Source organism: Amycolatopsis rubida (assembly GCF_900115345.1).
Lineage (GTDB): Bacteria > Actinomycetota > Actinomycetes > Mycobacteriales > Pseudonocardiaceae > Amycolatopsis > Amycolatopsis rubida.
Genome location: NZ_FOWC01000029.1, coordinates 1 through 41,762, shown reverse-complemented (window position 1 = coordinate 41,762; position 41,762 = coordinate 1). Strand labels below are relative to the sequence as shown.

Below are 41,762 nucleotides of genomic sequence, written 5' to 3'. Positions count from 1 at the left end.
GAGGACGAGTTGGTCGCACTTCTCATCCTGCCGCTGAAAGACCCGTCCCTCGTCTCAGACCCTGGCCAGCGTCACCAACGTCATGACCCGCAACATCTAGGCCGTCCAGTTCTTTGGTGATGGCATCGCGGCGCGGACCATGCTCGTCCGCCGCGATCGACTGCAAGAACTCGGGCTTGTCCAATTCTGCCCACAAGCTGTCGAGCACAAATTTTTCGGTTTCATCCAGCAAGATGCCAACACATCCCTTGCCCCCGACGTTGGGATGGCAAGTCAGATACGGAACCCGCCGTTTCTTAATTTGCTTGGGCGACCCGGTCAGGCGCGCCCCGCACACCCCGCACACCACCAGACCGCCCGTCAACAGGTACTTGCGGCCAGTCGCATTACCCTTGTGCCTCTCAGTGACCGGATATGTTCCCTTGCCATCCGCACGCTTGACCCGGCGGGGCTGAGACAGCTTAAGCTTGCACGCTTGCCAGGTAGCCTCATCCAAAATCGGCTCCCAATTTCCTCGACCCACAATCGAATTCCGGTAAACCCGGTGGCCCGCCACCGTGGGAAGAGTGACCCAGTTCCGCACTGCGCCAGGGCGAATCGTCCCGCCGTAAGCACCGCGCAAACCCTGCTTGCTCAACTCTGCGGCAATGTTCGCCAACGACCAGCCGGAGAGCACCCACTCAGCGGCCTGGCGAATCGCCGCCGCCTGCTCCGGAACCTGCACATACGTCTTAGAGCCGTCCTTTCTCTTCGCATGTTTGTAGCCGAACGGGCGGACGCCCGGCGGTTCGCCAAGCGCTGCCTTTTCCGCCAGCATGTCATTGACCCGGCTTTTGATCCGCCGCACCTCGGCGGCGCCAAGCACGGCTTTGATGCCAGCGACTTCATCGCGGATGCGAACGATGCCGTCCCGGTCTGTGTGCAGTTCCGTGATTCCTGCCGCGTCCAGCAAGGCCGCCAACTCAAACCATTGAATCTCGCGGCGCTCGATGCGGTACTGCTCCACCGCCCACAGGTGCGCAACCTCTCCCCGTTCGATCGCTTCGCGCAACCGCTCGTACTGGGGACGGACAACATCGTCGGCGGCCGCAGACAGGTCATTATCCGCGAACACCACGACCGGCACGCCCGGCCAGCGTTTTGCGGCGTACGCGCGGCCCCAGCGTTCCTGCGCCTGCACACCCTCCCTGCGACCCGCCCGGTCCACAGAAATCCGGCAGTACAGTGCAACGTACGTGGTCGAAGGTGCATCCTTGCTGGTCATAGCCCCATCGTCACCCGGTTACTTCTTGATGACAACTTATCGAGGGGAAGACCGGCAAGAACCGGCTGCACCTGGACATCGCGCCGGACACCGTGCACCAGCGCGACGAGGCGGCCCGTCTCGTCACCCTCGGCGCGAGAGTCGTGGAAGATCCGGAAAACGACCACTGGATCGTGCTGAAAGACCCCGAAGACAACGAATTCTGCGTGCTTCCCCGGCGGTCCTGACCCCGCGCTACGATCTCCGCCGTGCCCGACCCCCGGATGCCCGCGCACCCCGACCTCGGCATGCTCGCCGGGCGGTTGCTGTTCGCGGTGCAGCGGGAGCTGTTCACCGCGCTGGCCGCCGAGGGTTTCGGCGATCTGAGCCCCCGGCACGGCGCGGTGCTCGCCTACCTCGGCCCGGACGGCGCCCGCGCGACCGAGCTGTCCCGGCTGTCCGGACGGCGCAAGCAGGTCATCGGCACGATGGTCGACGAACTCGCGGCGCTCGGCTACGTCGAACGCCGCCCCGACCCGGCCGACCGGCGCGCGAAACTCGTCTGCCCGACCGAACGCGGGCAGGCGATGATCGCGGCCTCGACCCGCGTTCTCGCCGGGATCGAGGACCGGCACGCCCAGCGGCTCGGCCGGGGCGAGTACGCGGAGTTCAAGCGGCTGCTCGCGGAGGTCACCGACGAGCAGCGGCACTTCGCGGGGCAGTGATCACCGGCCCGGCCAGCCCTGCCGCGGCGGGCCGGAGGCGGGCCATCGCCCCGGCATCGGCTGCTGCGGACAAGGCTGTTGCGGCGGGTACGGCTGCGGCATTCCCGCAGCGCCGTACTGCTGCGGATACTGCTGCCCCGGGTACTGCGGCATCCCCGGAACCGGTGTCCCGTAAGGCATCCCGTATCCCATGGGCGGAGGCGTCTTCGCCGACACCGCGGGCAGCCACAGCACCACCGCCAGTACCGTCATCACCGCGAACGCGACGCTCTCCCACCAGGTATGGGAAAGGATCACCCCGACGAGCGCGCACAGGAGCTGCACCGGAGCGCCCCACAGCAGAATCCGGCCGGCCGATTGCCGCCGCGCGAAAATCATCGCGACGCCGACGAGCACCACGATCGCCAGCACCAGGGAGGCCGCAGACAGGCAATCGGAGACGCTGACGTTGCTCCTGCCGCCCACGATGTAGCCGGCCAACCGGACGCCTCTGTATGCCGCGTAGATCTCCAGCAGCGCGAGCAACACCGCCACCGCGATGCCGATCCCCGGCACCTTCGGCTGAGTCATTCCCGTCCCCCTTCGTCACCCTCCGGAGGGAAGACTCTACCAAGCGCATCCACAGTCCACAGTGGAACAACCGCCGGAACAACGCCCCCGCCCCCGGCGACCGGCCCGGACGCCCTCTACGATCGGCCGGTGACCGCCTACGACGACGTCTTCGACCATCTCGACGCTTCGGCCCTGCCCGAGCGGCAGCAGCACATCCTCGCCACCATCCGGGACTGGGTGGGCAGCCACGGGTACTCGCCGAGCACGCGCGAGATCGGCGAAGCGGTCGGGCTGCGGTCGACGTCCTCGGTGTCGAAGCATCTCGCCGCGCTGGAGGACAAGGGTTTCCTGCGCCGCAGCTCCACCATGTCCCGGCCGATCGACGTGCGCGCCTTCCTCGGCGACCTCCCCTCGCGCGAAAGCGGCGACTCCGTGCCGGTGCCGGTGGTCGGCGACATCGCGGCGGGCACGCCGATCTCCGCGCAGGAGCACGTGGACGACGTCCTGCAGCTGCCGCGCGGGCTCACCGGCCGCGGCACCGTTTTCGGGCTGCGCGTGCGCGGCGATTCGATGGTCGACGCGGCGATCTGCGACGGCGACATCGTCGTGGTCAAGCAGCAGCCCGAGGCGCATTCGGGCCAGATCGTCGCCGCGATGATCGACGAGGAGGCGACGGTGAAGGTCTACCGCCGCCGCAACGGGCACGTCTACCTTGAGCCCCGCAACCCGGCCTACGACGTGCTCGACGGCGACCGGGCCACCGTGCTCGGCGTGGTCGTCTCGGTGCTCCGCAGCATGTGAGCCGTCGTGAGTGGCGGTCCCGGTTCTCACCGGGACCGCCACTCACGACTCGCCCTACTCGACCGCCACCGGCACCCGGGTGTCTGCCAGCACCTCCGGCTCGGCCTCCCGGCCCTGCCACGGCCGTGCGACCAGCCACAGCACCAGCCCGGACACCACCAGTCCGCCGAACATCACCGTGGCCATCGCGACCGCGTTGTTGCCCAGCAGGCCGACCACCGGCGAGACCGCCGCGCCGACGCCGAACTGCACCGCGCCCAGCAGCGACGCCGCCGTTCCCGCGTTGTCCCCGTGCGCGTCGAGCGCGACCGCGGGCGCGTTCGGCAGGATCAGCCCGGCGAAGAACAGCACCACCCACACCGGTACCGCGACGCCGAACATGCCGCCGAAGCCGGTCAGCGCGGTCACCAGCAGCACCGCCGCCGAGGCCCCCGCCGCGACGCTCGCGAAAAGCAGCACCTGGTGCGGTTCGAACCGGTTCATCAGCCGGGCGTTGACCTGCGTCGCGGCGATCAGCCACACCGCGCTCGCCCCGAACATCAGGCCGAACTGCTGCTGGTCGAGCCCGTACTGCTGCTGGAACACGAACGACCCGCCGCTGACGAACGCGAACAGCCCGGCCATCGCGAACCCGGCCACCAGCACCAGCCCGACGAACGAGCGGTCGGCGAACAGGGTCCGGTAGGACCGCACGGTCGCCCGGACCTTGAACGGCTGCCGCCGCGCGGGCGGCAGGGTCTCCGGCAGCGCCAGTGCCGCCGCGACGCCGCTCGCCAGCCCGATCGCGGCGAGCGCCACGAACACCCCGCGCCAGTGCGTCCACGCCAGCAGCGCGCTGCCGAGCGTCGGAGCCAGCACCGGGGACACGCCCATCACCAGGATGAGCTTGGACAGCAGTTTCGCCGCTGCGCGGTCGGTGTAGAGGTCGCGCACGACGGCGAGCGCCAGCACCGCGCCCGCCGCGGCGCCCAGCCCCTGCAGCACGCGCGCCGCGCTCAGCAGCTCGACTGTCGGAGCCACCAGGCACAGCAGCGACGCGAGCACGTGGATCGCGCTTCCCACTACGAGCGGGATGCGCCGCCCCATCGCGTCCGAGAGCGGGCCGGCGATCAGCTGGCCCAGTCCGAGCCCCAGCACCGTTCCGGTGAGGGTCAGCTGGATCGTCGACTCCGTCGTCGACAGTTCGCGGGTGATGTCCGGCAGAGCCGGCAGGTACATGTCGATGGACAGCGGCCCCAGTGCCACCAGAACGCCCAGCACGAGCACCAGCTTCAGCTGGCTCCCGGCATTCGGCGCTTCGCGTGTTTCGTTCACGCCACTCCCCTTCGTCGTGAGCACGCCAGTCACTTACGACGAAGAGGGCCGGGAAATTCCGGAACCCGCGAACAGATCACACCCTGGGAATCCCGCTTGACAAGCTCACCCGAGACCGAGGGCGAATACGTGGAGGTCCGGATCGACCGGGAGCGTCACTGTCGCGATCTTCTTTCCGGCCGGGATTTCCAGCGGCGAGGTCGCGTAAACCGAGGCGCCGCTTCCCTGGCCGCCGGGCTGATTCCGGTACGCGGCGCGGGCCACGAGCGTATTGCCGAACACTGGTTCGGTTTTTCCTCCCGGCAACACCCAGTCACCGAACGAAAGATCGGCGGTCGCCGTCGTGCCGTCGGTGAACGCCACGGCCGCGGTTGCGCGATGGTCCCCGTTCGTCGCCGAACCGACGAAAAGCAGGCGGCCCGCCGGAGTTCCACCGAGATCGAGCTTCTGCCCGGACGGCACCGCGTTGTCCGGGCGGCCGGACGGCGCGGCGGGCCAGACGAACGTCGTGCCCGCTGCGTGTCCGGTCGAACCCGGAGCGAGACCGGCGTCCGCCAGCGCTTTCCGCGAATAGCTGTTCCCGGCGCCGTCGAAATTCGCCGAACCGCCGTCGCCGTCGTCGGAAATTCCGGCATTGCCGAACGCGCCGGCCAGGCTTCCCTTCGGCGCGACGACCACAATTGCCGAGGAAGAAACCGAATGTCCGGCTCCGCGCAAGGTCACCGGCACTTCGTAGTAACCCGCGGGAGTGCCCGCCGCCGCGGTCACGGTCAGTTCCGTTTTCCCGCCGCCGGTTCGGCTGTCGAGCCGCACCGAACGCGGTCCGGACACGGTGATCCCGGCCGGTGCCGAGGTCGAGACGGTCAGCGAACGCGGGTGCCCGCCGAGCCGCTGGCCGTTCACCGCGACGGTGCCGGAGCCGCCCGGTTCGACGGTCACCTGGTTGGCCGCCGAGCCGACGAACGGTTCCTCGCCGTCCCGGTAGGAGGGTGGCTGTGTGGTCGCCGCCCAGTTCCGGTCCGGCTGCGCGGACAGCGCGAAGTCGAGCCGCCCGCCGTCCCGCGCCAGGCTCTGCGGCAACGACGTCCGATCCCACCGGTGCCCGTTCAGGGCCAGGCCGTGGACGTACTGCGTGGTCGTCGAAGCTCCCGGCGCGCGGATGTCCAGCGTGCGACCGCCGGGCAGGGTCAGCACTGCGCGCTCGAACAGCGGGCTGTGCACGGTGAGATCAGGCGTGCCGGGAGTCGGCGGATAGAGCCCCAGCGCGGCCCAGACGTACCAGGACGATTGCGCGCCGAGGTCGTCGTTGCCGGGCTCGCCGTCCGGCGTCGCGCTGAACAGCGTGGTCGCGATCCGGCGCACCACCTCCTGGGTCTTCCACGGCTGGCCGACGTGGTTGTACAGCCAGGGGACGCCGAAGTCGGGCTCGTTGCCCGCCCACATGTACGGCTCGTTCGGGCCGACGTTGAGCTTCTGGAAGAAGGTGTCGAGCCGCGCGGACACCGCGGCCGGACCGCCCATCGCGGTCACCAGCCCGGCCGTGTCCTGCGGCACGAGCCAGGTGTACTGCGCGGCGTTGCCCTCGTCGAAACCGTCCTGGCCGAAGGTGCCGGGCGCGGGCGGCTGGTAGGCCGGGCCGTCCGGGAACCGGCCGTCCTGGCCGCGCGGCTGGAGGTAGCCGGTCGCCGGGTTGAACAGGTGCTGCCAGTTCTGGCCGCGTTTCGCGAAGTCGCGGGCGACGCCGCGCTCGCCGATCGCGCCGGCGAACTGCGCGATGGCGAAGTCGTCGATCGCCCATTCCAGCGTGATCGAGGCGCCGACGCGCGCGTGGTCGCCGCGGGAGGCGTCGTTGTTGGGCAGGTAGCCGCGGGCGAGGTAGTCCGCGATCCCCCGGCGTTCCTGGTACGCGCCCGGCGTTTCGTCCACCGACGTCGCGCCCTTGACCAGGTACTTCAGCGCGGTCTTGACGTCGAAGTCGCGAGCGCCGAAGGCGTAGAGGCTCGACAGCAGCGCGACCGAGCTGTCGCCGGTCATCTGCCCGGTGTAGCCGTTGGCCATCGGCCAGCGCGGCCACCAGCCGCCCTGGACCGCGTCGTTGGTCAGCGACTGCGCCATGTCGCTGGCTTCCTTCGGGAACAGCATGCCGTGCAGGGGCGCGAGCGAGCGGTAGGTGTCCCAGTCGGAGAAGTTGGCGTATTGCGAGCGCCCGGGCGGGAGCGTGCGGATCCGGTTGTCGAAGCCGAGGTAGCGGCCGTCGGCGTCGTTGAACGTGTTGGGGTGCATCAGGCCGTGGTAGAGCGCGGTGTAGAACGTTTTGAGCTGCGCGGAGTCCTTGCCCGCCACGCGGATCCGGCCGAGTGCGTCGCGCCAGGCGTCCTTCGTGTGCTCGCGCATCGCGGCGAAGTCCCAGCCGGGCGCCATGTTCTTCTTCGCGCCCTGAACGTCCACATAGGACATCGAGACCTTGGCGTGGACCACGCCGGCGTCGCCGAACGTCAGGTACGCCCCGGCTTTCGGCGCGTCGGCCTGGTCGCTGCCCGGCTGGACGGTCTTGCCGTCCCAGGTGCCGTGCGCGGTGAACGGGCGATCGAAGGCGATGTCGTAGTAGACGGTGTACTTGTTCGGCTTTCCGCAGAAATGGCCGGTCGTCGCCTGGCCGCTGACCTCGCGGTCGCCGGTGATCCGCAGCCCCGCCGCCGAGTTGCCCGCCAGGCTCGCGCCGCCCTTCACCAGCACCTGCGCGTTCTGCCCCGCCGGGAAGGCGAAGGCCGCCATCCCCGTGCGGGTAGTCGCCGTCAGCTCGGTACGCACGCCGGAATCGGGAAACGTGACGGCGTAATAGCCCGGTTCGGCCTGCTCGCCGTCGTGGGTGAAGCGCTCGACGCGGTCCCACGGGTTCGCTCCGACGTCGCCGGTGACCGGCAGGATCGGGACGTCGCCGAACGCGTTGCAGCCGACCGACGCGTGGTCGAGGCTGAAGCCGCGGATCTTGTCGCTGTGGTACTGGTAGCCGGCGTAGGACCCGTCGGTGTCCGGCGAGAACTGCATCATCCCGAACGGTGCGGCGGGGCCGGGAAAGTTGTTGATCTCGCCGACCGAACTGCCGCCGCGTCCCGTGCCGACGAGCGGATCGACGTACGCCGCCGGGTCGCTTACGAGCGGCGTCTGCGGCGCGGCCGCCGCAACGGTTCCCGCTCCGACGACCGCTGCCGTCGCCAACGCTGCCACGACTGAGTACCGCACGGCACCTCCCAGACCTCGTGTTGTCCGACCTTTCCGGCTCGCGGGCGGCGAGGTCAACCGGATGACAGAGATCTGGCCGGTTTCGACCGGACAGACATCCGACCGGAGGCACGCCTCATACCCGCCGCGCTTCCCGTGCTCGCCGCGCGCGTCCGGCGGCTAGCCTCGACGGGCATGACAGAACCCGCCACCCGGAACGTCGAGGGCTACGAGGTCGGCTCCGGCGTCTCCGTCATCCGCGAATACGCCACCGAACCCGGCACCGGACCGCGGCTGCACCGGCACCCCTACCGCGAAACCTTCGTCATCCAGCGCGGGCGCGCGTTGTTCACCATCGACGACGAGCAGCGCGAAGGCGTGGCCGGGGAGGTGCTCGTCGCTCCGGCGGACACGCCGCACAAATTCGTTTCCCTCGGTCCCGGACCGTACGAGGCGGTGCACATCCACGAGAACGACCGGTTCGTCACCGAGTGGCTGGAGTGAGGCCAAGCCGCATTTGTACGTCCCGTGTATCCCGCTCGGCGATGCTCGGCCCGGACCGACCAGGACCGGGAGGACACGGATGCTCAGGAAACTCGCAGTGCTCACCGCCGGAGCCGCGGCGGCGGCCACGGTCGCCGTCGCCGTTCCGGGCGTAGCCGCGGCGCTGCCGGCGGCGAACATGGAGGCCGTGCTGCTCGCGGCCCAGATCGACCCGCAGCGCGCCGACAGCACGCAGACGCCGGGTGCGCACGACAGCGTCCTGCTGGTCGAGAAGGCGCTGCAGGCCAAGGGGCTGCTGGAGGCCAAATACGTCGACGGCTACTTCGGCACGACCACGATCGACGCCTACTCGAAGTACCAGAAGTCCCTTGGCTACACCGGAATCGACGCGTCCGGCCTGCCCGGCAAGACGTCGCTGGAGAAGCTCGGCTCCGGCACGTACACGGTGTCGAACGTCGTGTCCGCGGGCAGCCACGTGACCTATCACGGCGTCACGCTGAACACGCGCACCAAGGCCATGCTCCAGGCGGCGGAGAAGCTGTTCGGCAAGGACGTCGGCCTCACCCAGGGTTCGTACAACCCGGGCGGCGTCGGCGCGTCGGCCGGAACGCACGACGGCGGCGGGGCTTTCGACGTTTCGGTGGCGAACATGTCCTCGGGGACCCGCGTCGAATTCGCCAAGGACCTCCGGAAGGTCGGGTTCGCGGCCTGGGTGCGCACGCCCTCCCAGGGCGACTGGGGCTACCACATCCACGCGATCGCGGTGAACGATCCGGATCTGTCCTCGGGCGCGCAGCACCAGGTCGGCGGGTACTACCTCGGGCAGAACGGCCTCGCCGACCACGGCAAGGACGACGGCCCCGCGGTCAACCCGAAGCTGACCTGGGAGCAGTACCAGCGCGGCTGACCCGCCCGGCTGCCGCAGTTGCTGGCGCGAGTGCGGCAGCCGTGGTTTTCTGGTGCCATGGCGGGAAACACATTTCGGTTCGGGGTCGTCGCGGCGGCGCAGGAGGGCGGCGCGAAATGGCGCGAAACGGCCCGCCGCGCGGAGGAGCTCGGATATTCGACCCTGCTGTCGCCGGACAATCTCCATCTCCCGACCCCGACCGCCTCGCTGGCGGTCGCGGCGGCGGTGACCACCGAACTGCGGGTCGGGACGTTCGTCTTCGCCAGCCCGCTGCGCACGCCGCGCGCGGCCGCGTGGGAGGCGCACAGCCTCAGCGTGCTCACCGACCGCCGGTTCGAGATGGGGATCGGCACCGGGATCCCGCCGATGCGCGAAGCCGCCGCCGAACTGGGCCTGCCCTATGGCACCGGCCCGGAGCGGCTGGCCCAGGTGTCGGACACGATCTCGCACCTGCGCCGTCTCGACGGCGACGCGCACACGCCGGTGATGGTCGCCGCGGGCGGGCCGAAAGCCCGGCGGCTGGCCGGTGAACGGGCGGACATCGTCACCCTCGCCGGCAGCGTCCTCGCGACGCGTGCCGAGGCCGCGGAGCACGCCGCCGAGATCCGCTCGGCGGCGGGCGGCAGGCAGGTCGAGCTGGCGATGAACATTTTCGTCGTCGGGGAAGAGATCCCGCCGTGGATCCGCGGTTTCATCGGGCACGACATCGAAACCCTCGTCGAGCACGACTCGCTCACCCTGCTGCGCGGCGGACCGGCCGCGATGGCCGAGGAGCTGCAGCGGCGGCGCGAGGAACTCGGGGTCTCGTACTACAGCGTGAACGGGGCTTTCCTCGAAGACTTCGCCCCCGTGATCGCACGGCTCGCCGGATGTTGACCCGGCCGCCACGACCCGCCTGCCACAACACCATCGCAAAGAACCCAGAGCGCCGTGCTGCCAGCGTGAACGGCACCTTCCTCGAACACTTCACCCCGGTCATCGCACGACTCGCCGGACGCTGACCCGCCCGGCGGGAATAGCCGCGCCCGCCGGTGAATTGCATCGAGGGTGAAAGCTGTGACCTACCGCCAGTTCGGCGGCCCGGAAGTGCTGACCTTGTCCGAACTCGCCGTGCCGGAGCCAGGGCCGGGCGAGGTGCGCGTGCGGATCGTCGTGTCCGCGGTCAACCCGACCGACTGGAAAGCGCGCTCCGGCTCCCGTTTCGGCGCCGAGGCCGAATTGTCCGTGCCCAACCAGGACGGGGCCGGCGTCGTGGACGCGGTCGGCGCCGGGGTGGACGGATTCTCCGCGGGCGACCGGGTGTGGCTGCTGCTGGCCGCCGCGCACACGCCGACGTCCGGGACCGCGCAGGAGTACACCGTGCTTCCGGCGGACCGGCTCGTCCCGCTCCCCGACGAGTCCGGTTTCGACGAGGGCGCCGCTTTCGCGATCCCGGCGCTCACCGCGCACCGCGCGCTCACCGTCGCCGAGGACGGGCCGCGACGGCTCGCCCCGAAGGCGTTGGCCGGCAAGACGATTCTGGTCAGCGGCGGCGCGGGCGCGGTCGGCAACGCCGCGATCCAGCTGGCGCGCTGGGCCGGAGCGACCGTGATCGCCACGGTCAGCACCGAGGACAAAGCCGCACTCGCGCGCGCCGCCGGTGCGCAGCATGTCGTGCGGTACACCGAAGGAGACGTCGCCGCGGCGATCCGGGAAATCGCGCCGGAGGGGGTCGACGTGATCGTGGAGGTCGCCGCCGGCGTGAACGCTCCCCTGCACGCCGCGGTTCTCCGTCCGCGCGGGGTGGTCGCGGCCTACGGCGACGACCGCGGCACCGGAACCGTGACTGTCGACTTCGGACAGAACGTCTTCCTCAACAGCCGCTACCAGTTCCTGGTGCTCTACAGCGTCGGATGGGACCGCCTGCACGCCGGTGCGGAAGACCTGAACGCCGCCCTGCGCGACGGCGGACTGCGACTCGGCCCCGAGCACGGACTGCCTGTGCACCGGTTCCCGCTGGCGGAAACGGCTCGCGCGCACGAGGCGTCCGAGAAGGGCGTCACCGGAAAGATCCTGATCGACGTCAGCTGAACACCGGCTCGACCCCGGTCAGCTCCACGCTCGCCGCCCACACCCGGGCGGCGGCTTCGGCGTCCGCGTACGGCCCGCGCACCGGCTCCGGCCGGGGCTTTCCCTTGAGGCCGAACACGCGCGGACCCCAGATCTGACCACTGTGGACATCCGGACCGACCGCCGCCCGCACCGCTGGCCGCGCGCCGCCGTCCTTGCCCTGCAAGGCAATGCGCGCGAGGTTCAGCTTCGTGCCCCGCACGTGCAACGGCGGCCGGTCCGGAGTCAGGCGGTCCAGCGCCCCGCCAGGATGCGCGACGACACTGAGCCTGCTGCTCCCGGCGGCCCGCAGCCGCCGATCCAGCTCCAGCGCGAAGAGCGTCTGCGCGAGCTTCGATCGTTCGTAGGCGGTTTTCGGCTGATAATCCCGCTTGCTCTCCAGATCGGCGAAATCGAGCTTCGCCGATTTCGCCGCGAAGCTGCCCATGGTCACGATCCTCGCCCCTGGCCGCAACCGGTCCTGAAGCGCCGCGGTCAGCGCGAAATGCCCGAGATGGTTGACCCCGAACGACATCTCGTGCCCGTCCCGGGTCTCCCGCCGCTGCGGCCCTTCGAGACGCACTCCCGCGTTCAGCACGACCGCGTCGAGTCCCCCGACCTCGATCCCGTTGACCGACGCCAGGTCGGCAAGGTCCAGCCGCGCCCACGACGCGCGCGCCCCCGGCACCCGCTCGCGGAGGACCCGCAGCGCGACCTCCGCCTTCGCCGCGTCCCGGCTGCCGAGCACCACCTCCACCCCCGCCTCGGCCAGCTGTTCCGCGACGAAGTAGCCGATCCCGGCATTGCCCCCGGTCACCAGCACTGTCATGGCATCCTCCTAAAACTGAAGTGATTCCAACTTTAAACCTGCTTCAGCTTTGGGGTAGCCTCGGGTCGTGGTCAACACCGGACGACGCGAACGCCGCAAACGCGAAACCCGCCGCAGGCTGGACGAGGTCGCACTGCGGCTGTTCCTGAAGCACGGCTACGACCGGGTGACCGTCGCGCAGATCGCCGAAGAGGCCGACATCTCCGTCGCGACCCTCTTCGCCCACGTCCCGGACGGCAAGGACGCGCTGATCTTCGACGACGGGTCGGAACGCCGGGCCGGAATCGTCGCCGCGGTCCGAGATCGCGCCCCAGACGAACCGGTTCTCGCGGCCTTGCACAAATTCTTCGCTGCCCGCGGCCCGTACTCGACGGACATCCCGCCGGAACACGCCCCGAAACGGGACCTGATCGTGCAGACGCCCGCCTTGCGCGAGTACGCGCGCCGCCTGTGGCATTCCTGCGAACCCGGCCTGACGACCGCGCTGGCCGAGGAAAGCGGCTCACCCCGCGACGACCCGGCCGTGCGGGCTTTGGCGCGGTTCGTGCTGGAGATCCCGGATCTCACCGGCACCGCACCGGATCCCGCCGCCGCTTTGGCGTCGGTATTCGCGCTGCTCGAATCCGGATGGCCGCCGCGGTCGTGACCCGCGGCATCCGCCGCCGCAAGCATCCTCAGCAGGCAGCACTGACCTCGCGCACTTCGGCGAGCACTTGCCGCACCAGCGAAGCGAAATCCTCGCCGTTCGTCGCGATCCACTCGTCGTGCGCGATCTCCCAGGCGAGCGCACCCAGTTTCGCGGCCACCCGCGCGGTCCGGCCGGGGACGCCGCGGTGTTCGAGCGCCTCGGTCATCGCATCGACGAGACCGATCCGTTTGCGCGCTTCGCGTTCCCGCAATTCCGGATTGGCGTCCAGCACGGCCTGCCGCCGGGCGCTGAACTCGCGCCGGTCATCGGCGAAAACCTCGCGGCCGAGCACGTCCAGGGCGTGCGCCACCGCCTCAAGCGGCCCGGCCGCGGCCGGTGCCGCCGCGATCGCCCCGGCGAGCAGGCCGGTCATCGCGCTTTCGCCGAAGAGCACCTCGCGCTTGTCCGGGAAGTGCCGGAAGAACGTGCTCTTGGTAAGGCCCGCGCGCTCGGCGATCCCGATCACGGTCGTGTTCTCGTAGCCGCGTTCCTCGAACAGGTCGAGGGCCGCGGCGGCGAGCCGCCCTGGTGCGTCCGGTTGCCAGCGAGCCATGGGACAAGTCTACGGGACTTGGTCTCGTCGCTCGGGTACGGTTGATGAGACCAAGTCCCATCACTGACCCGAGGAGAAGCGACCGATGAGCAAAGCTGTCCGTTACCGGCGATTCGGCGGCCCGGAAGCACTCGGCCTGGAGGAGGTGCCCGAGCCGCACGCCGGACCGGACGAGGTCCGCGTCCGGGTCACCGCCGCCGGGCTGAATCCGATGGACTGGCAGATCGCCGCCCGGCCGGAAACGGCGGCGCGGTTCGGCATCACGCTGCCCGCCGGATTCGGCAGCGATTTCGCCGGAGCGGTGGACGAAACAGGAGCCGAAGCCTCCGGATTCACTGTGGGCGACCGGGTGTACGGGGGCGCGATCGGCCGGTCCGTCGCCGATTTCGTACTGGTCAAAACTCCCGCCTCGACGCTGTGGCGCACACCGGAGGGCATCAGCGACGAGGTGGCGAGCACGCTCCCGGTGGCCGGTCTGACGGCCTCCGCCGCGCTCGCCGCGATCGGGCTCCGCTCCGGGGACACTGTCCTGATCGGCGGAGCAGCGGGCGGCGTGGGCATCTTCGCCGTGCAACTGGCGAAGCTGGCCGGCGCCCGAGTGCTCGGCACCTCCTCCGAGCGCACATTCGGCTTCCTGCGCGAACTCGGCGCCGAACCCGTGGCGTACGGCCCCGGCCTCGCGGATCGGGTGCGCGCCTTGGCGCCAGAAGGGATCACCGCGGCGACCGACCTGTTCGGCAGGGAGACAGCCGAGACCGCGCTCGGACTCGGCGTGGCTCCCGAGCGGATCTCCACCGTCGCCGACGGCCCCGCCTTGCCGGGCGTGCGTGCGACAGGTGCGTTCGACGCGGATTCCGGTGCCCTCGAACGGATCACCGGCGCGATCCGCATCGGGGAGCTCACTGTGCCGATCGCCGCGGCCTTTCCGGTCGAGCAGATCCGCGAAGCGGTGACGATGCAGGCCGGACGCCACGTGCACGGCAAGATCGTGGTCGCGCTGTGAACCGTTGACACAGCGCCGGAAACCAAGTCCGGACTTGGTTTCCGGAACGCCGTGCGCCGCGGAACTCGCCGCAGCCGCGGCCGGGCCGCCCGGCGCCGTTCTCGACGGCAGACGCCGGAAACCCCGTTCCCCCCAACGGCCCTGCCGCTTCCCCGAACCGGACGCCGCTGCGTTCACCGGCCGTTACCACACGCCGCGGACCGGGCGGAACCTGACTTTCGCAGGTATCGCGGAGACTCCGGTCACCGGTATACCTTGACACCGGTCCAGGAAAGGTCTGGACCACTCTGCGGACCGGTACTGGTGTCCGAACGGACGTCTCCGCCGTCCGCCCGAGTCGTCCTATGTGGAGGCATCATGCACCGGCTGGACGCGGCACAGGATTACGCGCTCGGTTTGTTCCGCATCGTCGTCGGGTTCCTTTTCGCCTGCCACGGCGTGAAATCGCTGTTCGGAGTGCTCGGCGCGCACGGCACGGCGCAGGCGGGCGCCTGGCCGGGCTGGTGGGCCGCGCTGATCCAGCTCGTCGCGGGCGGGCTCGTCCTGCTCGGCGCCGCGACCCGCGTCGCGGCGCTGATCGGATCGGGGTCGATGGCGTACGCCTACTTCTCCGTCCATCTGCCGCAAGGACTCTTCCCCATCGAGAACGGCGGCGAAGCGGCCGCGATGTTCTGCTGGGCGCTGCTGCTGCTCGCGTTCACCGGCCCCGGCCGGCTCGCGCTCAGCGGGGCGCTTTCGGCTCTGCGGCCGCGTGACTCGCGCGTCGGCGCGGTCCCGCACGCCTAGCTAACCCACTGCCTGTCCCCGGGTCGACCCGCGCACTATCAGTTCGTACTCCGCCGGCCCGGGAACAGGCGGCTCGATCCCTTCGACCCGGTCGACGAGCACCGCCACGGCCGTGCGGGCCAGGCGCACCGGCCGCAGATCGACCGCGGTGATCGGCGGAACGCCCGACCGGGTGTGCTCGGAATCGGAATCCGCGCCGCAGGCGATGCGCACGTCGCCGGGCACCGCCAAGCCCCGCGCCCGCGCGGCGGCCAGCACCCCGGCCGCGTGCCGCCCGGTCTGGCAGTACACCGCGTCCGGCGGCGAATCCAGCGCGAACAGCTCCTCTCCCGCCGCGCGGCCGCCCGCCTCCCCCGCGACCTCCGCGCGGCGCACCGCCAGCGGCTGCTGCCCGCGAACGCCAACCCAGTCCAGGTAAGCCCTTTCGGCGTCCAGGTTCCATTCGTTGCGATCGGTGCCCAGCACCGCCGCGACCCGCGTGCCGCCCGCCGCGGCCAGGTGGTCGAGCACCTCGGCGACGATCCGCCCGGTGCCGAGGTCGAGGTAGTCCGGCGACGCGGGCCGCGCCGGATCCCGCCCGACGCCGAGGAACGGCACGCATTCGCGGTCCAGCATGGTGATCAGCGGATCGTTCTCGACCGGTTCGGTGATCAGGAATCCGTCGCAGGCGAGCCCGACCGCGGGCGCGTCGGCCCGGGTCGGATCCGGCACCAGCATCAGGCCGTACCCGCGTTCCACCGCGGCCAGCGCGGCCGATCCGGCGAACCGCAGGAAGTAGTCGACGCCCTCCAGGAACGCGGTGTCCGACGGGTCGAGCGGCCGCACCACGAGCCCGAGCACCCCGAGCCTGCTCGACCGCAACCCGCGCGCGACCGTGTCCGGCCGGTAGCCCAGTTCGCGCGCCGCCTCCCGCACCCGCTCCGCGGTCTCGGCCGCGACCGTCCCGTTCCCGCTGAAGGCGTGCGACACCGTCGTCGGCGAAACCCCGGCGCGGCGGGCGACGTCCTTGATGGTCGCTCGCGTTCTTTTCCCGGCCATGGCGCAGCAGCCTAACCTCGGCCAAATCGTTTTGGAACCCGCCGTGGGACGAGCATTGCCCAAATCGATTTGGGTCCTTACCGTGGCCCGAGTCGATTCCCCGGCCCGGAGGTTCGCCATGACCGCTCCCGCCACGCCGCCCGTGTCGCCCGGCGCATCCGCCCCGCCCCCGCCCAGGTCCGGGCGCGGCCCCCGGGTGGAAGCCCACGGCATCGACGTCATCGGCGACGACGAACGGCACGGCCGGGCCCGGGACCTGTTCGGGGTGTGGGCCGCGCCCAACGTCAGCTACCTCAGCCTGGTCGTCGGCGGCGCGCTGGTGCTCAGCGGATTGAGCCTGCCGCAGGCGCTCGCGGTGATCGTCGCCGGCAACCTGTGCTGGGTGCTGGTCGGCCTCGTCTCGGTCAGCGGCCCGGCGGCGGGCGCGCCGAGCGAGGTCATCATGCGGGCGATGTTCGGCGTCCGCGGCAACCGCTTCGTGATCGGCCTGAACGGCTGGCTCGTTTCGGTCTGCTACGTGGCCTTGAGCTGGTCCGCGGCCTCAGTGACGGCCTTCAGCCTGTGCGCGCGGCTCGGCATCGAGCTGAACACCCTGGGCAAGGTCGTCGTGATCGTCGCGGTCGCCGCCGCGACGCTGGTGATCAGCGTCTACGGCCACTCCGTGATCGTCCGCCTCTACCTGCCGCTGGCCATCGTGACGACCGCGGTTTTCCTGGTGCTGGGCGGATTCCTGATCCGGCACACCGCATGGAGCTACCAGCCCCCGGCTCCGCTGCACGGAGTCGCGCTGTGGGCGGCGCTGGCCGGCGGCGTAGCGCTGGTCGCGTCGGCTTCCTTGTCCTACAACAACAGCGCGGACTTCGCGCGGTATCTGCCGCGCGACACCAAACCGTTCGCCGTCGCCGCATGGACCGCCGCCGGAGCCTTCCTGCCGAGCATCGTGTTCACCGCGCTCGGCGCGTTCGCGGCGACCACTTTGGACATGAGCGACCCGCAAGCCGCGCTGGAATCCGTGCTGCCGCCGTGGTTCACCCCGATCTTCCTGATCGCGGTGATCCTCGGCGCGATCGCCAACAACGCGATGACCGTGTACAGCTCCGGCCTCGCGCTGCAGGCGATCGGCGTCCGCCTGCGCCGCTCTCGCAGCGTTCTGCTGGACGGCACGGCCGGCGTGCTGCTCACCCTGTACGCCTTGCTCGTGTCCGATTTTCTCAAAGCAGTCAACGACATGATGCAGCTGATGGTCGTCGTGCTCGGCCCGATGATGGCGATCTACGTGACCGACCTCCTGCTGCGGCGCAACCGCTACGACGGGCACGCACTCGCCGACGAACGCCGCGGCGGCCCGTTCTGGTACGTCGGCGGCGTGCACTGGCCCGGAATCGCCGCCCTCGTCCTCGGCGCGGCAGCTTCGGCCTCCTTCCTCGCGCTTCCCGGGATGTACACCGGGTTCCTCGCGAGCGCGGCAGGCGGAATTGACTTCTCGCTGCCAGCGGGAATGCTGATCTCCGCCGGCGTGTACCTGCTCGCCGGCCGCCCCCGCGCCACCGCCTGACCCCGACCGCGAGGAACGCGATGCACCTGCTCGTCAACGACCCGGAACCGTACACCCGCGGAGTTTCTCGCGGCGCCCAGCTGCGCGAGGGGCCTGACCGATGCGCTGGAGCTGTACCTGCGCTGGTTCGACACTCTCGGCCGCACCGAACAGCAGATCCGAGCCGACGCACTCCGGCTGCTGGACAACGTCGCCGCGTGGCGGAACCGCTACGCCGACGAGATCGCGGGCATCGCCGCAGGCGCCGGGATCGACAGTGGCAGGCGGCCGCGCTCAACGGACGCACCGAGATCATCGCGGCCGCACCGAGCACTCAACCGGAATGCTCCACTCTCGTGCACGTTCCCGAGTCCGGCGCCCCTTACGGCGTTCAAACCTGGGACTGGCACATCGAGCTCGCGGAGTGCTGGCACACGCAGGAAGTCCGCGGCACGCGGTACGCCTTCGCCGGAATCACCGAACACGGCATCCTCGGCAAGATCGGCGTCAACAGCGCCGGTCTCGGCCTGTTCTTCACCATCCTGGGCCACCAGGACGACTCCGCCGCGGGCATCCCGGTCCACGTGCTGGCCGCGGCCGTCCTCGGCGAAGCAGGCAGCATCGCCGAGGCGCTCGACCTGCTGCGAACAGCCCCGATCCGCACGTCCGGCGCCTTCACGCTGCTCGACCCCGGCACGGCAGTCTGCGCCGAGCTGAGCCCGGCCGGAGTAACCGCCCTCGACCCCGAAGCAGGTTTCCTGGTGCACACCAATCACTTTCTCGACCCCGTCGCCGCCGCCCGCGAGAAGCGCGGGCTCTTCGAACCGGATTCCCAGCTGAGGCACGCACTGCTGACCACCCGGCTCCAGGATTGCCCGGCGCCCGCGCACGCCGTCGGCCTCGTCCCCTTCCTCCGCTCCGAACCCGGCGAACCGAAGCTGTGCTGCGTTCCGGACGCGGACGCTTCGTTCGGCGACAGATGGGCCACGCTGGCCACCGTGGTGCTCGAACCAGCTGCCCGAACCGTGCGGATCCACGCAGGCAGCCCGAACACGGCGGCCGATTGGCGCACGTTCGCCGCGGCGGAGACGGTGGTGGCCCGATGACGCCAGTGCACTACCGCGGCGGCCGGATCTTCACCGCGAGCCCGTCCGGTTGGGCGGAATCCATGGTCGTCCGCGGCGAGACCATCGAATACGCAGGCAGCACCGCGGCGGCCGACCGGATCGAAGCACGGGTGGTCGACCTCGACGGGGCCTTCGTGCTCCCCGGTTTCGTCGACGCGCACACCCATCTGGTCATGATGGGCGAAGCGCTGGAGCAAGTGGACCTCTTCTCCGCCACCTCTCCCGAAGACATCCAGCACCGGCTCGCCCGCGCCGCAGCGGACGACCCGGCCGCGCCCCGGATCCTCGGCCGCGGCTGGCTTTTCGACGCGCTCGGCGAGCAAGCGCCGCACCGGAAGCTGATCGACGCGGCGGTCCCGGACCGTCCGGTCTACCTCGCCGCCAACGACGTCCACTCCGCGTGGGTCAACAGCGCCGCGCTGCGCGAACTGGGCATCGACCGCGACACCCCCGACCCGCTCGACGGCCGCATCGGGCGCGACGCGTCCGGCGAACCGGACGGGATGCTCTACGAAACCGCCGCGCTGCAACTGATGCGGCATTTCCTCGACGACCAGACCAGCGACGCCGACCGCGACCGCGCACTGACCTCGGCGTTCACGCACTACCTCGCGGACGGCGTCACGACCGCTGTCGACATGGCGCTCACCGAAGCCGACCTCGCCGCACTGGAACGGGCGCTCGAAGGCGGACGGCTTCCGCTGCGGGTCGCCGGGCACTGGTTGATCGAGCGCACCGGGAACACCGAGGACGACCTCCGTCAGGTCGAGCGGGCGGCGGAACTGAGCGCGCGTCTCTCCGGGCCCTGGCTGCGGGTGGCCGGGATCAAGGTGATGGTCGACGGAGTCATCGACACGTGTACTGCGGCGATGAAGAAGCCCTTCGCGGACGGGAGCCACCCCGGGCCGTTGTGGCCTTGGGAAGCCCTCGCCCCGGTGGTCGCGGCGGCAGACGCGGCAGGCTTGCAGGTCGCGATGCACGCCATCGGCGACGAGGCGTCGGACATCGCGCTGTCGGCGTTGGAGCACGCGATCGAGGCCAACGGCCCGCGCGACCGGCGGCATCGCCTCGAACACCTGGAGACCGTGGCCCCGGAAAACGTCAAGCGACTGGCGGAACTCGGTGCTGTCGCGTCGATGCAGCCGGTGCACGCGGACCCGGCGATCCAGGACAACTGGCGCGCGATGCTAGGCGACGACCGCGTGCGGCGCGGCTACCCGTGGCCGGAACTGACTGCTGCTGGCGCCGTCCTCGCGTTCGGCTCCGACGCCCCGACCGCGCCTCATCCGCCACTGCCGAACATGTACATCGCGACGACCCGCCGTTCCGCGCTGAACCCCGGCCTGGAACCCAACCTGCCGGAATACGCCCTGCCCCTGGCCGAAGCCCTCGCGCACGGCACCCGCGACGCCGCGTACGCGTGCCGATGGGACGGCCTGACCGGACAGCTCGCGCCGGGCCTGGCTGCGGATTTCGTTGTGCTGGACGTAGATCCGTTCACCGAAGCGCCGGACGCGCTGCTGCGGGCCCGGGTGCGGCAGACCTTCGTGGCGGGCAAATCCGATTGACGGCTTCGCCGGGGGTGGGGCAGGGTGGTGATCATGCGGTTTTCGATCTGCATCCCGAACTTCGGCGATTTCGCCGACCCGCGCGCGGTGGCCGAGGTCGCCTCGGCGGCGGAAGAGGCGGGCTGGGACGGCCTGTTCGTCTGGGACCACGTGGTACTGGACAAACGCCCCGGCCGCCCCTTCGGCGATCCGTGGATCCTGCTCGCCGCAGCTGCCCTGGCCACCAGCCGGATCCGGCTGGGCCCCATGGTCACGCCCGTCGCACGGCGCCGCCCGCAGCAGCTCGCCCGTCAAGTGTCCACTTTGGACCTGCTGTCCGGCGGCCGGGTGGTGTTCGGCGTCGGGCTGGGCGCTCCGCTGGAGGCGGAGTACGCCGACTTCGGCGAATCCGCCGACCCGAAGGTGATCGCCGAGAAGCTGGACGAGGGCCTCGACCTGATCACCCGCTTCTGGACCGGCGAACCGGTGACGTTCTCCGGCAAGCACTTCACCGCCCGCGACAGCACGCTGCTGCCGAGGCCGGTGCAGCGCCCGCGCCCGCCGGTCTGGGTGGCGGGCCGGTGGCCCCACCGGCGCCCGATGCGCCGCGCGGCCCGCTGGGACGGGGTGGTGCCGATCTTCGAATCCGCCGGTCCCACGGGGTTGCCGGACATCGCCGAGGTCCGGGACCTGATCGCCTATATCCGGAGCGAGCGGGAGACCGACGCGCCGTTCGACGTGGTGTTCGGCGGGACGAGCCCGGAGGACCCGGCCAAGGCGCGCGGCCTCGTCGAACCGTTCGCCGAGGCAGGGGTCACGTGGTGGGAGGAAAGCCTGCCGTTCGGGAGCGCGGAGGAGGACAAGCTGGAGCCCGTGCTGCGCCGGGCGGCGGCCGGACCGCCCGCGCTGTAGGCCGGTGAACCGGCTCGGCAGCGCGCACGGCGAGCGCGGCCGGACGCCGCCCGGGATCCGGCGCCGCGGTGCCGGACCATCGCTCAACGGCGGAACCCGGGCCTGGCGGAACCCCGCCGATCCAGCGCGATCGACCGCCACCGACTCGCCCGACGCCCGCCCCAGCGGAAACCCGCCGATCCACAACAATCAACCGCCACCGACACCCCCGACACCCGCCCCAGCGGAAACCCGCCGGTTCAGTGCGACTGTCCCGACTCCGCCAACGCGTCGATCGCCCCCACCAGCTCGTTCAACGCGGGCACGGCGGCCGCGATCAGATGGCGCCACGCCGGATGCACCCCGTCCAGCGCCGCGGCCAGGATCGCGGCGTTGTGCCCCTGCCACCGCTCCACCGCGGCGCGCCCGGTGTCAGTGAGTTCCAGCGCCACCGTGCGCCGGTCGTCCCCGCCGCTGGTGCGGGTGACGAGGTCCCGCGAACGCAGCCCCGTCACCATCGTCGTCACCGAATTCGGCGCGAGCTTCAGCAATTGCGCGATCCGGCTCGGCCGCGCACCGGGGTTCTCGAACAGGCAAGACAGCAATTCCAGCTGCGCGACCGACAGCGTGTTTTCCGGATCGGCAGTGCGCGCGGCCCGCCGCATGGCTCGCCGGAGCCGGGCGACGACGTCGGCGAGGGCGGGTTCGGGCGCGGTCACCGGGCCCGCTCCGGGCGTGCCGCCAGCCCGGTCGCCGCGGCCAGGACGCCCGCCCCGGCCAGCACCGCGAGCGCGGCCGTTTCCCCGCCGGTGTGCAGGCACAGTGTCACCAGCGCCACGCCGAGCGCCGTACCCAGTCCGCGCGCCATGTTCACCAGTCCTCCTCCGGTGGCCGACATCCGCGCCGGGATCGCGCTCATGACAGCCGAGTTGTTGGCCGGAATGAACACTCCCAGACCCAGCCCGGCCGCGACCAGCGACACGCCCACCTCCCAAGGAGCGGACGCCGGCCCCAGCGCCGCGCACCCGGCCGCCGCGACGAGCGCGCCCAGCACGGTGCGTCCGCGGGAACCGAGCCGCGCCGGCAGCACCCGGTCGGCCAGCACCGCCGCCACCGCGAACCCGGCGGGAAGACACGTCAGCACCGCACCGGTTCCGCCCGCCGTCCCGAGCACCTGCGGCAGCAACGTCAACGGCCCGAACAGCACCAGGTATCCGCAGAGCGCCCCGGCCAGCCCCAGCGAAACCACCGGCGGCCGCAGCACCGACAGCTGCAGGATCGGGCTGCTCGCCGCCTTTTCGCGCAGCACGAACCCGATCGCCGCGCAGACCGTCGCCCCGGCCAGCGCGATGAGCAGCCACCCCGGCAGCTCCAGGCCGGACACCCCGGAAATCACCAGCAGCAACGCCGTCGACGCGGTCGCCAGCAGCCCGACCCCGGCCCCGTCGAACCGGCCCAGCGGAGTGCGCTCGCGAGTACGCGGCAGCAGGTAGCGCCCGGCGATCAGCCCGGCCAGCCCGACCGGCGCGTTGACGAGGAAAACCCACCGCCAGCCGACCGTGTCGACCAGCAGCCCGCCCACCGCGGGCCCGAGCGCGAGCCCCAGCGCCTGCGCCGCCGCCTGCACCCCGAGCGCGGCGCGCGCCCGGTCCTCGCGCACGCTGCGCACCACCAGCGCGACGCTGTTGGCCTGCAGCATCGCCGCCCCGATCGCCTGCACGACCCGGAACGCGACCAGCCAGCCAAGCGTCGGCGCGAGCCCGCACGCGACCGACGCGAGAGTGAAGACGCCGAACCCCTGCACGTAAGTGAGCTTCCGCCCGACCGCGTCGGCCACCCGCCCGACCGCGGCCAGCAAGCCCACCAGCGCGAGCAGATACGCCAGCGACACCCACTGGACGGCGGCCAGCGGAGCCCCGTATTCGTGCTGCAGCGCGGGGAAGGCGAGCGTGACGATGCTGGCGTCGAGCTGCCCCATGAACGCCCCGAAACACACCGCGCCGACCGCGAACCACCCGGCGTTCGGATGGTCCCGCACCACCGCCGGCCGAGGCCGCTCCAGGCCGATCGTCACTGCCGCCTCCCGCTTGATTAGTTCTGCTACAGAACTACACTACGGGATGTACGTACATATGACAGCCCCGGGATGGTGACATTTACCTGATCGGTGGGGTGAGGTAGATCGAGCGACGAGGTAACTGAAGGTGACGACACCTCACATGATCAGGTGTTCCTGGTAGTCCTCGTCGCTGAAGGCTTCCGCGATGCGCAGCAGCCGGTCCAGGAAGTCCGGGATGTCCTTCGCGATCCCGCCGGGGCCGATGGCGTCGATCGAACCCTCGTAGACCTGGTCCACCACGCCGCCGACGGGAAGCCGGAAGACGGTCCCGCTGCGGTACCCGACCGCGAACGTGCGTCCGCCGCCGTCCGAGGCGAAGACGGCAAGCCGCTCGGTGGTGACCTCGGGTGCCCAGGCGGGAATGTCGGAACGATGCAGGCTGTCCAGCACCCAGTCGAGGGAGTGGATGAAGTAAGCGTTGTGCAGGTGCTCGAAGCTGGCTTCCCTGATGGACGCGTACAGCTCAAGCAGCGACGGCGGCAGCGGCGGATCGGCCTCCCGGGCTTTCCGCAGCGCGACCGGATCGGCCTCGTCCGTCACCGTGTCCGGCTCAAGCTGGCCAAAACGGGCGAAGATGGCCTGAATACGGGGCAGATAGCCGTCGATCGCCCGGCGCATGTCGTCGCGCCACCGCAGGTAGTCCACTCCGGACACGCTACGGCGCACCCAGGCGTCCCCTGCCTGGGTGCACCGCGCTCGCTCAACCGCGCCTCACTGCCGATACGGAGCCGCCGCCGACTGCGCCGCCGTGATCAACGCGCCCTTGTTCTTCGGCCAGAACGTGCTGTCCACGCACGAATACCGCGGCAGGAACCCGCCGCAGCTGCCGCTCTGCCCGCCGACCTCGAACGTGTAGCTGGCGACTCCCAGCGCACCGTAGGTGAAATCGTCCGTCGTGCCGCTGGTCGAGTAGCCCACGGTTTCCGCGTTGGTCCCGACCAAATACCCGTTCGAGTCGCTGAACTTCGCACCGAGCTTGCGCAAGGCGGCGTCGTTCGGCGCGGGGTCCGAGGTGAAGCCCCACGGGACGATGATGTCGTTCCCGTAGCTGTGCAACGTGATCATCGTGCCGCGCGCGGTGTCGGGAGCCGGGTCGTTGTCGCCGCTGCCGCGCTGCTGCGGGTAGATCGCGCGGAAGAGCTTCTCCAGCGCCTGCACCTCGGGTTCCGATCCGGCACTCACGCCTTGGTAGGTCTCCGCGCACGGCGAGTTCGAGTCCGCGCCCCAGCGGAAGGTCGAGTTGCGGTTCAGGTCGATGCCGATGTTCGTCCCCCCGCAATTGCCCCGGCTGGTGTTCGCGTTCTTGCGCTGCAGTTTCGGCGAATTCCCGCCGGAAGCGACGATGTCGACGCCGTCCGGGTTCGAGATCGGCACCACCCACACCTCGGTGGTGTCCAAAATGGACGTCGCGGTGGCGTCGCCGCCGTACCCGTCGGCGAGGTAGTCGATCCAGCGCCAGGCGAGTTCGCCGGTGGAAATCTCCCTGGCGTGGATCTGCGCCATCAGCGCGAATTTCGGCTTCGGGGACTTCGTGGACAGCGTGCAGTCGCCGTCCTGTTTCCTGGTCAGGCAGATCGCCTTGATGTCGTGGCCGCCCTTGCCCTGGGTCTTCCGCCACGACTGGCCGATCGTGTACTCGGTCGCCAGATCCGGATGCGCCGCCGCGACTTTCGCCAGGTGCGCTTCCTGTGCCGCGACAGTGCGGTAGCCGCCGTAGAAGGTGTCGCCCGCGGCGCGTTGCGGCACTCCTTTGTAGACGGTGTCGAAGAATTCCGGTGCGTAGCCGCGGTTCCGCAATTGCCCGGCGACCGACTGGTCCCCGATGACATAGGCCACGCCCTGGCTGGTCCCCGCGACGTCGAACCCGGCGCGAGCCAAGGAAGCCGCCTCGGCGGGCGTAGCGGGCACGCGCCACGAAACCGGATCGTCCGGCACCGCGGCGGCCGCGGCGGTCGTGGTGCCGCCGAGTGCGACCAGCACTCCGACGGCGCTGAGGGTGAGCCGGATCGAGAACCTGCCCGCCATCGGAGCTCCTCACGCAGCGAAGGAAGGCCACCACGTGCGGACGGTGACCACTCGGCAGCGCACAGTGTGCTCTTCGGGACGAATCCGGCCCACCTTCGAAAGTCGGGTGTCAGCAGGTGAGCGAAACCTTCGCGCCGCGCTCGAACGAAACATGGACGTGGTCGTAGTGGTTCGCGGTCTCGCCGCCGCGGTCCTCCATCGCCGACCAGCCGCTGCCGTCGTTGTAGCGCTGCTGCCAGATCACGTACTTCGCGCCGAGCTCGTCCTGATGCGCGAGAACATAAGCGGCCAAAGCGTTTCCGGTCTTCGGATCGACCATGAAGTCCAGCGCGAGACCGGCCGGATGGTCGCTCGCGCCCGACCGTCCGGCCCGGCCGCCGACCGTGTCCACCGAAAACTTCTCCTTGAGGAAATTGCCCGCCCGGGCCACCGCGGGCCGCGTTCCGGCCAAAGTGGACGAACACGCTTTCGCCGCCGGAGTTTCCGAAGCACGAGGGGTCGTTTCGCTGGTCGGCGAAGAAGACGAGGACGTCGCCGGGGCAGCGCTGGAGGACCTCGCCGGCGGCGTCGAGGCAGTGGAGGGAACGCTGCTCGACGGCCGCGGCGCGCTGAACGCGTGCATCTCCGCGGCCGCGGCCGGGAACTGCTCCGGTTCGGCCGAACTGGCGGCCAGCCACACCGGCACCGCCAGGGCGCCCGCGGCCAGCGCGCCCGCCGCGGCCGGCAGCCGCCACGACTTCGATCCGTCCCGATGTCTACCGGACACCTCGCACCACCGTCTCCTCGTTCGGGTCGCAAAGCCGCCACGACATTACGAACTGGACACGGCAATGTCACCGGCAAGTGACAGCGGGCACAGCGCGAACGGGATCACCGCAGGTCAGCGCACGATTACCCGCCGAACGCGCGGCCTGCTCAGGACAGCGGAATCTCCGCCGAATCAGTGAGCCGCAGCTTGCGCCGGGCACGCTGGTAGAACGTCGTCATGCCGAGCCGGACCACCCGGGCCGCGTTCGGCCGGGCGTGCAGGTCGATCGTTTCGCCGGGCCCGACGTATCCCGCCACCTGTCCGTCGACCTCCACCGCGAGCCGCCCGCTCGACGGCAGCACCTCCAGTGTCACGGTGTCGTGCACCGACAGCACGACGCCGCGGCTGTACGCCGAATGCGGCGCGGCGGGCGTGACCAGCAGCGCTTCCACCGCCGGGCTCGTGATCGGCCCTCCGGCGGAGAAGCTGTACGCGGTGGAGCCGGTCGGCGTCGCGACCACTACCGCGTCGGCGGCGTAGCTCACGAACTGCTCGCCGTTCACCAGCACCGCGACCACCGCGCTCCCGTCGCCCGGCACGCGCACCACCGCGACGTCGTTGAACGCGGTCTCGACCCGGCCGCCGAACCGCGCGTCCACCGCCAGCCGCGGCTCGACGGTGAACTCCTCGCGGTCGATCGCGGACAGCGCGAGTGGCAGGTCCGGCACGTCGACCTCGGCGAGGAAGCCGAGCTTCCCCAGGTTGACGCCGAGCACCGGCGCGTGCTGCCCGTCGGCGAGCCGCATCGCGCGCAGCATGGTGCCGTCGCCGCCGAGGCTGACCACCAGATCCGACCGTTTGCCCAGTTCGGCGGGCTGGACGGCGGTCGCCGAACAGTCGACCCTGGCGACCTCGTCCGCGATGCCGAGGATCTCGATCCCGCGCTCGGCGGCCCAGTCCAGCACCGCGTCGACCGCGGCTTTCGCATCGCGGCGCGGGTGCAGGACGAGTCCAGCGGAATGCATGGGGTTCTCCTCGGTCGGCCTGTCCCCAGTCTGCCGCGCCGGAGCCGGTTAGGCTCGGCGCTCGTGATCGAAAACTGGGCTGGCAATCTCACCTACCGCGCACGCGAGGTCGTCGCCCCGCGCACGCTGGCCGAAGCGCGAGAGCTCGTCGCCGGCTCAGCCCGGATCAAGGCGCTCGGCAGCCGGCACAGCTTCACCACGGTCGCCGACAGCCCGGACGGCCTCCAACTCGATCTCTCCGCCGTCGGGATCGCCCCGGAGATCACCGGCGCGACGCTCACCGTCGGCGGCGCGACCCGCTACGGCGACGTGGTCGCGCAAGTGCACGAAGCCGGGTACGCGCTGGCCAACCTGGCGTCACTCCCCCACATCACCGTCGCCGGCAGCGTCGCGACCGGCACCCACGGCTCCGGACAGCGACTTCCCGGCCTCGCCTCGGCAGTGTCCGAAGTCGAACTCCTCACCGCTGACGGCTCCCTGCGCACGTTCTCGCGCTCCGACGCCGAGTTCCCCGCAGTGGTGGTGAACGTCGGCGCGCTCGGCGTTCTCACCCGGCTCAGCCTCGATCTGGAGCCGGCTTTCTCGGTCCGCCAAGACGTTTTCGACGCCCTCCCGTGGTCCGCCGCGTTGGAGCACTTCGACGAAATCCAAGCCGCGGGCTACAGCGTCAGCCTGTTCACGAACTGGGCACGAGACGTGGTCGACCAAGTCCTGCTCAAAAACCGCGTCCCGGCGGAAATCCCCGATGCCCTGTTCGGCGCGCTTCCCGCCGACGGTCCGCGCCACCCCGCCCACGCAGCGGGCATCTCGGCGGAAAACACCACCGCGCAAGGCGGAGTTCCCGGACCGTGGTACGACCGGCTGCCGCATTTCCGCCTGGAATTCGCGCCGAGCGTCGGAACGGAATTGCAGAGCGAGTACTTCGTGCCGCGTGCGCACGCGGTCGCGGCGTTCGAGGCGGTGCGCGGCATCGGCGACCGGATCGCGCCGCTGCTGGTGGTGTCGGAAATCCGCACCGTCGCCGGCGACGGCCACTGGCTGAGCCCAGCCTACGACGGCGACCGGGTGGCGATGCATTTCACCTGGCAGCAGCGGCAGCCGGAAGTGGAGGCGGTGCTGCCGCTGATCGAGGAGAAGCTCAGCCCCTTCGGCGTTCGCGCCCATTGGGGAAAGCTGTTCCACGGTGCGGCGCTGGATCTGGATCATCAAGGGGTGCGGCAGTTCCGGGATGTGGCGGCGGAGCTGGATCCGGCCGGGAAGTTCCGGAATCCGTTCCTGGACCGGCACTTGCTCCGTTAGTGCACAGTGGATAGTCGGTGGCAAGGGTGCGCGAAGCCGGGGGTCGTGAGGTGCCTATGCCGGTTAGAACCGGCATAGGCACCTCACGACCCCCGGCGGGCGGCCCGGGCGATCATCCGGGCCAGGTCCGCCACCAAAGCCGGATCGTCGGGCAGCTGCCCGGTCGCCACGCGGATGTGCGGCGTCCCCGGATTGCCCGCACGCGTCCCCGACCCGGCGGAAACCCCATTGGCCGCCAGCGTCATCACCGTCCGCGACTCCTCCGGAACCGGCACCCACAACGTCAACCCGTCCCGGGCCCGCACCGAAATCCCGTGCTCCCGCAACGCTTCGGTCAAAGCCGTCCGCCGATGCGCGTACCGATGCCGCGCCCGGTTCAGCAACTCCGCGCTGCCGGGATCGGTCAGCAGAAACGCCTGCGCGTCCTGAAGAATCCGGCTCGACCACACCGACCCCGGCCCGCGCTGCTGCCGCACCCGTTCCACCAGCACCGCCGAACCGCCGATCACGCAACTGCGCAGTTCCAGCCCGAACGCGGTGCAGTACGACCGCACCAGCAACACCCGGCCGGGCAGGCGGGCGCCAAGGCTCAGCGAAGGAGCCGAGGCCAACGGCCCGAAATCGTCGTCCTCGATCACCGCGACGTCCTCTTCGGACAGTACGGCGGCGAGTTCCGCGAGCCGCTCCGCCGGAACCGAATGCCCGAGCGGCGACTGAGCACGCGGCTGGTAGACGAACGCCACCGGCCGATGTTCCAACGCCGCGGCCAGCGAGGACGGCAACGGACCGTTCTCGTCGCACCGCACCGGCACCGCATGGATCCGCGACCGGCGCAGCAATTCGCGCAGCCACGGCGTCGTCGGCGCTTCCAGCGCGATCACGTCGCCCGGCCGCGCGACTGCCTGGCAGGCCAGCGCCATCCCGTCCTGCCCGCCGGCCGCGACGGTCCACGATTCGGCGGCGAACGGCCACGCCGGCTTCACCGCGGCGCGCAACTGCGGGGTGATCGAGTTCTTGACCGGACCGCCGAACCGTTCCATGTGGACTCCCGCCGCGACGGCGTCCTCCAGCGGCGGCAGCAGTCCAGGATCCGGGAGGCCGTGTTCCAGGTCGACGGTCTGCCAGCCGGAAAACGCGCGTTCCGGCGGCGGGCTCGACGGAGGTTCCAGCACTATCGTGCCGCGCCGCCGTCCCGTGCCGATCAACCCGGCCGCGCGCAGCTGCGACCACGCTTCGGCGATCGTCGTGGGACTGACCGAAAGCTCCGCGGCCAGCGCCCGCACGGTGGGCAGCCGCGTGCCCGGCGGCACCTCCCCGTCGCGGATCAGGCCGGACACCGTCCCGGCCACGCCCCGCGCCGTGCGCTCGCCGATGCGGGACCCGAGCCAGCCTGCCCCGACCGGCAGCGTCGTCGTCGCGAGTTCGCCCGTGGCCACGCACCGGCTCCCCTCGTCACCCGGAAATCCGAAAACCTCTGACCCGATCAGAAGCTAGAGCGGCAACGGCACGCGGCAAAGGCGTTTCACATCCTGGCGGGCCCGCCCGGTACAAAACGCCCGTGACGTCCGACACCGCCGCAGTGTCCGGCTTCGGAATTTCACTCGATCAGGTTAGGCTACCCTTCATGAGTCAACCCTGGCCGGAAGCATCGGCGCTCGCCGGCACCGGGCTCGCGCTCGGCTACGGCGCGAAACCGGTGGTCCAGGACGCCGGGATCGTCCTGCGCGCGGGCGCGGTCACCGTCCTGGTCGGTCCCAACGGCTCCGGCAAGTCGACGCTGCTGCGCTCGCTCGCCCGGCTGCATCCGCTCACCGCGGGCGAGGTCAGGCTGGCCGGGCAGGACGCGCTCGCCTTGTCCCCCAAGGAGTTCGCCCGCCACGTCACGCTGCTGACCCAGTCGCGCCCCACGCCCGGCGGCGTGCGCGTGCGCGACGTCGTGTCCTACGGCCGCCATCCTTACCGCGGCCGCTTCGGCTCCGGCGATCCCGAGGGACCCGAACTGGTGGAGCGCGCGATGCGGCACACCGGCGTCGACGGAATGGCCGAGCGCCCGGTGGACGAACTGTCCGGCGGCGAGCTCCAGCGGGTCTGGCTGGCCACCTGCTTCGCCCAGGACACCGGCGTCGTCCTGCTCGACGAGCCGACCACCTTCCTCGACCTGCGCTACCAGATCGAAACGCTGGACCTCGTCCGCGACCTCGCCGACGAGCACGGCGTCGCGGTCGGCGTCGTGCTGCACGACCTCGACCAGGCCGCCGCCGTCGCCGACGAGGTGGTGCTGCTGTGCCGCGGTTCCGTCCGCGCCACCGGCCGCCCGGCCGACGTGCTGACCGCCGAGGCGCTCAGCGACGTCTACGGCCTGCGCATCGACGTCCACGTCGACGACGAGGGGCACGTCCGCACGCGCCCGGTCGGACGGCACACCTCCCGGCCGCGGCCGGTCCGCTCAGCTTGACCCGTCCCCTAGTACAAAGGAAAACCCCCGTGTCCAGTGTGTCCCGTCCTGCCCGCAGGCCGTTCCGCAAAACCGCGGCGGCCGTGCTCGCCACGTTCGCCCTCGCCGCGTGCGGCACCACCGAAGCCCCCGCCGCCGGGGACCAGGCCGCCGCCGCGAAGCCGGCCGGCCCGGTCCAGTTGACCGACGAGCGCGGCAAGGTCGACCTCCCGGGTCCGGCCGCCAAGATCGTGTCGCTGGAATGGGGCCTCACCGAGAACCTGCTGGCGCTGGGCGTCAAGCCGATCGGCGCGGCGGACGTCAAGGGCTACAACACCTACGACAAGGCGATGCCGCTCGCCGCGTCCACTCCGGACGTCGGCACCCGCGGCGAGCCGAGCCTCGACGCGATCGCCGCGCTGCACCCGGATCTCGTGGTCACCACCACCGACCTGCCGGAGAACGTGATCGCGCAGCTCTCGAAGCGGACGAAGGTGCTCACCCTGCGCGGCTCCGATTCGACCGACCCGATCGGCTACCTGCGCAAGACCGTGACCATCCTGTCCGAGGCGACCGGAACGCAGGAGCGGGGCCGCACGCTGCTGGCCGAATTCGACGCCAAGGTCGCCGAGGGCAAGAAGAAGCTGGCCGACGCGGGCAAGTCCGGGGCCAAGTTCGTCATGGCCGACGGCTACTCGACCTCCGGCACGGTCACCGTCCGGATGTACACGAAGGGCTCGTTCCTCGGCAGCATCGCCGACCAGCTCGGCACCGCCAACCAGTGGACCGGCGAGGGCGACAAGGTCTACGGCCTCGCGCCCACCGATGTCGAAGGCCTGACCAAGATCACCGATCCGGCCACGTCGTTCGTCTACGCCGCCAACGACTCCGAAGCCGACGTCTTCACCCAGGATCTCGCGGGCAACGCGGTGTGGAAGCAGCTGCCGTTCGTCAAGGCCGCGAAGCTGCACCGGATCCCGGACGGCATCTGGATGTTCGGCGGCCCGAAGTCGGCGATCGCCTACGTGGACGCGCTCACCGGCGCGCTGACGCGCTGATCCGATGACCGCACCAGCCCCCGCGTCCGCCCGGCCGCTCGCCGCGGGCAAGCCGCGGCTCACGGCGCCGGCCGTCTTCGTGACCGGGATCGTCGCGCTGCTCGTCCTGTCCGCTGTGCACCTGCTGCAAGGCACGTCGCACGTCGGGCTCGGTGAACTCCTGCGCGCCGTTTTCCCCGGCACGGACGACGACGCGCGCGGCCAGGCGGTGGCAGTGCTCGTGGCCAGCCGGATCCCCCGGCTGGCCGCGGCACTGCTCGTGGGGCTGGCGCTCGGGTTCGCGGGCTGCGTGCTGCAGTCGGTGGCCCGGAACCCGCTCACCTCGCCGGACACGCTCGCGGTCAACGCCGGCGCGTACGTCTCGGTGGTCGGCGTCGCGGCGTTCGGGATCTCGCTTCCCTTCTACGTCAACGGAATCGTCGCCTTCGCCGGCGGTCTCGCGGCGGCCGGGCTGGTGTTGCTCGTCGCGCGCAGCAGCAGCGGCGGCGCGGCCCGGCTCGTGCTCGCCGGGTCCGCGATCGCGCTGGCGCTGACCGCGCTCACGTCGGTGCTGCTGATGTTGTTCCAGGAGCGGACCGCGGGCCTGTTCGGCTGGGGCAGCGGCACGACTGTCCAATCCGGACTGCGGCAGGTTTCCCTTGCCGCCCCGGTGATCGCGGTCGGCATCGTCGCCACCCTCCTGCTCGCACACCGGCTCGACGTGCTCGGTCTCGGCGACGACCACGCGCGCGTGCTGGGCATCGACGTCCGCCGCACCCGCACCTTCGCCGTCGTCGTGGCGGTGCTGCTTTCGGCGGTCGCGGTGACCGTGGCCGGACCGATCGGGTTCGTCGGCTTGTGCGCGCCGGTGATCGCGCGGCTGCTGGCCAGCCGGGTGCCCGGGCTCGGCAAACATCCGCTGCTGCTGCCGCTCTCCGGACTGACCGGGGCGCTGGTCGTCGTGGCCGCCGACGTCCTGCTGCGCGCTCTCGTCCCCGCGGACAAAGCGGTTTCGGTGCCGACCGGCGTCGTGACGACTCTCGCCGGCGCGACCGTGCTGGTCTGGCTGGCGCGACGGCAACCGTCTGGAACACCGTCCGCGCGCGGCACGCACGGCACCGTCCGGTCTCGCCGCTGGGTGGCCGGGACCGGTGTCGTGCTGGCGGCCGGCCTCGTCGCCGCGGTGATCGGCGCACTCCTGCTGGGCGACCGGATCGTGCTGCTCGGCGACGTGCTGAACTGGCTGCGCGGGGTGTCGGGCACCGAGGTGTCGTTCGCGCTCGACCTGCGCTGGCCGAGGATGCTCGCCGCACTGCTCGGCGGGGCCGCGCTGGCCGTCGCGGGCGCGCTGGTACAGGCGATCTGCCGCAACCCGCTGGCCGAACCGAGCCTGCTCGGCGTGACGCCCGGCGCGAGCGTCGGCGCGATCAGCGTCGTGCTTCTGGTGCCGGGCATCGGGATCTGGCCGATGATGGGAGCGGCGACCGTCGCCGCGTTCGCGACGTTCGCCCTCGTGCACTGGCTCGCCACCGGTCGCGGATCGAGCGGCCGCGCGCTGTCGTCGGACCGGCTCGTGCTGGTCGGCATCGGCGTCAGCGCGGGCGCGCAGGCGATCACGACGCTCGTCGTGGTGGCGACCTCGCCGTGGAACGCGCATCTCGCGCTCACCTGGCTCGCCGGATCGACCTACGGCCGGGAGTTCAGCCAGGTCCTGCCGGTGCTGTTGTGCCTGGTCATCGCCCTGCCGATCGCCCTGTCCAGCGCGCGGACGCTCGACCTGGTCTCGCTGGACGAGGACGTGCCGCGGGTGCTCGGCGTCCCGCTGGACCGGTCTCGCCTCGCCTTCGCCGCCCTCGCCGCGGTACTCACCGCCGCGGCCGCGTGCGCGGTGGGCGCGCTGGGATTCGTCGGGCTCGTGGCCCCGCACGCCGCGCGCGCTTTGGTGGGTTCCCGCCACTCGCGCTCGCTGCCGGTGGCGGCCGCGCTGGGAGCGGTGCTGGTGTGCGTCGCGGACACGCTGGGACGCACCGTCCTCGCCCCGACCCAGATCGCGGCGGGCCTGGTGACCGCGCTGATCGGGGCGCCGTACTTCGGCTGGCTGCTGTGGCGGAGCCGCGCGAACGCCTAGCCGAACCAGGTGTCGAGTGCGACCTTCAACTCGGCTTCGCCTCCGGCCCACGCGATGACGCCGTCCGGGCGCAGCAGGATGATCCGGCAGTGGCCGCTGGCACCGCTTCGACCCGTTTGCGGCCAGATCGCGGCTCTCCGGATCGAGCACACCGCGTCCGGTGCGAGTGTGGTCCGGCCGTCATCGTCCACAAGGGATCGGTCCGGACTGTGCAGCCCGGCTGGTTCTTCGGCAGGGTAAGGGAATTCGTACCGCTCCGCGACAACCTCGCGTAGCGCGTCGACGTGCGGCCCCGGCGCGAGCAGCGCCGACTGCGCCCGGGTATTGCGCCGCGTTCGCGGAAGGCGACCATCGAAAGCATCCCGTTTCCGCTGATGGCGCAGGGTTTGCGGGAACGGCAGACGGCCGGGAGCACTGTCGAGGACAGCTTCGGCTACGCACTCGGCATCGTGCTCGCCGGACTGGAGGCGAAGCGTCCAGCCAAAGTGCAATGACTCACTAAGTTGTACAGTTGCACTTTTTGCATGGTTCCACTTATGCTGGGCGGCAGACCACACCGGCACGAGAGGGGAAGACCATGAACGAGACACCGCGCATCGCCATCGTCGGCGGCGGCCCGGGCGGGCTGCTCGCCGCGCACGTCCTGCACGGCCACGGCATCGCCGCGACCGTGTACGACGCCGACACCGCCGTGGACTCACGAGATCCCGGCGGCACACTCGACCTGCACGCCGACAGCGGGCAGATCGCCCTGGAGGACGCTGGGCTGTTGCCCGCCTTCCGCGCGCTGGCCCGCGCCGAAGGCCAAGCCATGACCAGACGCGACCACCACGGCACCCTGCTGAAGGAGTTCATCCCCGCCGACGACGACACCGCGGCCCCGGAAATCGACCGCGGCCAGTTGCGCACGATGCTGTACGAACAGCTCGCGCCAAGCACCGTCCACTGGGGACACAAACTCACCGGCCTGACGACCGAAAACGGCGTCCACCGCTTGCACTTCGCCAACGGATCCACAGTGGACGCCGACCTCGTGCTCGGCGCGGACGGCGCCTGGTCGAAGGTGCGCCGCCGACTCACCGACGCGATGCCGGAATACCTCGGCGTGTCCTTTTTGGACGTCCGGTTCGACGACGTCGAAACCCGGCACCCGGAGATCGCGGCCTTGACCGGCAACGGACAGCTGTTCACCACCGACAGCGCCGGCCGGGCGGTGATCGTGCAGCGCAACAGCAACGGGGTGATCCGCGGCTACGTGGCTTTCCGCGCCGAAGAGGACTGGGCCGCACGGGAAAGCGTCGACCTGACCGACCGCGCCTCGGTACGGGAATTCTTGCTGCGCGAGTTCCGCGGTTGGGGCGAGGCAGTGCGTCCGCTGCTTACCGACAACGACGGCGACTACGTGGCGCGCGCGTTCACCGCACTGCCCGCTCCCCTGACCTGGAAACGCGTCCCCGGCATCACCGTCCTCGGCGACGCCGCGCACGCGATGGCCCCGTTCGGCGGGCACGGCGCGAACCTGGCACTGCTCGACGGCGCGGAACTGGCGCACGCGCTGCACGAGGAGCCAAGCGTCGAAGCCGCGTTGACCCGCTACGAGACAGCGATGTTCGCCCGCACCGGCCACCTGGCCGCCGACGCGAACGCGGCGCTGCGCGGTTTCTTCGCCGACCAGCCGGACGGTACCCCGCAGGACGTGCCGGATCGGGAAGAAGAACTCCGCGCCTACGAGGCCCAGGCTGCCGAGTACCGCGCCGCACGCACCCCCGCCGCCCGCTAACTCCCTTCCCCGCCGCACGCTAACTCCCCTCCCCGCCACCGAACGCCGTGAGGGGAACCCTCACGGAATCTGATTCCGTCAGGGTTCCCCTCACGGACCGCCCCGCCGCCAGGATTTCTCCCGGCCTAGGGTTGCCGCCGCGGGCTGGCGGTCCGTGAAGGGCTTTCGTCAGGAGCGCTTGCGGCGCACCGCCACTGCCGCCACCAGCGCGCCGCCGATGAGCAGCAACGCGCCGCCGCCGATCAGGTAGCCGCGGATGTCCGCGCCGGTCGACGCGAGCGGGCCCTGGCCGGACGGGCCGGTTCCGGGGGCGACGCCGCCGGAGTTGTCGCTCGTGATCGGGGCCGGGGCCTCCGAAGACGACGAACTGGACGACGCCGGGCTTGTGCTGCTGGCCGAGGACGACGTCGGCGCGGTCGAAGAGGACGTCTCCGAAGGACCGCTCGGCGTCGTCGAACTGCTGGACGAGGTGGCACTCGACGAAGTCGTGCTGGACGACGTGGTGCTCGTCGGCTCAGTCGTCGTGGTCGACGTCGTGGTGCTGGAGCTGGTGGTGCTGGAACTGGTCGACGTCGACGTCATGCTGGTCGGCGCCGTGGACGTCGTCGTCGGGGCGGTGCAGTCCGGCAGATCCCCATCGAAGGGGTAGGCGTGGAACTCCTGCCCGCCCGCCGCGCCCTCGGACGTGTGCAGCAGGTTGCCCGCGGTGAAGAACCGGCCGTTGGTGCCCGACGCGGTGACCGTCGTGTCGCTGGACGGGTTGCCGACCAGCACGCTGCCCTGGAACTGCGCCTGCCCGGCGATCTTCACCTTCGACGCGTCCGGGAAGTTCCACAGCAGCTTCTCGCGCAGGCGGTTGATCGGGTCCTGGTCGGCGAGGTCGCCGGTGTAGGTGTTGATCACCCGGTTGCCGCCGACGAGGTTCACCAGGACGGTCGCGCCCGCCGGGATGCCGGCGAATTCCAGGCCCTGCATGCCGCCGCCGGGGCCGGTGAGGTCGAAGTCGACGGTGAACACCTGCAGCGCGGACTTCCCGTCGCCGGTGAACAGCGTGCGGTAGCCCTCGTTCTTCGCCGTCCCGGTCGCCGCGGACTTGCTGTAGCAGGTGCTGGCTTCCTGCAGCTGCGGCCGGAGCTGCTGGTACGGGTCGGCCGCGTTCGGGTCCTGCTTCAGCGTGCCGGTCACGGTCCCGGTGACGGTGCCGCCGTAGCGCACGACGCCGCCTTCGGCGAGCAGCCGCTGGTTCGGCGCGACGGTGACGTTCTTGCCGGTGGTGAGGAAATCGCCGCCGTCCGGCGGGGGCACGCGCGAGCCGACGCCCGCGATGCCGACGTTGTAGATCGCGGACGCTCCGGCCCGCTTCGCCATGTCGAACCCGCCGAGCACGACGACGCGGCCCTCGGCCTCGGCCGCGCCTTCGCGCACGAGGAAGTCGCCGCCGGCGAAGACGTTGATGCCGTTGTCCCGTCCCGCGAACGGGCCGTTGCCGACCGGCGGGTACTTGCCGGGGCAGGCGTCGCCGGCGCACGGACCCAAGCCCCCGGGCAACGGAGCGGCGCTCGCGCCCGGACCGGCCACGAACGCCACCGCACACACCGCCGCGGCGATTGCTCCGCCCGCGACGGCCATTTTCCTGGCACGCATGCGGCCGATCCTCACCCGGCGCGGGCGAAATCCGGCAATCGAAACACCGTAACCCACCCGAACGGGTCAGAAAATCAACTACTTCTCAGACAAGTAGACTAGTGACGCTCCACACTCGACACCCCGCCGGAAGAATGTCCCGCAGTAGCCTCGCTCCTGTGGCCCGGCCCGACCAGAAAGCCCCCCGATGCCCCCTCTCGTGCACCGGCACCCGCTCGCCGCGCAGGCCGCCGAAGTCCTTCTGGGACGCATCCGCGCCGGCGAATGGCCGCTCGGCCGCAAATTGCCCGGGGAAACGACCTTGGCCGCGCAACTGGGCGTCGGCCGTTCGACGCTGCGCGAAGCGATCCGCGAATTGGCGGGCAAAGGCGTACTGGATTCCCGCCAGGGCTCCGGGGTTTTCGTGACCGCGCTGGACGTCGCCGAGGAGTGGGACGCGGTGCTGCACCGCGCCGCCATCGGCGCGGTGCTCGAAGCGCGCATCGCCATCGAAGCGGAAGCCGCCGCCCTCGCCGCGCACCGCCGGACGCCGACCGACCTGCGCGCGATCCGGCGCGCGCTCGCCGCCCGCGCGATCGGCGACCCGGACGTCGAACTCCTGGTGGACACCGACACCGCGTTCCACCGCACGGTGCTCGTCGCCGCGCACAACGACGTGCTGATCGAATTGTTCGACAGTTTCGTCCCGCGCGTCCACCGCGCGATGACGGACCTGCTGCGCGCCCGGCCGATCACCGCCCCCGAGGAAGACCAAGCCGCGCACCTGGCGCTCGTCGAGGCGATCGCGGACAAAGACGCGTCCGCCGCCGCGGAACTGAGCCGGGCGCACCTGACCGCCTTGAAGGAGGCACTTTCGTGAGCGAGGTCGTGCTGCAGCTGACCGACGTGGTGTTCCGCAGGCAGGGCAAGGAAATCCTGCACGGCGTGAACCTGACCGTGCGGGCGGGGCAACACTGGGCGCTGCTCGGCCCGAACGGAGCCGGGAAAAGCACGATCCTCGGTTTCTGCGGGGCGGTCACGCATCCGACCACCGGCACCGTCGACGTCCTCGGCGGACGGCTCGGCCGGGTCGAACTGCAGGCGCTGCGCCGCAGCATCGGGCACGTCGACCCGCGGCATCCGCTGCGTTCGCCGCTCACCGTCCGGGAGGTCGTGCTGACCGGCGTCACCGGGAGCATCGACACGCCGCCGCGCTGGCAGCCCACCCCGGCGCACCTCGCGCAGGCCGACGAACTCGTCGATCTGCTCGGCCTGGCCGGCAAGGCAGGCGAACGCTGGCCGACGCTCTCCCAGGGCGAACGCGGCCGCGCCCTGATCGCCCGCGCGCTGATCAGCGACCCCCGGCTGCTGCTGCTCGACGAACCGTCCACCGGCTTGGACGTCGCGGCCCGCGAGCAGCTGCTCGAAACAATCGACCTGCTGACCAGGACCCATCCCCGGCTCGCCTCCATCGTGGTCACCCACCACCTGGAGGAACTGCCGGAAACGACGACGCACGCGCTGCTGATCGCGAACGGTTCGGAGGTTTCGTCAGGACCGATCGACCAGGCGGTGACGACGGCGAGCATCAGCCGGGCGTTCGGCCACCCGATCCGCGTGGACCGCCACGACGGGCGGTGGAGCGCCCGCGCTGCCCGGACCCGCTCCACCGAGGTCGCCTGACGCGAGCCGCGGCCGGCTGCTGTCCGGTGAAAGGCTCCTTGCGGGAATCTGGTTCCCTCAAGGAGCCCTTCGCGGACTTCCGGCGGCCATGGACCGTCAAGCGGTCCGCAGCACCCGCCAGGCCGAGAACCCCAGCAGCACCAGCTCCGCCGCCGAAAAGCCGACCAGGGCGAGCGGGCTGGGCACCCACAGCAGCGTCATGCCGACCAGCAGCACCGGCACCACCAGCCCGGCGTACGCCGCCAGGAAGATCCCCGCCAGCACCTCGCCCCGGGACAGCGGATCGGCCAGCGCCGCCACCGTCCCGACCGCGGCGCGGAAGCCGAGCCCCATCCCGCTCCCGGCGATCACCGAACCGGCCAGGAACAGGGCCAGCGAAGGCAGCAACGCGGCCACCGAAAGCACCGCCAGCCCGATTGGCATCAGCACGAACCCCAGCCGCAGCTGCGACCGAGACGCCATCGACGCGAAGACCACCTGCGCCACCGCCGCCGCGCCCAGCATCGAGCCCGCGGTGACCCCGGCGAGCATCCGGCTGTGCTCGTGCAGTCCTTCGGCGAGCAGGGTCGGCGCGAGCGACATGAACAGCCCGGTGATCGCGAACGCGGCGAACACCCCGATCGCCGCGCCGACGAACGCCGGCCGCGCCCCGGCGGGCAGCGACACCCGCTGCGGCCGGTACGCCGGGCGCTCCTCGCGCCGTTCGACGGTCTCCGGCACCAGGCACACCGCGAGCGCCGCCACCAGCAACACCACCAGGAACACGACGAACGTGCTGGTCAGCGGGCTGTCGATGTACTGCGCGAAGACCCCGCCGACCACCGGGCCGAGTCCGAGCCCGCCCATGTTCACCACGGTGGCGATCAAGCCGGAGCGGCCGAGGTCCTGGTCCGGCCGGGTCACGGCCCGCAGCTCCGACAGGTGCGCGGTGGCGGTGGCCGTCAGCGCGCCGATGCCCACGCCGCACACGAACCGCGCGATCAGCAGGCCCGGGACCTCCGGCCAGAGCAGGAACAGAACCGCCGACAGGGCCTCGGCGAGCGTCGAAGCGAGGATCACGCGACGGCGGCCGAGCCAGTCGCTGACGTGCCCGGCGAGGTAGAGGCTGGCCATCACGCCGACTGCGTACGCCGCGAAGACGACGGTGACCAGGAACGTCGGAAACCCGTCCCGCTGCTGGTAAATCGCGTACAGCGGGGTGGGCACGGTGGAGAACGCGAGGCACGCGGCGAACGCGAAAGCGATGACCCGGAATCCCCAGCCGTGGCTGACGCGCCATCCGGCCGGGGCGGTGAGAGCGGGCGGAGCTGTGGTGACCATGTCGACCTTCCAAACGGGAACCTGCCCCTGGAACGATCCCCCGCCGCACTCATCAAGTCCAACGAAAAGTGTTGGTCACAGTTATCGGGATCCGCGATAATCCGGGCATGGAGACGCGGCAGCTAGAGTACTTCGTGGCAGTCGCCGAGGAGCTGAGCTTCACGCGGGCGGCCCAGCGGCTGTTCGCCACGCAGTCCACGGTCTCGGCGACGATCCGCGCGCTGGAGACCGACCTCGGCGCGACGCTGTTCGACCGGTCTACCCGCCGGGTCGCGCTGTCCACCGCGGGCGCGCTGTTGCTGCCCGAGGCGAAAGCGGCGCTGGAATCGGTGGAGCGGGCCCGCGAGGTGGTGCAGCAGGCGTCCGCCGGTCTGCGCGGGAGTCTCCGGATCGGCACGCTGACCAGCATGAACGCGTTCGACCTGCCGGTGCTGCTCGGCGCGTTCCACCGCAGGCACCCGCTGGTCGACCTGCATCTGACGGTGTCCCTGACCGGTTCGTCCGGTCTCGCCGAGGACATCCGCCACGGCCGGCTCGACGTCGCGTTGCTCGGCCTCTCCCGGGCAGAGCTGGGCGGCCTCGACGCGACGCAGCTGGCCAGCGTGCCGTACTACGCGGTGCTGCCGGACAGCCATCCGCTCGCCGGGCACGAGTCGGTCCGGCTCCCGGAACTGGACGGCGAGCTGTTCGTCGACTGTCCGCGCGGCTTCGGGAACCGGCTGGCCGTCGACCGGGAGTTCGCGGCGCGCGGGCTCTCGCGGCGGGTGGCCGCCGAGGTCGCCGACCTGCGGACGGTGCCGCGTTACGTCGCCGCCGGCCTCGGCGTCGCGGTCCTGCCCGGCACGGCGCGTCTGGGCATCCCCGGCGTCGTGGCGATCCCCGTCGCCGAAACGTCCCTGACCTGGCCGCTCACCGTCGTCGTCTCCGCGAAGCGCCCGCCCTCGCAGGCCCTGCGGACGCTGCTGGAACTGTTCGTCTCGGCCGCGGCGGAGGAAGATATTACGGAGTTCTGACCGGGCCCCCGGCGACCGGAATAGCGACCGGCTCCGCAGCGTCATCCTGTACACGGATTCCCGACGGGAGAGAAGGAAATGACGGAAAAGGCGATTCTGGCCGGCGGGTGTTTCTGGGGCATGGAGGAGCTGTTCCGCCACCAGCCCGGCGTGACCGCGACCCGCGTCGGCTACAG

At 70.9% G+C, this 41,762-nt stretch carries 40 protein-coding genes; 23 read left to right on the top strand and 17 right to left on the bottom strand.

What is annotated here, in order from left to right:
* Window positions 1-22 precede the first annotated feature (22 nt).
* Window positions 23-1,264 carry a recombinase family protein gene (locus BM362_RS45410; protein ID WP_093577344.1) on the bottom strand — a complete coding sequence of 414 codons (1,242 nt, stop codon included), beginning with the start codon at window positions 1,262-1,264 and terminating at the stop codon, window positions 23-25.
* 38 nt (window positions 1,265-1,302) lie between these two features.
* Here BM362_RS45410 and BM362_RS45405 point away from each other — a divergent pair, with 38 nt between their 5' ends.
* Window positions 1,303-1,491 carry a VOC family protein gene (locus tag BM362_RS45405; protein WP_167545682.1) on the top strand — a complete coding sequence of 63 codons (189 nt, stop codon included), beginning with the start codon at window positions 1,303-1,305 and terminating at the stop codon, window positions 1,489-1,491.
* Window positions 1,492-1,512: 21 nt separating this feature from the next.
* A complete protein-coding gene (locus BM362_RS45400; RefSeq protein ID WP_232792009.1) occupies window positions 1,513-1,968 on the top strand; it encodes a MarR family winged helix-turn-helix transcriptional regulator in 456 nt (151 codons plus the stop codon).
* Here BM362_RS45400 and BM362_RS45395 read toward each other — a convergent pair whose 3' ends face one another.
* Window positions 1,969-2,538: a hypothetical protein gene (locus BM362_RS45395; RefSeq protein WP_093577343.1), complete on the bottom strand. Its 570-nt coding sequence runs from the start codon at window positions 2,536-2,538 to the stop codon at window positions 1,969-1,971.
* 129 nt (window positions 2,539-2,667) lie between these two features.
* On the opposite strand from BM362_RS45395, the gene lexA reads away from it, so the two are divergent.
* Window positions 2,668-3,321 (top strand): transcriptional repressor LexA, encoded by a 654-nt coding sequence (lexA, locus tag BM362_RS45390; protein ID WP_067593861.1) that lies wholly within the window; start codon window positions 2,668-2,670, stop codon window positions 3,319-3,321.
* Window positions 3,322-3,375: 54 nt separating this feature from the next.
* On the opposite strand, the gene BM362_RS45385 is transcribed toward lexA, so the two are convergent.
* Together BM362_RS45385 and BM362_RS45380 are read right to left on the bottom strand one after the other, a co-directional pair.
* On the bottom strand, window positions 3,376-4,635 hold the full coding sequence (locus BM362_RS45385; protein WP_208865537.1) for a Bcr/CflA family multidrug efflux MFS transporter: 1,260 nt from the start codon (window positions 4,633-4,635) through the stop codon (window positions 3,376-3,378).
* A gap of 105 nt (window positions 4,636-4,740) precedes the next feature.
* A complete protein-coding gene (locus BM362_RS45380; protein WP_244287496.1) occupies window positions 4,741-7,878 on the bottom strand; it encodes a GH92 family glycosyl hydrolase in 3,138 nt (1,045 codons plus the stop codon).
* A gap of 174 nt (window positions 7,879-8,052) precedes the next feature.
* Between BM362_RS45380 and BM362_RS45375 the strand changes: the two genes are divergently transcribed.
* From BM362_RS45375 to BM362_RS45360, 4 genes are all read left to right on the top strand, one after another.
* Entirely contained in the window at window positions 8,053-8,361 is a 309-nt protein-coding gene (locus BM362_RS45375) for a cupin domain-containing protein (RefSeq protein ID WP_093577341.1), read from the top strand.
* Between the two features lie 79 nt (window positions 8,362-8,440).
* A complete protein-coding gene (locus BM362_RS45370; RefSeq protein WP_067593867.1) occupies window positions 8,441-9,268 on the top strand; it encodes a peptidoglycan-binding protein in 828 nt (275 codons plus the stop codon).
* 57 nt (window positions 9,269-9,325) lie between these two features.
* On the top strand, window positions 9,326-10,144 hold the full coding sequence (locus BM362_RS45365; protein ID WP_067593870.1) for an LLM class flavin-dependent oxidoreductase: 819 nt from the start codon (window positions 9,326-9,328) through the stop codon (window positions 10,142-10,144).
* Window positions 10,145-10,315: 171 nt separating this feature from the next.
* Complete coding sequence (locus BM362_RS45360) at window positions 10,316-11,338, top strand: NADPH:quinone reductase (protein ID WP_093577340.1); 1,023 nt, start codon at window positions 10,316-10,318, stop codon at window positions 11,336-11,338.
* Here BM362_RS45360 and BM362_RS45355 read toward each other — a convergent pair.
* Entirely contained in the window at window positions 11,331-12,185 is an 855-nt protein-coding gene (locus BM362_RS45355) for an SDR family NAD(P)-dependent oxidoreductase (RefSeq protein WP_093577339.1), read from the bottom strand. The genes BM362_RS45360 and BM362_RS45355 overlap by 8 nt on opposite strands.
* Before the next feature lie 67 nt (window positions 12,186-12,252).
* On the opposite strand from BM362_RS45355, the gene BM362_RS45350 reads away from it, so the two are divergent.
* Complete coding sequence (locus BM362_RS45350) at window positions 12,253-12,831, top strand: TetR/AcrR family transcriptional regulator (RefSeq protein ID WP_093577338.1); 579 nt, start codon at window positions 12,253-12,255, stop codon at window positions 12,829-12,831.
* 28 nt (window positions 12,832-12,859) lie between these two features.
* On the opposite strand, the gene BM362_RS45345 is transcribed toward BM362_RS45350, so the two are convergent.
* Entirely contained in the window at window positions 12,860-13,426 is a 567-nt protein-coding gene (locus BM362_RS45345; protein WP_093577337.1) for a TetR/AcrR family transcriptional regulator, read from the bottom strand.
* A gap of 85 nt (window positions 13,427-13,511) precedes the next feature.
* On the opposite strand from BM362_RS45345, the gene BM362_RS45340 reads away from it, so the two are divergent.
* Together BM362_RS45340 and BM362_RS45335 are read left to right on the top strand one after the other, a co-directional pair.
* Complete coding sequence (locus BM362_RS45340; RefSeq protein ID WP_067593885.1) at window positions 13,512-14,429, top strand: NADP-dependent oxidoreductase; 918 nt, start codon at window positions 13,512-13,514, stop codon at window positions 14,427-14,429.
* Window positions 14,430-14,786: 357 nt separating this feature from the next.
* On the top strand, window positions 14,787-15,215 hold the full coding sequence (locus BM362_RS45335) for a DoxX family protein (protein ID WP_067593888.1): 429 nt from the start codon (window positions 14,787-14,789) through the stop codon (window positions 15,213-15,215).
* Here BM362_RS45335 and BM362_RS45330 read toward each other — a convergent pair whose 3' ends face one another.
* Complete coding sequence (locus tag BM362_RS45330) at window positions 15,216-16,253, bottom strand: LacI family DNA-binding transcriptional regulator (protein ID WP_093577336.1); 1,038 nt, start codon at window positions 16,251-16,253, stop codon at window positions 15,216-15,218.
* 118 nt (window positions 16,254-16,371) lie between these two features.
* On the opposite strand from BM362_RS45330, the gene BM362_RS45325 reads away from it, so the two are divergent.
* Genes BM362_RS45325 through BM362_RS45310 form a run of 4 tightly spaced genes read left to right on the top strand, consistent with a single transcriptional unit; the run spans window position 16,372 to window position 21,373 of the window.
* Window positions 16,372-17,808 carry a purine-cytosine permease family protein gene (locus BM362_RS45325; protein ID WP_067593894.1) on the top strand — a complete coding sequence of 479 codons (1,437 nt, stop codon included), beginning with the start codon at window positions 16,372-16,374 and terminating at the stop codon, window positions 17,806-17,808.
* A 20-nt stretch (window positions 17,809-17,828) separates the two neighbouring features.
* The gene (locus BM362_RS45320; RefSeq protein ID WP_244287495.1) at window positions 17,829-18,893 is read left to right on the top strand and encodes a C45 family autoproteolytic acyltransferase/hydrolase; all 1,065 of its coding nucleotides are present in this window, start codon (window positions 17,829-17,831) and stop codon (window positions 18,891-18,893) included.
* Window positions 18,890-20,482 carry an amidohydrolase gene (locus tag BM362_RS45315; RefSeq protein WP_093577335.1) on the top strand — a complete coding sequence of 531 codons (1,593 nt, stop codon included), beginning with the start codon at window positions 18,890-18,892 and terminating at the stop codon, window positions 20,480-20,482. Before BM362_RS45320 ends, BM362_RS45315 begins: the two co-directional genes overlap by 4 nt.
* A gap of 33 nt (window positions 20,483-20,515) precedes the next feature.
* Window positions 20,516-21,373 carry an LLM class flavin-dependent oxidoreductase gene (locus BM362_RS45310; protein WP_067593993.1) on the top strand — a complete coding sequence of 286 codons (858 nt, stop codon included), beginning with the start codon at window positions 20,516-20,518 and terminating at the stop codon, window positions 21,371-21,373.
* 239 nt (window positions 21,374-21,612) lie between these two features.
* Here the strand turns inward: BM362_RS45310 and BM362_RS45305 are convergent, their stop codons facing one another.
* The 6 genes from BM362_RS45305 to BM362_RS45280 all read right to left on the bottom strand — a co-directional run bounded on the left by BM362_RS45305 (window position 21,613) and on the right by BM362_RS45280 (window position 27,269).
* Window positions 21,613-22,071: a MarR family winged helix-turn-helix transcriptional regulator gene (locus BM362_RS45305; RefSeq protein ID WP_067593902.1), complete on the bottom strand. Its 459-nt coding sequence runs from the start codon at window positions 22,069-22,071 to the stop codon at window positions 21,613-21,615.
* Window positions 22,068-23,426 carry an MFS transporter gene (locus BM362_RS45300; protein WP_067593905.1) on the bottom strand — a complete coding sequence of 453 codons (1,359 nt, stop codon included), beginning with the start codon at window positions 23,424-23,426 and terminating at the stop codon, window positions 22,068-22,070. The genes BM362_RS45305 and BM362_RS45300 overlap by 4 nt, the downstream gene beginning before the upstream one ends.
* A gap of 141 nt (window positions 23,427-23,567) precedes the next feature.
* Window positions 23,568-24,116, bottom strand: coding sequence for a hypothetical protein (locus tag BM362_RS45295; protein ID WP_093577334.1), 549 nt, complete (start codon window positions 24,114-24,116; stop codon window positions 23,568-23,570).
* Window positions 24,117-24,182: 66 nt separating this feature from the next.
* Window positions 24,183-25,496, bottom strand: coding sequence for a M14 family zinc carboxypeptidase (locus tag BM362_RS45290; RefSeq protein ID WP_067593910.1), 1,314 nt, complete (start codon window positions 25,494-25,496; stop codon window positions 24,183-24,185).
* A gap of 109 nt (window positions 25,497-25,605) precedes the next feature.
* Window positions 25,606-26,262, bottom strand: a complete 657-nt coding sequence (locus BM362_RS45285) for a VldE C-terminal domain-containing protein (protein ID WP_093577333.1) — start codon at window positions 26,260-26,262, stop codon at window positions 25,606-25,608.
* Window positions 26,263-26,411: 149 nt separating this feature from the next.
* Window positions 26,412-27,269, bottom strand: coding sequence for an NAD(+)/NADH kinase (locus BM362_RS45280; RefSeq protein ID WP_093577332.1), 858 nt, complete (start codon window positions 27,267-27,269; stop codon window positions 26,412-26,414).
* Between the two features lie 63 nt (window positions 27,270-27,332).
* On the opposite strand from BM362_RS45280, the gene BM362_RS45275 reads away from it, so the two are divergent.
* Window positions 27,333-28,568, top strand: a complete 1,236-nt coding sequence (locus tag BM362_RS45275; protein ID WP_093577331.1) for an FAD-binding protein — start codon at window positions 27,333-27,335, stop codon at window positions 28,566-28,568.
* 83 nt (window positions 28,569-28,651) lie between these two features.
* On the opposite strand, the gene BM362_RS45270 is transcribed toward BM362_RS45275, so the two are convergent.
* Entirely contained in the window at window positions 28,652-30,004 is a 1,353-nt protein-coding gene (locus BM362_RS45270; protein ID WP_093577330.1) for an aminotransferase class I/II-fold pyridoxal phosphate-dependent enzyme, read from the bottom strand.
* A 188-nt stretch (window positions 30,005-30,192) separates the two neighbouring features.
* Here BM362_RS45270 and BM362_RS45265 point away from each other — a divergent pair, with 188 nt between their 5' ends.
* Genes BM362_RS45265 through BM362_RS45255 form a run of 3 tightly spaced genes read left to right on the top strand, consistent with a single transcriptional unit; the run spans window position 30,193 to window position 34,167 of the window.
* A complete protein-coding gene (locus BM362_RS45265) occupies window positions 30,193-31,023 on the top strand; it encodes an ABC transporter ATP-binding protein (protein ID WP_093577329.1) in 831 nt (276 codons plus the stop codon).
* Window positions 31,024-31,052: 29 nt separating this feature from the next.
* Window positions 31,053-32,060 (top strand): ABC transporter substrate-binding protein, encoded by a 1,008-nt coding sequence (locus tag BM362_RS45260; protein WP_208865535.1) that lies wholly within the window; start codon window positions 31,053-31,055, stop codon window positions 32,058-32,060.
* A gap of 4 nt (window positions 32,061-32,064) precedes the next feature.
* Window positions 32,065-34,167 carry an iron ABC transporter permease gene (locus BM362_RS45255; protein ID WP_093577327.1) on the top strand — a complete coding sequence of 701 codons (2,103 nt, stop codon included), beginning with the start codon at window positions 32,065-32,067 and terminating at the stop codon, window positions 34,165-34,167.
* Here BM362_RS45255 and BM362_RS45250 read toward each other — a convergent pair.
* Window positions 34,164-34,358 (bottom strand): aromatic-ring hydroxylase C-terminal domain-containing protein, encoded by a 195-nt coding sequence (locus tag BM362_RS45250; RefSeq protein WP_067593927.1) that lies wholly within the window; start codon window positions 34,356-34,358, stop codon window positions 34,164-34,166. The two genes, BM362_RS45255 and BM362_RS45250, sit on opposite strands and share 4 nt — an antisense overlap.
* Before the next feature lie 386 nt (window positions 34,359-34,744).
* Between BM362_RS45250 and BM362_RS45240 the strand changes: the two genes are divergently transcribed.
* Window positions 34,745-35,947 (top strand): FAD-dependent oxidoreductase, encoded by a 1,203-nt coding sequence (locus BM362_RS45240; RefSeq protein WP_093577326.1) that lies wholly within the window; start codon window positions 34,745-34,747, stop codon window positions 35,945-35,947.
* A 168-nt stretch (window positions 35,948-36,115) separates the two neighbouring features.
* On the opposite strand, the gene BM362_RS45235 is transcribed toward BM362_RS45240, so the two are convergent.
* Window positions 36,116-37,591: a choice-of-anchor A family protein gene (locus BM362_RS45235; protein WP_093577325.1), complete on the bottom strand. Its 1,476-nt coding sequence runs from the start codon at window positions 37,589-37,591 to the stop codon at window positions 36,116-36,118.
* A 187-nt stretch (window positions 37,592-37,778) separates the two neighbouring features.
* Between BM362_RS45235 and BM362_RS45230 the strand changes: the two genes are divergently transcribed.
* Together BM362_RS45230 and BM362_RS45225 are read left to right on the top strand one after the other, a co-directional pair.
* Window positions 37,779-38,450, top strand: a complete 672-nt coding sequence (locus BM362_RS45230) for a FadR/GntR family transcriptional regulator (protein WP_093577324.1) — start codon at window positions 37,779-37,781, stop codon at window positions 38,448-38,450.
* Complete coding sequence (locus BM362_RS45225) at window positions 38,447-39,253, top strand: ABC transporter ATP-binding protein (protein WP_067593938.1); 807 nt, start codon at window positions 38,447-38,449, stop codon at window positions 39,251-39,253. Before BM362_RS45230 ends, BM362_RS45225 begins: the two co-directional genes overlap by 4 nt.
* A 96-nt stretch (window positions 39,254-39,349) precedes the next feature.
* Here BM362_RS45225 and BM362_RS45220 read toward each other — a convergent pair whose 3' ends face one another.
* Window positions 39,350-40,573: an MFS transporter gene (locus BM362_RS45220; protein ID WP_067593941.1), complete on the bottom strand. Its 1,224-nt coding sequence runs from the start codon at window positions 40,571-40,573 to the stop codon at window positions 39,350-39,352.
* Window positions 40,574-40,680: 107 nt separating this feature from the next.
* Here BM362_RS45220 and BM362_RS45215 point away from each other — a divergent pair, with 107 nt between their 5' ends.
* Both BM362_RS45215 and BM362_RS45210 read left to right on the top strand, forming a co-directional pair.
* Entirely contained in the window at window positions 40,681-41,586 is a 906-nt protein-coding gene (locus tag BM362_RS45215; protein ID WP_067593944.1) for a LysR family transcriptional regulator, read from the top strand.
* A gap of 78 nt (window positions 41,587-41,664) precedes the next feature.
* The coding region (locus BM362_RS45210) for a peptide-methionine (S)-S-oxide reductase (RefSeq protein WP_208865538.1) at window positions 41,665-41,762 on the top strand (98 nt) is incomplete at its 3' end.

Excerpts from the sequence above, each read along its gene's own strand:
- BM362_RS45410 (WP_093577344.1), bottom strand. The coding sequence starts at position 1,264 with ATGACCAGCAAGGATGCACCTTCGACCACGTACGTTGCACTGTACTGC.
- BM362_RS45395 (WP_093577343.1), bottom strand. The coding sequence starts at position 2,538 with ATGACTCAGCCGAAGGTGCCGGGGATCGGCATCGCGGTGGCGGTGTTG.
- BM362_RS45375 (WP_093577341.1), top strand. The coding sequence starts at position 8,053 with ATGACAGAACCCGCCACCCGGAACGTCGAGGGCTACGAGGTCGGCTCC.
- BM362_RS45370 (WP_067593867.1), top strand. The coding sequence starts at position 8,441 with ATGCTCAGGAAACTCGCAGTGCTCACCGCCGGAGCCGCGGCGGCGGCC.
- BM362_RS45365 (WP_067593870.1), top strand. The coding sequence starts at position 9,326 with ATGGCGGGAAACACATTTCGGTTCGGGGTCGTCGCGGCGGCGCAGGAG.
- BM362_RS45355 (WP_093577339.1), bottom strand. The coding sequence starts at position 12,185 with ATGACAGTGCTGGTGACCGGGGGCAATGCCGGGATCGGCTACTTCGTC.
- BM362_RS45345 (WP_093577337.1), bottom strand. The coding sequence starts at position 13,426 with ATGGCTCGCTGGCAACCGGACGCACCAGGGCGGCTCGCCGCCGCGGCC.
- BM362_RS45340 (WP_067593885.1), top strand. The coding sequence starts at position 13,512 with ATGAGCAAAGCTGTCCGTTACCGGCGATTCGGCGGCCCGGAAGCACTC.
- BM362_RS45335 (WP_067593888.1), top strand. The coding sequence starts at position 14,787 with ATGCACCGGCTGGACGCGGCACAGGATTACGCGCTCGGTTTGTTCCGC.
- BM362_RS45330 (WP_093577336.1), bottom strand. The coding sequence starts at position 16,253 with ATGGCCGGGAAAAGAACGCGAGCGACCATCAAGGACGTCGCCCGCCGC.
- BM362_RS45325 (WP_067593894.1), top strand. The coding sequence starts at position 16,372 with ATGACCGCTCCCGCCACGCCGCCCGTGTCGCCCGGCGCATCCGCCCCG.
- BM362_RS45320 (WP_244287495.1), top strand. The coding sequence starts at position 17,829 with ATGCACCTGCTCGTCAACGACCCGGAACCGTACACCCGCGGAGTTTCT.
- BM362_RS45315 (WP_093577335.1), top strand. The coding sequence starts at position 18,890 with ATGACGCCAGTGCACTACCGCGGCGGCCGGATCTTCACCGCGAGCCCG.
- BM362_RS45310 (WP_067593993.1), top strand. The coding sequence starts at position 20,516 with ATGCGGTTTTCGATCTGCATCCCGAACTTCGGCGATTTCGCCGACCCG.
- BM362_RS45290 (WP_067593910.1), bottom strand. The coding sequence starts at position 25,496 with ATGGCGGGCAGGTTCTCGATCCGGCTCACCCTCAGCGCCGTCGGAGTG.
- BM362_RS45280 (WP_093577332.1), bottom strand. The coding sequence starts at position 27,269 with ATGCATTCCGCTGGACTCGTCCTGCACCCGCGCCGCGATGCGAAAGCC.
- BM362_RS45265 (WP_093577329.1), top strand. The coding sequence starts at position 30,193 with ATGAGTCAACCCTGGCCGGAAGCATCGGCGCTCGCCGGCACCGGGCTC.
- BM362_RS45255 (WP_093577327.1), top strand. The coding sequence starts at position 32,065 with ATGACCGCACCAGCCCCCGCGTCCGCCCGGCCGCTCGCCGCGGGCAAG.
- BM362_RS45240 (WP_093577326.1), top strand. The coding sequence starts at position 34,745 with ATGAACGAGACACCGCGCATCGCCATCGTCGGCGGCGGCCCGGGCGGG.
- BM362_RS45235 (WP_093577325.1), bottom strand. The coding sequence starts at position 37,591 with ATGCGTGCCAGGAAAATGGCCGTCGCGGGCGGAGCAATCGCCGCGGCG.
- BM362_RS45230 (WP_093577324.1), top strand. The coding sequence starts at position 37,779 with ATGCCCCCTCTCGTGCACCGGCACCCGCTCGCCGCGCAGGCCGCCGAA.
- BM362_RS45220 (WP_067593941.1), bottom strand. The coding sequence starts at position 40,573 with ATGGTCACCACAGCTCCGCCCGCTCTCACCGCCCCGGCCGGATGGCGC.
- BM362_RS45215 (WP_067593944.1), top strand. The coding sequence starts at position 40,681 with ATGGAGACGCGGCAGCTAGAGTACTTCGTGGCAGTCGCCGAGGAGCTG.